At 59.3% G+C, this 54,425-nt stretch carries 60 protein-coding genes (2 of these 60 cut by a window edge); 20 read left to right on the top strand and 40 right to left on the bottom strand.

Annotated features, from left to right (window positions below; genetic code table 11):
* Nucleotides 1-747, top strand: partial view of a 30S ribosomal protein S6--L-glutamate ligase gene (gene rimK, locus NP603_RS01055; protein ID WP_140914328.1) — the 3' portion only. Its footprint begins 144 nt before the window's first position; 747 of the gene's 891 nt are visible here — the last part of the coding sequence; the start codon falls outside the window, past its left edge; it ends in the stop codon at nucleotides 745-747.
* Nucleotides 748-810: 63 nt separating this feature from the next.
* Here rimK and NP603_RS01050 read toward each other — a convergent pair whose 3' ends face one another.
* From NP603_RS01050 to NP603_RS01040, 3 genes are read right to left on the bottom strand one after another with little or no spacing between them, the layout of a single operon-like run.
* On the bottom strand, nucleotides 811-1,221 hold the full coding sequence (locus NP603_RS01050) for an ExbD/TolR family protein (RefSeq protein ID WP_256609062.1): 411 nt from the start codon (nucleotides 1,219-1,221) through the stop codon (nucleotides 811-813).
* 4 nt (nucleotides 1,222-1,225) lie between these two features.
* Nucleotides 1,226-1,894: a MotA/TolQ/ExbB proton channel family protein gene (locus NP603_RS01045; RefSeq protein ID WP_256609061.1), complete on the bottom strand. Its 669-nt coding sequence runs from the start codon at nucleotides 1,892-1,894 to the stop codon at nucleotides 1,226-1,228.
* Between the two features lie 18 nt (nucleotides 1,895-1,912).
* Nucleotides 1,913-2,569 carry an energy transducer TonB gene (locus NP603_RS01040; RefSeq protein ID WP_256609060.1) on the bottom strand — a complete coding sequence of 219 codons (657 nt, stop codon included), beginning with the start codon at nucleotides 2,567-2,569 and terminating at the stop codon, nucleotides 1,913-1,915.
* 358 nt (nucleotides 2,570-2,927) lie between these two features.
* On the opposite strand from NP603_RS01040, the gene NP603_RS01035 reads away from it, so the two are divergent.
* Nucleotides 2,928-4,811 carry a potassium transporter Kup gene (locus NP603_RS01035; RefSeq protein WP_256609059.1) on the top strand — a complete coding sequence of 628 codons (1,884 nt, stop codon included), beginning with the start codon at nucleotides 2,928-2,930 and terminating at the stop codon, nucleotides 4,809-4,811.
* 13 nt (nucleotides 4,812-4,824) lie between these two features.
* Here the strand turns inward: NP603_RS01035 and NP603_RS01030 are convergent, their stop codons facing one another.
* Together NP603_RS01030 and NP603_RS01025 are read right to left on the bottom strand one after the other, a co-directional pair.
* The gene (locus NP603_RS01030; RefSeq protein ID WP_256609058.1) at nucleotides 4,825-5,286 is read right to left on the bottom strand and encodes a hypothetical protein; all 462 of its coding nucleotides are present in this window, start codon (nucleotides 5,284-5,286) and stop codon (nucleotides 4,825-4,827) included.
* Between the two features lie 72 nt (nucleotides 5,287-5,358).
* Nucleotides 5,359-6,234 carry a fumarylacetoacetate hydrolase family protein gene (locus tag NP603_RS01025; RefSeq protein WP_256609057.1) on the bottom strand — a complete coding sequence of 292 codons (876 nt, stop codon included), beginning with the start codon at nucleotides 6,232-6,234 and terminating at the stop codon, nucleotides 5,359-5,361.
* Nucleotides 6,235-6,385: 151 nt separating this feature from the next.
* Between NP603_RS01025 and trpE the strand changes: the two genes are divergently transcribed.
* Both trpE and NP603_RS01015 read left to right on the top strand, forming a co-directional pair.
* A complete protein-coding gene (gene trpE / locus NP603_RS01020; protein ID WP_256609056.1) occupies nucleotides 6,386-7,870 on the top strand; it encodes an anthranilate synthase component I in 1,485 nt (494 codons plus the stop codon).
* Complete coding sequence (locus NP603_RS01015) at nucleotides 7,867-8,457, top strand: anthranilate synthase component II (RefSeq protein ID WP_256609055.1); 591 nt, start codon at nucleotides 7,867-7,869, stop codon at nucleotides 8,455-8,457. Before trpE ends, NP603_RS01015 begins: the two co-directional genes overlap by 4 nt.
* 20 nt (nucleotides 8,458-8,477) lie before the next feature.
* Here NP603_RS01015 and NP603_RS01010 read toward each other — a convergent pair whose 3' ends face one another.
* The gene (locus NP603_RS01010) at nucleotides 8,478-8,951 is read right to left on the bottom strand and encodes an Lrp/AsnC family transcriptional regulator (RefSeq protein ID WP_256609054.1); all 474 of its coding nucleotides are present in this window, start codon (nucleotides 8,949-8,951) and stop codon (nucleotides 8,478-8,480) included.
* A 159-nt stretch (nucleotides 8,952-9,110) separates the two neighbouring features.
* On the opposite strand from NP603_RS01010, the gene leuA reads away from it, so the two are divergent.
* Nucleotides 9,111-10,775 carry a 2-isopropylmalate synthase gene (gene leuA, locus NP603_RS01005; RefSeq protein WP_256609053.1) on the top strand — a complete coding sequence of 555 codons (1,665 nt, stop codon included), beginning with the start codon at nucleotides 9,111-9,113 and terminating at the stop codon, nucleotides 10,773-10,775.
* On the opposite strand, the gene NP603_RS01000 is transcribed toward leuA, so the two are convergent.
* The 6 genes from NP603_RS01000 to NP603_RS00975 all read right to left on the bottom strand — a co-directional run bounded on the left by NP603_RS01000 (nucleotide 10,756) and on the right by NP603_RS00975 (nucleotide 16,333).
* Nucleotides 10,756-11,361, bottom strand: coding sequence for a uracil-DNA glycosylase family protein (locus NP603_RS01000; protein WP_504137581.1), 606 nt, complete (start codon nucleotides 11,359-11,361; stop codon nucleotides 10,756-10,758). The genes leuA and NP603_RS01000 overlap by 20 nt on opposite strands.
* Entirely contained in the window at nucleotides 11,358-12,125 is a 768-nt protein-coding gene (locus tag NP603_RS00995; protein ID WP_256609052.1) for an exodeoxyribonuclease III, read from the bottom strand. Before NP603_RS00995 ends, NP603_RS01000 begins: the two co-directional genes overlap by 4 nt.
* 86 nt (nucleotides 12,126-12,211) lie before the next feature.
* Nucleotides 12,212-12,961 carry a methylenetetrahydrofolate reductase gene (locus tag NP603_RS00990; protein WP_256609051.1) on the bottom strand — a complete coding sequence of 250 codons (750 nt, stop codon included), beginning with the start codon at nucleotides 12,959-12,961 and terminating at the stop codon, nucleotides 12,212-12,214.
* Between the two features lie 37 nt (nucleotides 12,962-12,998).
* A complete protein-coding gene (locus NP603_RS00985) occupies nucleotides 12,999-13,430 on the bottom strand; it encodes a winged helix-turn-helix domain-containing protein (RefSeq protein ID WP_256609050.1) in 432 nt (143 codons plus the stop codon).
* 301 nt (nucleotides 13,431-13,731) lie between these two features.
* Entirely contained in the window at nucleotides 13,732-14,907 is a 1,176-nt protein-coding gene (locus tag NP603_RS00980; RefSeq protein WP_256609049.1) for a glycosyltransferase, read from the bottom strand.
* 25 nt (nucleotides 14,908-14,932) lie between these two features.
* Nucleotides 14,933-16,333, bottom strand: a complete 1,401-nt coding sequence (locus NP603_RS00975) for a hypothetical protein (protein WP_256609048.1) — start codon at nucleotides 16,331-16,333, stop codon at nucleotides 14,933-14,935.
* 245 nt (nucleotides 16,334-16,578) lie between these two features.
* On the opposite strand from NP603_RS00975, the gene NP603_RS00970 reads away from it, so the two are divergent.
* The 7 genes from NP603_RS00970 (at nucleotide 16,579) to mtgA (ending at nucleotide 26,552) form a co-directional block, all read left to right on the top strand.
* Nucleotides 16,579-17,553: an amidoligase family protein gene (locus tag NP603_RS00970; protein WP_256609047.1), complete on the top strand. Its 975-nt coding sequence runs from the start codon at nucleotides 16,579-16,581 to the stop codon at nucleotides 17,551-17,553.
* Between the two features lie 119 nt (nucleotides 17,554-17,672).
* Nucleotides 17,673-20,057 (top strand): penicillin acylase family protein, encoded by a 2,385-nt coding sequence (locus NP603_RS00965; protein WP_256609046.1) that lies wholly within the window; start codon nucleotides 17,673-17,675, stop codon nucleotides 20,055-20,057.
* 159 nt (nucleotides 20,058-20,216) lie between these two features.
* The gene (gene tssJ / locus NP603_RS00960; RefSeq protein WP_256609045.1) at nucleotides 20,217-20,723 is read left to right on the top strand and encodes a type VI secretion system lipoprotein TssJ; all 507 of its coding nucleotides are present in this window, start codon (nucleotides 20,217-20,219) and stop codon (nucleotides 20,721-20,723) included.
* A gap of 260 nt (nucleotides 20,724-20,983) precedes the next feature.
* Nucleotides 20,984-21,487 (top strand): RNA polymerase sigma factor, encoded by a 504-nt coding sequence (locus NP603_RS00955; RefSeq protein ID WP_256609044.1) that lies wholly within the window; start codon nucleotides 20,984-20,986, stop codon nucleotides 21,485-21,487.
* Between the two features lie 134 nt (nucleotides 21,488-21,621).
* On the top strand, nucleotides 21,622-22,581 hold the full coding sequence (locus tag NP603_RS00950; RefSeq protein WP_256609043.1) for a FecR family protein: 960 nt from the start codon (nucleotides 21,622-21,624) through the stop codon (nucleotides 22,579-22,581).
* Between the two features lie 114 nt (nucleotides 22,582-22,695).
* Nucleotides 22,696-25,131 (top strand): TonB-dependent siderophore receptor, encoded by a 2,436-nt coding sequence (locus NP603_RS00945; protein WP_256609042.1) that lies wholly within the window; start codon nucleotides 22,696-22,698, stop codon nucleotides 25,129-25,131.
* Between the two features lie 677 nt (nucleotides 25,132-25,808).
* Entirely contained in the window at nucleotides 25,809-26,552 is a 744-nt protein-coding gene (gene mtgA, locus NP603_RS00940) for a monofunctional biosynthetic peptidoglycan transglycosylase (RefSeq protein ID WP_256609041.1), read from the top strand.
* A 16-nt stretch (nucleotides 26,553-26,568) separates the two neighbouring features.
* Here mtgA and yjgA read toward each other — a convergent pair whose 3' ends face one another.
* From yjgA to NP603_RS00915, 5 genes are read right to left on the bottom strand one after another with little or no spacing between them, the layout of a single operon-like run.
* Nucleotides 26,569-27,231, bottom strand: a complete 663-nt coding sequence (gene yjgA, locus NP603_RS00935; RefSeq protein ID WP_256609040.1) for a ribosome biogenesis factor YjgA — start codon at nucleotides 27,229-27,231, stop codon at nucleotides 26,569-26,571.
* A gap of 1 nt (nucleotide 27,232) precedes the next feature.
* Entirely contained in the window at nucleotides 27,233-27,415 is a 183-nt protein-coding gene (locus tag NP603_RS00930; RefSeq protein ID WP_256609039.1) for a hypothetical protein, read from the bottom strand.
* A gap of 27 nt (nucleotides 27,416-27,442) precedes the next feature.
* Entirely contained in the window at nucleotides 27,443-28,030 is a 588-nt protein-coding gene (locus tag NP603_RS00925; protein WP_054763367.1) for a phosphoheptose isomerase, read from the bottom strand.
* A 3-nt stretch (nucleotides 28,031-28,033) separates the two neighbouring features.
* The gene (locus tag NP603_RS00920) at nucleotides 28,034-28,405 is read right to left on the bottom strand and encodes a YraN family protein (RefSeq protein ID WP_371928717.1); all 372 of its coding nucleotides are present in this window, start codon (nucleotides 28,403-28,405) and stop codon (nucleotides 28,034-28,036) included.
* Nucleotides 28,402-30,246 carry a penicillin-binding protein activator gene (locus NP603_RS00915; RefSeq protein WP_256609038.1) on the bottom strand — a complete coding sequence of 615 codons (1,845 nt, stop codon included), beginning with the start codon at nucleotides 30,244-30,246 and terminating at the stop codon, nucleotides 28,402-28,404. Before NP603_RS00915 ends, NP603_RS00920 begins: the two co-directional genes overlap by 4 nt.
* Nucleotides 30,247-30,266: 20 nt before the next feature.
* Between NP603_RS00915 and rsmI the strand changes: the two genes are divergently transcribed.
* Nucleotides 30,267-31,118, top strand: coding sequence for a 16S rRNA (cytidine(1402)-2'-O)-methyltransferase (gene rsmI / locus NP603_RS00910; protein WP_256609037.1), 852 nt, complete (start codon nucleotides 30,267-30,269; stop codon nucleotides 31,116-31,118).
* 8 nt (nucleotides 31,119-31,126) lie between these two features.
* Here the strand turns inward: rsmI and NP603_RS00905 are convergent, their stop codons facing one another.
* The 4 genes from NP603_RS00905 to NP603_RS00890 are packed head-to-tail and all read right to left on the bottom strand — an operon-like array spanning nucleotide 31,127 to nucleotide 34,154.
* Complete coding sequence (locus NP603_RS00905; protein WP_256609036.1) at nucleotides 31,127-31,432, bottom strand: hypothetical protein; 306 nt, start codon at nucleotides 31,430-31,432, stop codon at nucleotides 31,127-31,129.
* Nucleotides 31,433-31,475: 43 nt separating this feature from the next.
* A complete protein-coding gene (locus NP603_RS00900) occupies nucleotides 31,476-32,030 on the bottom strand; it encodes a DUF2058 domain-containing protein (protein WP_256609035.1) in 555 nt (184 codons plus the stop codon).
* A 53-nt stretch (nucleotides 32,031-32,083) separates the two neighbouring features.
* Entirely contained in the window at nucleotides 32,084-33,262 is a 1,179-nt protein-coding gene (locus tag NP603_RS00895; protein WP_256609034.1) for a hypothetical protein, read from the bottom strand.
* Between the two features lie 46 nt (nucleotides 33,263-33,308).
* Nucleotides 33,309-34,154, bottom strand: a complete 846-nt coding sequence (locus NP603_RS00890) for an outer membrane protein assembly factor BamD (protein WP_256609033.1) — start codon at nucleotides 34,152-34,154, stop codon at nucleotides 33,309-33,311.
* An 83-nt stretch (nucleotides 34,155-34,237) separates the two neighbouring features.
* Here NP603_RS00890 and rluD point away from each other — a divergent pair, with 83 nt between their 5' ends.
* Genes rluD through NP603_RS00875 form a run of 3 tightly spaced genes read left to right on the top strand, consistent with a single transcriptional unit; the run spans nucleotide 34,238 to nucleotide 36,724 of the window.
* On the top strand, nucleotides 34,238-35,188 hold the full coding sequence (gene rluD / locus NP603_RS00885; RefSeq protein WP_256609032.1) for a 23S rRNA pseudouridine(1911/1915/1917) synthase RluD: 951 nt from the start codon (nucleotides 34,238-34,240) through the stop codon (nucleotides 35,186-35,188).
* Nucleotides 35,169-35,897: a peptidoglycan editing factor PgeF gene (gene pgeF, locus NP603_RS00880; RefSeq protein ID WP_256609031.1), complete on the top strand. Its 729-nt coding sequence runs from the start codon at nucleotides 35,169-35,171 to the stop codon at nucleotides 35,895-35,897. Before rluD ends, pgeF begins: the two co-directional genes overlap by 20 nt.
* Nucleotides 35,894-36,724 (top strand): ZIP family metal transporter, encoded by an 831-nt coding sequence (locus NP603_RS00875; RefSeq protein WP_256609030.1) that lies wholly within the window; start codon nucleotides 35,894-35,896, stop codon nucleotides 36,722-36,724. The genes pgeF and NP603_RS00875 overlap by 4 nt, the downstream gene beginning before the upstream one ends.
* A gap of 22 nt (nucleotides 36,725-36,746) precedes the next feature.
* Here NP603_RS00875 and NP603_RS00870 read toward each other — a convergent pair whose 3' ends face one another.
* Nucleotides 36,747-37,334 (bottom strand): Uma2 family endonuclease, encoded by a 588-nt coding sequence (locus NP603_RS00870; protein WP_256609029.1) that lies wholly within the window; start codon nucleotides 37,332-37,334, stop codon nucleotides 36,747-36,749.
* Between the two features lie 132 nt (nucleotides 37,335-37,466).
* Between NP603_RS00870 and NP603_RS00865 the strand changes: the two genes are divergently transcribed.
* From NP603_RS00865 to NP603_RS00850, 4 genes are all read left to right on the top strand, one after another.
* Nucleotides 37,467-38,480: a helix-turn-helix transcriptional regulator gene (locus NP603_RS00865; protein WP_256609028.1), complete on the top strand. Its 1,014-nt coding sequence runs from the start codon at nucleotides 37,467-37,469 to the stop codon at nucleotides 38,478-38,480.
* 250 nt (nucleotides 38,481-38,730) lie between these two features.
* Nucleotides 38,731-40,017 carry an NAD(P)H-binding protein gene (locus tag NP603_RS00860; protein WP_256609027.1) on the top strand — a complete coding sequence of 429 codons (1,287 nt, stop codon included), beginning with the start codon at nucleotides 38,731-38,733 and terminating at the stop codon, nucleotides 40,015-40,017.
* Nucleotides 40,014-40,487 carry a DUF2269 family protein gene (locus NP603_RS00855; RefSeq protein ID WP_256609026.1) on the top strand — a complete coding sequence of 158 codons (474 nt, stop codon included), beginning with the start codon at nucleotides 40,014-40,016 and terminating at the stop codon, nucleotides 40,485-40,487. Before NP603_RS00860 ends, NP603_RS00855 begins: the two co-directional genes overlap by 4 nt.
* A 3-nt stretch (nucleotides 40,488-40,490) precedes the next feature.
* The gene (locus NP603_RS00850; protein ID WP_256609025.1) at nucleotides 40,491-41,072 is read left to right on the top strand and encodes a DUF4166 domain-containing protein; all 582 of its coding nucleotides are present in this window, start codon (nucleotides 40,491-40,493) and stop codon (nucleotides 41,070-41,072) included.
* A gap of 34 nt (nucleotides 41,073-41,106) precedes the next feature.
* Here the strand turns inward: NP603_RS00850 and NP603_RS00845 are convergent, their stop codons facing one another.
* The 18 genes from NP603_RS00845 to thiS form a co-directional block, all read right to left on the bottom strand.
* Nucleotides 41,107-42,321, bottom strand: coding sequence for an EAL domain-containing protein (locus NP603_RS00845; RefSeq protein ID WP_256609024.1), 1,215 nt, complete (start codon nucleotides 42,319-42,321; stop codon nucleotides 41,107-41,109).
* Between the two features lie 252 nt (nucleotides 42,322-42,573).
* Complete coding sequence (locus tag NP603_RS00840) at nucleotides 42,574-42,870, bottom strand: hypothetical protein (RefSeq protein ID WP_256609023.1); 297 nt, start codon at nucleotides 42,868-42,870, stop codon at nucleotides 42,574-42,576.
* Between the two features lie 198 nt (nucleotides 42,871-43,068).
* Complete coding sequence (locus NP603_RS00835) at nucleotides 43,069-44,397, bottom strand: sensor histidine kinase (RefSeq protein WP_256609022.1); 1,329 nt, start codon at nucleotides 44,395-44,397, stop codon at nucleotides 43,069-43,071.
* A complete protein-coding gene (locus tag NP603_RS00830; RefSeq protein ID WP_256609021.1) occupies nucleotides 44,394-45,059 on the bottom strand; it encodes a response regulator transcription factor in 666 nt (221 codons plus the stop codon). The genes NP603_RS00835 and NP603_RS00830 overlap by 4 nt, the downstream gene beginning before the upstream one ends.
* Nucleotides 45,060-45,072: 13 nt before the next feature.
* A complete protein-coding gene (locus NP603_RS00825; RefSeq protein ID WP_256609020.1) occupies nucleotides 45,073-45,510 on the bottom strand; it encodes a hypothetical protein in 438 nt (145 codons plus the stop codon).
* Nucleotides 45,511-45,716: 206 nt separating this feature from the next.
* Nucleotides 45,717-46,364: an energy transducer TonB gene (locus NP603_RS00820; RefSeq protein ID WP_256609019.1), complete on the bottom strand. Its 648-nt coding sequence runs from the start codon at nucleotides 46,362-46,364 to the stop codon at nucleotides 45,717-45,719.
* A 242-nt stretch (nucleotides 46,365-46,606) separates the two neighbouring features.
* Nucleotides 46,607-47,719, bottom strand: coding sequence for a HupE/UreJ family protein (locus NP603_RS00815; protein ID WP_256609018.1), 1,113 nt, complete (start codon nucleotides 47,717-47,719; stop codon nucleotides 46,607-46,609).
* Nucleotides 47,720-47,724: 5 nt separating this feature from the next.
* On the bottom strand, nucleotides 47,725-48,378 hold the full coding sequence (locus NP603_RS00810; protein WP_256609017.1) for a hypothetical protein: 654 nt from the start codon (nucleotides 48,376-48,378) through the stop codon (nucleotides 47,725-47,727).
* A gap of 12 nt (nucleotides 48,379-48,390) precedes the next feature.
* A complete protein-coding gene (locus NP603_RS00805) occupies nucleotides 48,391-48,768 on the bottom strand; it encodes a copper resistance CopC family protein (protein WP_256609016.1) in 378 nt (125 codons plus the stop codon).
* 23 nt (nucleotides 48,769-48,791) lie between these two features.
* Nucleotides 48,792-50,012, bottom strand: coding sequence for a sialidase family protein (locus NP603_RS00800; RefSeq protein WP_256609015.1), 1,221 nt, complete (start codon nucleotides 50,010-50,012; stop codon nucleotides 48,792-48,794).
* A 108-nt stretch (nucleotides 50,013-50,120) separates the two neighbouring features.
* Complete coding sequence (locus NP603_RS00795; RefSeq protein ID WP_256609014.1) at nucleotides 50,121-51,524, bottom strand: ATP-binding protein; 1,404 nt, start codon at nucleotides 51,522-51,524, stop codon at nucleotides 50,121-50,123.
* The gene (locus NP603_RS00790; protein ID WP_256609013.1) at nucleotides 51,524-52,183 is read right to left on the bottom strand and encodes a response regulator; all 660 of its coding nucleotides are present in this window, start codon (nucleotides 52,181-52,183) and stop codon (nucleotides 51,524-51,526) included. The genes NP603_RS00795 and NP603_RS00790 overlap by 1 nt, the downstream gene beginning before the upstream one ends.
* Nucleotides 52,184-52,290: 107 nt before the next feature.
* Nucleotides 52,291-52,611 (bottom strand): hypothetical protein, encoded by a 321-nt coding sequence (locus NP603_RS00785; RefSeq protein ID WP_256609012.1) that lies wholly within the window; start codon nucleotides 52,609-52,611, stop codon nucleotides 52,291-52,293.
* A gap of 5 nt (nucleotides 52,612-52,616) precedes the next feature.
* Nucleotides 52,617-52,817 (bottom strand): (2Fe-2S)-binding protein, encoded by a 201-nt coding sequence (locus NP603_RS00780; protein ID WP_256609011.1) that lies wholly within the window; start codon nucleotides 52,815-52,817, stop codon nucleotides 52,617-52,619.
* A gap of 14 nt (nucleotides 52,818-52,831) precedes the next feature.
* Nucleotides 52,832-53,044, bottom strand: a complete 213-nt coding sequence (locus tag NP603_RS00775; RefSeq protein ID WP_256609010.1) for a type II toxin-antitoxin system HicB family antitoxin — start codon at nucleotides 53,042-53,044, stop codon at nucleotides 52,832-52,834.
* 4 nt (nucleotides 53,045-53,048) lie between these two features.
* Entirely contained in the window at nucleotides 53,049-53,237 is a 189-nt protein-coding gene (locus tag NP603_RS00770) for a type II toxin-antitoxin system HicA family toxin (protein ID WP_140910752.1), read from the bottom strand.
* 133 nt (nucleotides 53,238-53,370) lie between these two features.
* The gene (locus NP603_RS00765; protein WP_256609009.1) at nucleotides 53,371-53,595 is read right to left on the bottom strand and encodes a hypothetical protein; all 225 of its coding nucleotides are present in this window, start codon (nucleotides 53,593-53,595) and stop codon (nucleotides 53,371-53,373) included.
* A 9-nt stretch (nucleotides 53,596-53,604) separates the two neighbouring features.
* A protein-coding gene (gene thiS, locus NP603_RS00760) for a sulfur carrier protein ThiS (protein WP_256609008.1) crosses the window boundary here: on the bottom strand, nucleotides 53,605-54,425 show its 3' portion. 157 nt of this gene lie beyond the right edge of the window; 821 of the gene's 978 nt are visible here — the last part of the coding sequence; its start codon lies beyond the right edge, outside the window; it ends in the stop codon at nucleotides 53,605-53,607.

Genomic DNA, 54,425 nt, shown 5'->3' with positions numbered 1-54,425 from the left:
CATTACATGGGCGAGGATTTGCTGGGTTATGACGCGGTGATCCCGCGTATCGGCGCGTCGATTACCTTTTACGGCACGGCGGTGTTAAGGCAGTTCGAGGTAATGGGCGTCTATACCTTGAACAAGTCGGCGGCGATCAGCCGCTCCCGCGACAAAATGGCCTCCAGCCAATTGCTGGCTCGCAAAGGCATCGATTTGCCGATCACTGCGTTTGCGCATAATCCCGACAACATCGAAGATCTCATCGCCGAAGTCGGCGGCGCGCCGTTGGTGATCAAACTGGTGGAGGGCTCGCAAGGCATAGGTGTGGTACTCGCGGAAACTCACAACGCGGCACATAGCGTGATTCAGGCTTTCATGGGCTTGAACGCCAACATCATGGTGCAGGAGTTCGTTCAGGAGGCGGCCGGCAGCGACATTCGCTGTTTCGTGATCGGCGACAAAGTGGTCGCGGCCATGAAACGCCAAGGCCGCGAAGGCGAATTCCGCTCGAATTTGCATCGCGGCGGCACCGCAACACTGATCAGGCTGGCGCCGGCAGAACGCGCCGCAGCGGTTCAAGCGGCGAAAATCATGGGCTTGGACGTGTGCGGTGTCGATTTACTGCGCTCCAAACGCGGCCCTCTGGTGATGGAAGTCAATTCGTCGCCGGGGCTGGAAGGTATCGAAAAGACCAGTGGCAAGGATATTGCCGGCTTGATGATCGAATACATCGAGAAAAACGCCGGAAAGGCCAAGTCGGCCTGAAACCACCGATTAATTGGACCTTGCAAAAAAGAGCCCGGTTTTGCCGGGCTCGGAATCAGCCTGCTATTGTTCCAGCGTGACGAAAGCCAGCTTCGAGATGCCGGCGTGTTGCACGGTGGCCATCACTTCCGCCACTTTGCCGTAGTTGACGCCCTGGTCGGCGTAGATATGGATGATCAGTTCGGGGTTGGCGGCCAGTTCGCTTTTCAGCGTGGTGTCCAGCGCCGCCAGATCGGCCACCGGATTCTTGTTCAGCGTCACCGCGCCTTGGGCATCGATACCCAATTGCATCGGCTGTTTTTCGGTGTCCGGCGTGGTGGAGGCCGTTTTCGGCAGCGCCACATTCACGGACTGGGTTAGCAGAGGCGCGGTTACCAACAGGATGATGACCAGCACCAACATCACATCGACTAACGGCGTAACGTTTATTTCGCTGACCGCCTCGTCGTCGTCCGAATTCGTTTTAAATCCCATTTATCTACTCCTTGTTTTTACCGTTGTCGCCAAAGGCGATATGCAGAAAGCCGTCCACGAAATTTTCCAGCGACGCCCGATGGTGCTTGGCGCGCCTCAGGAAAAAATTGTAGGCCAAGACCGCCGGAACCGCTACCGCGATACCGATGGCGGTAGCGATCAAGGCGTCGCCGATCGGGCCGGCCACGACGTCCAGACTGGCGGAACCGCTGGCGCTGATGTCGTGCATCGCGTGCATGATGCCCAATACCGTACCGAATAAGCCGACGAACGGCGCCGTACTGCCGATGCTGGCGAGCATGGTCAGGCCGCTTTCCATCCGGCGCTGCTCGTCCTGGGTTTGTTTGCGCAGGGTCTGCTCCAGCAAATCCTGCGGCGAACCGCGAAACTTCAGGCTGGCGCAGGTTTCCGGGTGGCTCATTTCCGCCAACCAGGCGAAACCGCATTGGGCGATGCGAGCTTTCGGGCCGCGCGCGGTCTCGGCGGGCAGTTGCTCTGCGGCTTTCAAATCGACCGAGTCCCAAAAAGCGGCGTTGTACTTTTTGTTGTAGTAGTTATTTTTGGCGAATTGCCAAATTTTAAACAGAATCAGAGTCCAGGTTATCAGCGAAAACAACACCAGCGTATAAAGGGTGGCGTCGATAACAGCTTCTGGGGCTATATGGTAAGGCATTACTCTCTCCGAGTTTTATTATTCACGTAGTGTAAAAATGATTGGCACGATCACCGAACTGGCCACCGGCGTTTCACCGCGCTTGGCCGGAATAAATTTCCATTTTTTGACGGCCTCCACCGCCGATTCGTCCAGTATTTCATGGCCGCTACTCTGATCCACCGCGACCGCATCGCTCAGGCCCTCCGCGGAAACTTGGACCTTTAGCAGCACCTTACCCTGCCAGCCGCGGCTCTTCGCGATCATCGGATACTCCGGTTTCGGATTGTGCGCATAGTTGGCGCGGAAGTTGGCTTCGGTAAACTGTTCGGCGTGAGTCGGCACGCTGCTTGCGCTCGTGGCCGGGGCACTGGGCGCGCTCGGCGCAGTAACCGGAGCCGGCTGTGGTTCGGCCGGAGCTTCCACCGGCGCAAATTCCGGCGCCTTTTGCACAATCGGTGGCGGAGCTTTTTTCGGAACCGGTTTCGGTTGCGGTTTTTTCGGCGGTGGCTTCTTCTCTGGCGGTGGTGGGGCGGGCGGCGGCGGCGCGACACTGGGTTTCGGGGCCGACATCGCTATCATCGACACTTCCATGACCAGCGGTTGGGCTTCGGTTAGTTTTTCTTCGGGTTGCAACAGTTGCTGCAAGCCCCAGATATGCAACAACCCAACCAAAACCGCTAGCAGCCGTAGCATGCTGGCAGGCCGTTCTTCGCCGAACAGGCTCCGCCAAAACCAATGTTGACCGCGCTCCCTTGTTTGCCCCGCACCGCCGAAGGTTACCAAGTGATTTTCCGGCAAAGCATCTTCGTGGTTTTTAAATAAAAACATATAAGCTGTTCAATACAAAAATATGCGCGATTGGTTTTTAATCATACATTGTATGTTATTACTTCCCCTCCCGTCAGCCGCAACTCGGGCGGCAGACGAGGCCGAATATAGATTAAGACGTTTTAGCGCGTTAAATCCCCACTTCCATCCTTTGCCGTTGGCGGCAAAATCGCGATCTGTGGCATAATTTTCGCGCCCGTCCCCTATCTTTCCGATTTTTTCTATGTCCGCAAAACAATCCCAGACCAAGGAGCAAATCGCTGCGTTGGCGTTTAGCGCTATCGGCGTCGTGTTCGGCGACATCGGCACCAGCCCGTTGTATGCCGTAAAAGAGGTTTTTCACGGCGGGTTACCGACCGATACGGTTCACGTACTGGGCGTGTTGTCGCTGATTTTCTGGGCCATCACGCTGGTCGTGACGACCAAATACGCCATCTTCATCATGCGCGCCGACAACAAGGGCGAGGGCGGGATTATGGCGCTGATGGCGCTGGCCTTGCACGGCGCAAAAGACAACGCGGAGCGGAAACTGTTCATCATCACGATCGGTTTGCTCGGAGCGGCATTGTTTTACGGCGACAGCATGATAACGCCGGCCATTTCGGTGCTGAGTGCCGTCGAGGGTTTGCAGATCGTCGCGCCCAGGCTGGAGCATTTCGTTACGCCGATAACGATCCTGGTGCTGGCAGTGTTATTCATCATCCAGGCCAAAGGCACGGGTCGGGTCGGACGCATGTTTGCGCCGGTGATGTGCGTTTGGTTTACCGTCTTGGCTCTGCTCGGAGTCTTCAACATCTTCCAGCATCCGGATGTGCTGATGGCGATCAACCCTTATTACGCCGTGAATCTGCTGCTCGAAATCGGCTGGAAGGGCTTCGTGATCATGGGCGCGGTGGTGTTGGCGATTACCGGAGCCGAGGCGCTGTATGCCGACATGGGCCATTTCGGTTTGAAACCGATCCGCTACGCCTGGTTCGGCTTCGTATTCCCGGCGCTGTTGTTGAACTATCTGGGCCAGGGCGCCTTGTTGATCGGCAATCCGAAAGCGGTGGAAAATCCGTTCTTCCTGATGGCGCCGCAGTGGGCATCTTACCCGCTGCTGGTTTTGGCCACCCTGTCGACCGTAATCGCTTCGCAAGCCGTGATTTCCGGGGCTTTTTCTGTGACCCGCCAAGCCATCCTGCTGGGCTATTGCCCACGCATGAACATCCGCCATACTTCCGGCGACGAAATGGGCCAGGTGTTCGTGCCGACCATCAACTGGCTGTTGATGGTGTCGGTGTTCATTTTGGTACTGAGCTTTAAATCCTCGTCCGCACTCGCTTCCGCTTACGGCATCGCCGTAACCGGCACCATGATCGTCGACACGATATTGGCGTTCATCGTAATCCAGGGCTTGTGGCAATGGAACAAGCCCACCAGCATTCTGTTTCTATCGACGTTCCTGATCATCGACTTGCTGTTCCTCTCATCCAACAGCCTGAAAATTCCGCACGGCGGCTGGTTGCCGCTAGTGGTGGGCACCGTATTGTTTTTGGTGATGACCACCTGGATCAAAGGTAAACAACTGTTGGCTCGCTACTTGGACGAACGCCGGGTGCTGTTCGAAGACTTGGAGGAACGCTTGCGCGACAAACCGCTGGCTACCGTGCCCGGTACCGCGATTTATATGGCGCGTAGCGTTCATGGTGTGCCGCAGGTTTTGCTGCACAATCTGGAACATAACCACGTGATTCACGAGAAGGTGATTGTATTGACCATTGTCACCCGCGAGGAGCCCTACGTGGAGGAAGCGCAACGGGTCAAAATCCGTTCGTTTGGCGACAGCGGCAACTTTTACCGGGTCAAATTGTATTTCGGCTTTCAGGAGGAACAGGACGTCCGCCGTGCGCTGCAGCTTTGTTGCCATGAAGGCCTGGATATCAACCAGAAAACCGTATCGTTTTTTATCGGTAGCGAGCGGCTGTCATTCCGGCGCAAAAGTCCGATGCCGAAATGGCGACGCTCGCTGTTCAGTTTCCTGACTCACAATTCCAGCAGCGCGATCGAATACTTCAAAATCCCGGTCGACCGGGTCATCGAACTGGGTATTCGGATCGAGTTGTAGCCTTAGCTGCGGATTATTGATCGCGACGTCCGCGCCATCCGCCCGACCGACGACCGTCGCCATCACCGCCGCGCTCGCGCCAATCCCTGCGGCCGCCGGCTTCGGCCGGTTCCGGCCGCGCCATCAAAGAATATCCTCGCCACGCAGACCGATCTGACTGGTGATCGTCCCGATCATGATCCGGTGCGCGGCCACGCCAATCGCCGCGACGGTCGTCGTGGCGGTCGAAGTTCGGCCTACGCCAGTCGTGGTGGTCATGGTGATCGTGAATCCGGCCTTGCGGCAAGTAGTAGCGGCCGTAAGTGATGCTGGTGCCGGGGCTGTAATAGCTACTGCTGCCGTAACTGCGCGAATAGGCCGGCGACGAATAATAGCCGTTGCCGTAACCCGAATAGCCACGTTGGTAGTAGCCCGTCGCACAACCCGACAGGATGATGGCGACGGTCGAAAAAACGGCGACTTTCAAGGTTTTCATGGCTGCCTCTTGGCTTTGTGGCCCTCTTGGATTAAGTTGGCTACAGCATATCGAGGCAGACTTAATCGGCGCTTAAACTCCGGGCTGCACCAAAAAATCGGCCGGTTCGGCAATCACCGGATTGCTCAGCGTGCCAATCCCCTCGATTTCGATGCGCACGGTTTGACCCGGCTGCAAATAACCGCGCGGTTTCATCTTCACGCCGACGCCGGCCGGGGTGCCGGTGCTGATCACATCGCCCGGCTCCAAGGTCATGACCTGGCTTAGATAGGCGATCAATTCGTAACAATTGAAAATCATCTCGCCGGTATTGGCGTTTTGGCGCAATTCGCCATCCACCCAGGTTTTCAGTGTCAGATTATGCGGGTCGGCGATTTCGTCGGCGGTAATCAGCCAGGGACCCAGCGGGCCGTGGGTGTCGAAGGATTTACCCAGGGTCCAGGTCGGCGTCCGCGCCTGCCAGTCGCGCGCCGTCACATCGTTGCAGATCGTATATCCGGCAATCACGGAGCGGGCATTCTCGACGCTGACGTTTTTACAACGCTGGCCGATGACGATGGCCAACTCGCCTTCGTAATCGACTTTATCCGAGATTGGCGGGATATGGATCGCCGCGCCGGGCCCGATGACGCAGGTGCTTTGTTTGGTGAAAAACGTCGGGTATTCCGGTTTTTCCAAGCCGGTTTCGCCGATGTGGTCAGCATAATTCAAACCTACGCCCAGCAATTTGCCCGGGCGCGGGATCGGCGCCAACAGCGTCACATCCGTCAGCGCGATGCGCGGCGCATCGGCATCGATCAAGGCTTGCAACGCCTGCCGTGCCGAGTCGCCCGCCGCCAAAAACGCCGGCATGTCGTTCGGCGCCTCCGCGCCGGCGGCCACCACCGCATCGCCCACCACCGCGCCGATTTTGCGCACGCCGTTGTCCAGAAAAGTCGCCAATTTCATATAGTCCGCTCAGTTCCAAAAAGCGGGCATTCTAGCCGATCGGCCGCAAATTGGCGGCAAGCGGGCGTTGGCGTTCGCCGCTCGGCGCGTTGTGGGGTACAATCGCCGCTTGATTGTTCGCGGCCCGGCCGCCCCATTTTGAGTTCCACCGATGACACCCGCCCAATTTGCCGACTACGCCCAACAAGGCTATAACCGCATCCCGGTCTGGCGCGAAGTTTTAGCCGACCTGGACACGCCGCTCAGCGCTTATCTCAAGCTGGCCGACGGCGCGTATTCTTATCTGTTCGAATCGGTACACGGCGGCGAACAATGGGGGCGCTATTCGATCATCGGTCTGCCCTGTCATACCCGGATCAAAATCAGCGGTCATAACATAACCGTCGAAAACGACGGTGCCGAGACCCAGGTGTTCCAGCACCAGCAACCGTTGCAGTGGATAGAAGAATTCCGCCAGCAATACAAGGTGCCGGATGTGCCCGGCTTGCCGCGCTTCAACGGCGGCCTGGTCGGTTATTTCGGCTACGAAACCATCGGTTACATCGAGCCGCGCCTGCAACCCAGCGGCAAACCCGATCCGATTGGCGCGCCGGATATCCTGTTGATGGTGTCGCAGGATTTGCTGGTGTTCGACAACCTGTCCGGCAAGATGCTGCTGCTGACCCATGCCGATCCGGCCCAGGACAATGCCCATCACAACGCCAAGGCCCGGTTGGATCGGCTGGTGGAAAAATTGCGCAAGCCGCACGCCCACCCGCAACCGCATGGCGCCGGTAAACAGGTACAGGAAGCCGATTTCGTGTCCGGTTTTACCCAGCAGGGCTTCGAAGACGCGGTACTGAAAGTCAAACAATACATCACCGACGGCGACTGCATGCAGGTGGTGTTGTCGCAGCGCATGTCGATTCCGTTTAATGCCGCGCCGCTGGATTTGTATCGGGCACTGCGTTGCCTGAACCCGTCGCCGTACATGTTTTTCATGAACCTGGGCGATTTGCACGTGGTCGGCTCGTCGCCGGAGATTCTGGTACGGCTGGAAGACAACGAAGTCACGGTCAGGCCGATCGCTGGCACCCGCCGCCGCGGCGAAACCCACGAGCAGGATCTGGAGCTGGAAAAAGAACTGCTGGCCGATCCGAAAGAAATTGCCGAACACTTGATGCTGATCGACCTGGGCCGCAACGATACCGGCCGCGTCGCCAAAATCGGCAGCGTCAAACTCACCGACAAGATGATCGTCGAGCGCTACTCGCACGTGATGCACATCGTTTCCAACGTCACCGGCGAATTGCAGGACGGCAAGAACGCGTTCGACGTGTTGGCGGCGACCTTTCCGGCCGGCACCGTCAGCGGCGCGCCGAAAATCAGGGCGATGGAAATCATCGACGAACTGGAGCCGGTCAAGCGCGGCATCTATTCCGGCGCGGTCGGTTACATTTCCTGGTCCGGCAATCTCGATACCGCGATCGCGATCCGTACCGCCGTGATCAAGGACCAAACTTTACACATTCAAGCCGGCGCCGGCATCGTCTACGATTCGATCCCGCGCAACGAATGGGATGAAACAATGAACAAGGGACGCGCGGTATTCCGTGCCGTCAGCATGGCCGAAGCCGGCCTCGGAGGCAAAGCATGAGCGGCGTCAGATTGGTGATGGTCGACAACTACGATTCGTTCACCTACAACCTGGTGCAATATTTCGGCGAACTCGGCGCCGACGTGGTGGTGGTGCGCAACGACGAAGTCACGGTGGAGGACATTGAGGGTTTGCGTCCGGACAAGATCGTCATTTCCCCCGGCCCTTGCACGCCCAAGGAAGCCGGCATTTCCGTGGACACCATCCACCGCTACGCCGGCAAATACCCGATTCTGGGCGTCTGCCTCGGCCACCAAAGCATAGGCTACGCTTTCGGCGGCAACATCATCCACGCCAAGCAGATCATGCACGGCAAGGTGTCGCCGGTTTACCACAACGATGTCGGCGTATTCAAAGGCCTGAGCAATCCGTTCACCGCGACCCGCTACCATTCGCTGGTCATCGAACAGGCGACCATTCCCGATTGCCTGGAAATCACCGCCTGGACTCAGGACGCAGCCGGCAACATCGACGAAATCATGGGGGTGCGCCATAAAACCCTGGACATCGAGGGCGTGCAGTTCCACCCCGAATCGATCCTGACCGAGCACGGCCACGACATGCTCAGGAATTTTCTGCAGCGCTGAAGAACCTCGCCGCGGCCGTTTTATCCGGCCGCGGCCACCGCAAACGCAGTCTTATCGACGACTCTTCTCAGTACAAAGCTGGAATGCACGCCGCTGACGCCGGGAATGCCGGTGATGCGTTTTAGCAGCAACTCCTGGTAAGCGTCCAGATCCTTGACCGCGACCTTGAGCTGGTAATCGGCGGCCTGGCCGGTAATCAACAGACACTCCATCACCTCCGGGATCTCGGCGACGGCTGCCTCGAAAGCGGCAAAGCGCTCCGGCGTGTGCCGATCCATCGAAATCTGCACCAACGCGGTCAGACTCAAACCCAAAGCCTTGGCATCCAATAGCGCCCGGTAGCCGACGATCAGGCCGGCTTCCTCCAGCACCCGTACCCGGCGCAGACAAGGCGACGGCGACAGGCCGATGCGGTCGGCCAGTTCCTGATTGCTGATCCGGCCGTCGGCTTGCAGCACGGTCAAAATTTGCCGATCGTAGCGGTCAAGTTCCATAAATTGCCTATATCGCATTGATCAAGGCAATAAATTTAATTAAAAAGACATTTTTTGGCAATATTAATTTAATTCTACCGCCAATCTTCGCTATAAACGCAATCGCCTGTCTGCCGGTTCGGCGTATCGTATCGCCAACTCGAATACAGGAGACCGACCATGCTAGCCAACCCTTCCGTGAAATACCGGCCGTTTCCGCCGCTGGCGTTGCCGGATCGGCAGTGGCCGAACCGGGCCATAGCTCACGCCCCGATCTGGATGAGCACCGATTTGCGCGACGGCAACCAGGCCTTGTTCGAGCCGATGAACGCGGCACGTAAACTCAGCTTGTTCGAAACCTTGTGCGGCATCGGCTTCAAGCAAATCGAAGTGGCGTTTCCGTCCGCCTCGCAAACCGATTTCGACTTCGTCCGCCAATTGATCAGCGAACAGCGGGTTCCCGACGACGTGACGATAGAAGTGCTGAGCCATGCCCGCGCCCCGTTGTTACGCCGCACTGTAGAAAGCTTGCGCGGCGCCCGCAGCGCGATCGTGCATATCGTCAACGCCACCTCGCAACCGTTCCGCGAGCTGGTGCTGGGCATGAGCAAGGCCCAAGTGCTGGCGATGGCGGTCGACGCGGTGCGCTTGGTCAAGGAATTGACCGCCGTGCAACCCGCTACCGACTGGCAGTTGCAATACAGCCTGGAAACCTTCACCGCCACCGAACTGGATTACGCGCTGGAAGTGGCCGACGCCGTTGTCGAAGCCTGGGGCGCGACGCCGGAAAACAAGCTCATTTTGAACCTGCCGTCGTCGGTGGAACACGCGACGCCGAACGTCTACGCCGACCAGATCGAATGGATGCATCGCCGCATCGCCCGCCGCGACAGCGTGGTGTTGAGCGTGCATCCGCACAACGACCGCGGCACTGCGGTGGCTGCCGCCGAACTGGCGTTGATGGCCGGCGCCGAGCGGGTCGAAGGCTGTTTGTTCGGCAACGGCGAACGCACCGGCAACGTCGATCTGGTCACGTTGGCCTTGAATTTGTACACCCAGGGCATCGCGCCGGGTCTGGATTTTTCCGACATCGACGCGGTCGCGCGCAGTTTCGAAGCCTGCACCGGCTTGAGCGTACCGCCGCGCCAGCCTTATGCCGGCGATTTGGTGTTCACCGCATTCTCCGGCTCGCACCAGGATGCGATCAAGAAAGGCTTTGCCGCGCAAACTGCGGGCGGCTTGTGGAACGTGCCTTATCTGCCGTTCGATCCGGCCGATGTCGGCCGCGGTTACGATGCGGTGATCCGGGTCAACAGTCAATCCGGCAAGGGCGGCATCGCCCATTTGTTGGAAAGCCATTACGGCATCGTCCTGCCGCGCCGCTTGCAGGTCGAATTCGCTCAAGTGGTGCAGCAACAGGCCGACGCCGGCGGCGGCGAGATCGGCCATGCGCAAATCTGGCGCTTGTTCAACGCGACTTATTTGACGGATGCTGGGCCGCTCCGTTACCTTGGCCACCGTTTAGCCGAAATCGATGGTAACCAACGGATCGAATTGGAACTGCAATGGCACGGCGCAACGCGCTGTGTGGCCGGCGACGGCAATGGTCCGCTGGATGCGGCGGTCGCCGCGTTGGCGGTGCTGGATTATGCTGTGACCATCCGCAATTACGAAGAACGCTCGCTCGGTCCCAGCCGCCACGGCGGCGATGCCCGCGCCTGCGCCTTCGTCGAATTGGCCGGGCCGGATGGCCAGCCGCCGCGTTACGGCGTCGGCATCGACGATAATTTGCTGACGGCGTCGATCAAGGCGCTGATCAGCGGCGTCAATCGCTCGGCCGAATAGTTTGCCAGGCCGGATGGCGTTCGATTGCGGCCAGGGCCTCGGCCAGTAGGCTAATGCCCGGCTCGGTGCGGTGCCAAGTCGAGGCGCCGGACGGGTGCGGCAGCGGGATCAGGTCGGCAGCGTGGCCGTAGACATCGATCCGAAATTGCTTGCCGATCACCTCGCTGAGTTTGTCGGCCTTCAGCCATTGCTGGATCGCCAGCTTGCCGACCGGGATGATCAGTTGCGGTTGCAATATCTCGATTTCGGCGCGCAGCCACGCCGAGCAGTTTTCGATTTCGGCAGGGTTCGGCACCCGGTCGCCGCCGCCGGCCTGCTTGCCGGGGAAACAGCGGCACACCGCCGCCATGTACACCCGTTGCCGAAATGGTTCTTCGTTTAGACCCAATCGGGCGAACCAGCCGAACAGTGTCTTGCCGGCCGTCCAGGCGAACGGCTTGCCGAATTGGCCTTCCTTGCCGCCCGGCGCCTGGCCGATTAGCAGCACCTGCGACCTGACCGGCTGGCCGCACACCACCGGACCGACCATGTCCGGACAACGCCGGCAGGCCAGCAAGGCGGCCCGATGCTGGTGCAGCGTGCTCAAGCGATTTGAATGTCGATGCCGACCGGACAGTGGTCCGAGCCGGTAATCTCCGGCAGGATGAAGGCGCTTTGGATGCTGGGGACCAAACTTTCGCTGGCCAGCAGATAATCGATCCGCCAGCCGATGTTTTTCTCGCGGGCGTTGGCGCGGAAACTCCACCAACTGTAAGCCACTTGGTCAGGGTGGAAATGGCGGAAGCTATCAACCAAACCGCGCGCCAAGATGCCGCTAAAGCCGTCGATCTCCACCTGAGTGTAGCCGGCCGATTTATTGTAATTGGCCTTGGGCCGGGCGATGTCGATGGCTTGATGGGCGACGTTGAAATCGCCGCCGACGATCACCGGTTTGCGGCTTTGCAGATCGGCCAGATAATCGCCGAAGGCCTGGTCCCAGGTCTGCCGGTAATCCAGCCGGGACAGGCCGTCGCCGGAATTCGGCACATACACGTTCACCAAGTAAAACCCTTCGTATTCGGCGGCGATCACCCGGCCTTCCAGATCGTGGTCGGTTTGGCCGATGTCGCGCAGAATTTGCAACGGCTCCTGCCGGCACAGCAGCGCGACGCCGGAATAACCCTTGCGCTCGGCCGAGTTGGCGTGGACATGGTAACCGTCGATGCCGTTCAGCGCCTGCGCCACCTGGTCTTCCTGAGCCTTGGTTTCTTGCAACAATACGCAGTCGGCGTCGATTCGAGCCAGGGTTTCGGCAAAACCTTTGCCTTGTACGGCGCGGATGCCGTTGACGTTCCAGGAGACGATTTTCATTGCGGTAGTCGGGATGCGGTTGAAGACCGGGCTATTCTAAGCGTTGCCGGTCGCAACGGCATAGTGCGGCCGGCCGGAGGTTGGCGTCACTTAGTCGTGCCGATATTGATTCTTTGGAAATATTTACCCAAATCGATCCGGATCGGCATGAAATAGACGTGCAAACCGGTCTCGGCGGCCGTCGCGATCAGATTGTTGGCGAACTCGACGTTCCAGTCGTAATCCGGACGGAAATTTTTCGGAAATTTGACCCGATTTTTCACTTCCCAATAATTCTGCGAGGCCTGAGTCGTGATCGGACTGATGCCGATATAGGTTTCCAGCCCATGCATATGCTCGGCATAAATCTCGACCATGCGCGGATCGTAAAACGGTTGCGAGAAAAAACCGGTGGCGCCGGCATCGGCCTTGCGCCAGATATAGTCGCACTCGTCCTGCAAACCCTGGCGATGCGGATCGAAACCGGCGTAAATATTTAGCTCTGGAAAGCGGCGGCGCACGGCCCGGATCAAATCGACCACGTCGGTATTGTAGAAAGCCCGTTTCAAGCCCTCCGGCGGATCGCCGGTTACCAGCAACACGCTGTCCAGGCCGTAGTCTTCGATGATGCGGAACAATTCGCCGCCGTCGATTTTGAAGTCAATGGCCCGAAAATGCGGGATGAAGCGGAAACGGCTGCGATCGACCCGGCTTGCCAATTGCCAACTGCGGGTATCGAAGCGCTGGATGTCCGGCACGTTGATGATGTTGATGCCGCTATTCAGGGTTTGCACAAAGGCGTATTGTTCGTCAAAAGCTTCCAGGCTTCGGGGGACGATTTCGAAAGAAATGTTCATGCAACTCGTAGGAATGATTGGTCTGTTTATCCGAAGCTCAACCGGCGCTTCGCTGTTCCGAGATTTCCGTCTGGTGCGAAACGGCGTCCTGTTTTGCGGCCATCAGGCCCGAGAACAGCGGCAGATAGGCGTTCGCGGAATGGTTAACCGCATCGACCATCTTCAAATACTGCTCCAGAACCCGTTCACCCATCGGCGTCAATACCGTGCCGCCGCCGTGGCGGCCGCCTTTGGCGGCATGCACCAACGGTTCGGCAAAACTGCGGTTCATCACGTCCACCAACAGCCAGGCCCGGCGGTAGCTCATATTCATGGTCTTGCCGGCCGCCATGATCGAACCGGTTTTTTGAATGGCCGCCAGCAATTCCGCCTTGCCCGGCCCCATCGCGATTTCCTGGTTGTGCAACAGGCGCAGCGTGATCTTTAACTGCGGCAGTAGGCTATCGGCGTCGGTCTTGGTAGGATTCATAGCTTGGCAACGGACGAAAACGACTAAGGGTTGGCATGATACATCGCCAACCGCTTTAATTCTAAATTCTATCTGCCGCAAGGCAGTATTCGGCCATCCCGACCCATAAGTACCTATTGATTCGACGCGTCGTTGTCCGAGGGGCGACGGTGTTCTGGCGGCGGAACGCGGGACAGTCCGGTTTGCTTCAGTCAAAACCGCATTACCGGCCGCGCAAAGCCCCGATTCCGGCCGATGCAGCGTCGCCGGGGCCAAATTCGGTAAACAGGGCTCCAGTTAAGCTCTCGCTGGATCCGGCGGCTCAAGGTTCCAGGGCGGGATTGATTGCACCGACGGCCTGTTCGACGATCAAGTCCAACGCCGGTTTGAGGTTGCGTTGCGCCAGGCGCAAGGCCAAGGATTGGGCCACGGCGGCCAAGCTGGCATTGGCGACGGAGCGGCGTAGGGTTTGTACGATATCGGCAGCGCTCGCTTGCATATCGATCCGAACCGCAATGCCCAATTCCGCGAGTTGGTCGGTGACCAGGGCTTGTTCGACATAGAGCGGCAGCAATAGCTGCGGCCGTCCCGCCGCTAGCGCCGCATCGGCTACGTCGATGTCACCGCCATGCAGCACCAGGCTGCAGCGGTTTAGCTCGTCGACCAAATCGCAGGGGCCGCCGCTAACCGTAACCGCCGTCCCCGCTGCCGCTGCCGCCAGGATCGGTGCCGCATTGGGAACGTGAATCCGGCACGGCACCCCCGCCGCCGCCAAACATTGCAGGATACGCTCCAAATCGGGATGGTCCGGCGCCAGCCGGGCAAAGATCGCCGCCTGTGCGGGCAGCGCCGCCGGCCGGCCGCCTGGCAACGGTCCGGCCACGGCATTTCGCCGGTAGCGGGAATAGATATCCAGTTCTCGATGGCAACAGACGATATCGGCCCGGACCGCAAACGCCGCGGCGATCGAAGCCGGCCGGCCGCCGCTGCGCGAATCGAGCGCTTCGGCTAGCGCGGCCAATAATTCGGCGGGGTCGACCATCGGTTCCAAATCGTCTCGAAACGGCGGCAAGTCGGCGCAATCGAGCGGCGGCAGCGTATAGCCGCTACCCAGGCATACGACCGGTAAACGCCCGCGCGCCGCCAATTGCGCCAGCGGGGCGAAATCGGCGACGACCAAGTCCGGAGCGCAGGCGGCCAAACGCCGGTCCGCCGCGTTCAGCATTCGGGTTAAATTGAGCGGCGACGCGAATCCGACGCTGGCCAGCAAATCGATATAGCATGCAGCCCGTTCGGCACTGAACGGGGCGACGCTGTTGAGCCGCGGCCAGGCTATGGTCGGGAAGAACCGCCGGTAATGGGCCGCCAACGGTTGCGGCAGTGCCAACCGGCAATGGAATCCGGCATCGGCCAAATGGCGCGCGATCAGACAGAGGCGTTCGGCGTACTCAACGCCGCCGCCCATTTCGTTGACCAACAGCGCGCGCGGGCGAGTCACGTCGGCGCCGCAACCGGTTTAACTATTATTTAACGATTGTGGCGGTCGATACCACATAAGGCTGGCCGCGGCGCATGTTTTTGATTTGCTGCACCAAGGCATTGGCATCGTCGGGAATCAGCGAATCCGGGTCGGACCGGCGATCGCGGCCGATCAATGTGGTCGGCTTGCCGAAATAGAGGCGGATGCCGGCCTGGCCCATGCCGTAGTCTTGGCTGCCATAACCGCCTTCGGCAAATAGCGACAGGCCGGACAGCACTTCCAGGTTCGGCCGATATTCCACGCCGCCGCGGATCAGATTCTGCCCGCCGAAATGGTCGGCCGTGGCGTGCACGGCCAAATCGTCGGTGGCGTAATACTTCAATTTGAGTTGGCCGTAGCCGTCGCTGTGAACCGTGCCGTCCTGATAGCCGCCGCGCCCGCTCAAGGTGAAGCGAGACAAATACCACTCGCCTTCCAATCCGGCCCGATGCATGAACGCATCCGCCACGACCGCGGTATTGTTATTGTGTAAAAAGCCGAAATCGAAATCGTTCCAGCGTTGGTAGCCGTAGGTCAAGCCCAGCAAGCCCACGCTGGGGTCGCGCCAGAACAAATGGGCGCCGGTGCCCCAATAGGCGTTGCTGTCGATAGAGCCGGCACCGGCGTCGAGTTGCAGGCCAAAGGAGTGGCCTAGCGGCGCGGTAACGCTACCGAAACCGATACCGCTGCCTTTGCCGTCGAAACTGCTGCCGTTGGCGCCCAATTTGCCGTTCAATTCGGAAACCGCCGGTTCGGCCGCGGCCGGATGGGCCATATTCAGAAAACCCAAGCCCAAAATCGCGGCTATCAGCGGTTTCAGGCGGTAGCGGAATCCGGCATAGCGACCGCTAGGCGTAGATAGCGCTTGCCGGCAGGATATGCGGTCCACGGCCAGCGCACCGACACCAGGGGCGGCCGGCCGAACCTGCGGCAGCTGGACGAACTCCACTTCAAGGCGGCCGGCTTCTGCAGCCAGCAGCGCCTGGAACCGGTTGCACCAATCTGCGCCTTCCGTATCGGTCAGGTAGAAAGTGCGCTGCTTGGGCTGGAAACTGATCCGGCCTGCCCACCCTTCCAGCCGCAACATATTCGCGGCCGCCACCGCCGCTTCGGCCCGGCGCAGAGCCAGGGTCGGATCGAAAATCCATTCGCCGCCCTGGCCGAGCAAGTGCTCCAGGCTCTGCCCGCGCTCGGCGGAGGACACATCGACGACGTCCAGCCCGGCAAATGCGTCTGCGAACGCCAACTCGGCCACCGCCCGCAGCCGTGCCGCCGCATCGGCGCCGGCAACGCCGAACGCCAGGCGCGAGCCGGCGGCCGTTGCCTCGAGGCGGGCAAATAAAATGGGTGTGCTATAACGGTTGCAAAATTCTAGGATGGCTCGTCGCAACGTCTTGCTGATCATGGCTGTTCCTGGTTTGAGCGGGTTAGGGGAAGGCGGCCGGGAGGTTGTTGGACTGCCGGAGTTTTGAAACTATCTTATAGATTTTGAGAAATAGTAAAAGCTAGTGTAATTACTCAGCGCGCAGCACTACAGCTCGTCTCCCGCTGGAGAGCGCGTAAACCACCTGTGTTTTGGCGGATGCTGAATAGTTACAATCCTGTCAACCATAGCCGGAAAAGCCGCGTTAACTGTCGGATCGCCGAATTATGAAGTCTGCCGATACAGAACCCGGCCGCGGTAACGTCAACCGCGGCTGCGAACCAGCCACATTCGCATGCGGCCGTTGCGGCCAATTTTTTGCCTGGGAAGACCGGCTGATGTTGGCGGATTTGGCCGTTTGCGACGCATGCTCGGACTCTTTTGGGTTGTGCGTCGATTGCAATGCCTGGACCCTGTTATCGGAGCTGGACGAAAACAGTTGCACGCCATGCCGGCGCGCGGCCTTGCCGATACACGCCTACGGCTACAAGCCGGAGCCGGTATTTTTCGGCACCGGCTCCAAGCTGTTCTTGGGATTGGAACTGGAACTGAACCTCGAGGACCGCAGTTGCGATCTGCCGGCCCTGGCTGGCGCTTGTTTGCAGATACTGCCTTATTGCTACGCCAAGAAAGACCGCAGCATCCGCTACGGATTCGAATTGGTCAGCCACCCGGCGACGCTAAACTACCACCGGGCGGCGTGGGTGCAGGCGCTGCCGGCCTGGAACCGGATCAGGCAAACCCACCGCTTTTGCTGTGCCGGCCAGACCGGTATGCACGTACATCTATCGAAGGCGTTTTTTAGCGCCGCCGAACTGGCCAGCCTGGTTTACTTCTGCAGCCAGCCGACCAATCGCCGGTTTTTGGCCACCATCGCCCAGCGTCCGCTCGGCCATTGGGCGCGTAGCGAAGCGGTCGGCATCAAACAGGCGTTGAGCGGGGAGTACGACCGCTACCGGGTGTTGAATTGCAATCCGGCGGCGACGGTCGAACTGCGCCTGTTCAACGGTTCCGACCGCTGGGAGGACATCTTGAAAAATCTGGAGTTCGCCGCCGGCATCGCTCATTGGATAAAACGGGCGGATCGCCGTACCGGCGCCGATTACCGTTATTTTCTGGAATGGCTGCTCGGCGATCCGCAGCCAAGCGCCGACTATGCCTGCCTGTCGGCATTCGTCAGCCAGCATCTCGATGCGCTATAACCAGGCCGGAATCGGGATTAGGCATTTCGGGGCGGCATCGGTCGCCGCTGCAGCGGCCGTTGCCGTTTAACAGAAACTCGGGTAAAACCCGTCGCAATTTTCGAACAGGGTGGGTAAGCATGGCTAAAGCTCGAAGATTCAGCCGTTATCTGGCGCTGGCCGGGACGGCGTCGCTTTTGGGTGCGGCCGGCCTCGGCTACGCTTGGCTGCGCAGTTCGTTGCCGGCTCTGGACGGCGAGCGTAACTTGCCGCAGTTGTCGGCGCCGGCAACGGTCGCCACGGACAGCCACGGCATTCCGTCGATCCGCGCGAACAATCGGACCGACGCGGCAAGGGTGTTGGGTTACGTCACGGCCCGCGACCGGATGTTTCAAATGGATTTGATGCGGCGCAAGAACGCCGGCCGTCTGGCCGAAATCTTCGGCGACAAGGCTTTCGCCAGCGACAAGCAGGCGCGGATTTACGGTTTTAACGTCCGTGCCGGCAGGGTGCTGGCCTCTTTGCCGGCCGCGCACCGCCAGTATCTGCAAGCCTACGCCGACGGCGTCAACAGCTATTTGCTGCAAGCCAGGGCGTTGCCGTTCGAGTTCGGCGCCCTCGGTTACCGTCCGGAACCCTGGCAGGCCGAGGATAGTTTATTGGTGGTGTTCGGCATGTTCGAAACTCTGACCGCCCGTGCCGAGCAAAGCGAGCGGATGCTCAGCGTGATGCAGCAAACCTTGCCGGCCGATGTCGCCGCGTTTTTCACGCCGGATAGCGATCGCTATACCGACCAATTATTGCCGGCATCGGCATCCTTACGGCCGCCGCTACCGCTGCCGGCCGCGGCCTTGCAAACGCTATTGGCAACCAACGGAGGCGCTGTGCCGCCGCTGGCCGATGCCGGCGCCGGCGAATCTATGGCCGGTTCCAATGCCTGGGCGGTCGCCGGCCGCAAAACGGCCGACGGCCGGGCGATACTGGCCAACGACATGCATCTGAGCATCAATGTACCGAACATCTGGTACCGAATCGAACTGGCCTATCCGGGGGTCGAGGCTGTCGGCGTCAATTTGCCGGGTACGCCGTTTCTGATCGCCGGCAGCAACCGGCATCTGGCCTGGGGCATGACCAATGTCGGCGGCGATTTTCTGGATCTGGTCCAACTCGAAACCGATGCCGACCATGCCGGGCAATACCGGGTCGGCGCCGACTGGCAGGACTTCGAATTGCGGAGGGAGACGATTCGGATCAAGGGCGGCGGCGAACGCGAGGTCTTAGTCCGGGAAACCCGCTGGGGCCCGGTCGCCGACAAGCCTTTGCTGGGCCGGCCGGTGGCGATCCGCTGGGCGGCGCTGGATACGGCCGCGGTCAATACCGAATTGCTGGAACTGGAGCAAAGCCAAAACCTGGAGCAAGCGCTGGCGATCGCCAACCGTGCCGGCGGGCCGCAGTTGAACATTCTGTTCGCCGATAGCGGCGGCCATATCGCCTGGACCCTGACCGGCAAAATTCCGTTGCGTTTCGGCGGCGACGGTGCGGTCAGCAAATCCTGGGCCGACGGTAAAACCGGCTGGAGCGGCTATTTGCCGGCGGAACGGATGCCGCGCAGCGTCGACCCCGAGCAGGGCTTTCTGGCCTCGGCCAACGAACGCCGGTTCGGTGCCGATTATCCGGTCGTGATCGGCCACCAGTTCGCCAACGGTTATCGGGCGTTCCGGATTTCGCAGCAATTGCGGCAAATCCCCCGCCACGACGAATGGTCGCTGTTCAATCTGCAATTGGATACCGAATCGGAGTTTTTCGGCTACTACCGGCAACTGGCCTTGCGCGCGCTCGGCGCTATCGATCCGGCCGCGCAACCGGATGCGGCGGCGCTGCGCGCTTACCTGCTGGCCTGGAACGGCCGGGCCGACAGCGACAGCTTGGGCCTGCCGCTGTTGGTCGAATTTCGTAAACAATTGATCGAAGCGGTATTTGCGCCGTTCCTGGCGGCTTGCAAACAGGCCGATCCCGATTTCAGCTACGCCTGGAATTATGCCGATACGCCGCTGCAAGCCTTATTGAATGCCGCCGATCCGGCGCTGTTGCCGGATGCCGGCCGTTACCGGAACTGGGACGGCTTCGTCGCCGCGCAATTGGCAAAGGCCGCCGCGAACTTGCTGGAGCGCAATCCCGGTAAACGCTTGGCCGATTTGACTTGGGGCTCGCAGAACAAGGCCGCTTACTCCCATCCGTTCACCAAGGCCATGCCGTTTTTGGCGGCCTTTCTGAACATGCCGGAGCAGACCCTAGCCGGTTGCACCGGATATTGCGTGCGGGTGGCCGGCGCTAATTTCGCCGCCAGCGAGCGCCTGGTGGTTTCGCCGGGACATTGGCAGGACGGCATTTTGCATATGCCCGGCGGCCAGTCCGGCCATCCGTTGTCCGAGTTCTATATGGATCAACAGCCCTACTGGCTACAGGGCCTGCCGCTGGCCTTACAGGCCGGCCGTGCCGAACACCAGTGGACGCTGACGCCCTAGTCTGTTGCGGATAAGTTGCCTATCCGCGCTTGCGGCGGGCGGCGGGGAACGCCTGGTAATGGGTTGAGCGTTTGCCGGACTTTTCCGGTCTGGCGCACGCACGGCGTCCGCTCTATGGCAGAATGCCTGTATTGCGATTTTCAATGGAGATTTATTGCCATGTCCTTATCCAGAGTCCTTCCGATTTTGTGCAGCGTAATGCTGGCCTCCTGCGCCGAGACGCCGGAGGCACCGGCGCCGATTCCGCCGACGCAGTTGACCTTGCAAATCAATGCCGGCAAGCAGTTGAATCCCGATGCGGCCGGCAAAGCCTCGCCGGTATTGCTGCGGATTTACGAATTGCGCGAACAGAGCGGCTTCGCCGCGGCGGATTTCTTTATGTTGTTCGACAAGGAGCAGGTTGCTCTAGGCGGCGATTTGTTGCGCAAGCAGGAATTGCTGATCAAGCCCGGCGAACAGAAAACGCTGCCGATAGACCCGGCAGCGGACACGCGCAAGATCGGGTTTTTCGCGGCCTTCCGCAAACTGGACGACGCGCAATGGCGAGCGCTGGCGCCGTTGGTCCCGCACCAGAATAACACCGTCACGTTGGATATGGACCGTAATGTGCTCAGCGCCAAGGCGACTGCGGTTGATCCCGCTCCGCCGGCACCGGCGGAGCCCTGAGTTCGCGGCACACACCGGGTTTCGCCAAACTTGGCCATGGCTGGTGCGACGGTGATCAGGTCCGGCCGCAGGCGCCGGCGCGCAACTTTATTAAACTATGTTAAATATTGCATGCTGCTGCGGCATATCGCGCAAATTTCTCGAGCGGAATCGGCAGTATTTGTTTGCCACTATCGCTAAGACCTTGTTGGAACAGGCGCTGGCAGCGTTCTGGCACGGGTTTTGGTTGCCTCCGGCCATCGCTTCGCCTGGCCGGGACCATGAGCACTATTCTTGATATTTCCGATCTGATAAAAACCTACGACGACGAATTGCGCCGCGTCATGTTCAGACGTTGCGGCTGCACAGACACGGCGGGCGACATCGTTCAGGAAACCTACCAGCGCATGCTGGCCGGCGACCTGTGGCGCCAGGCGGAAAATCCGCGCGCTTTGCTGCACCGTATCGCCGCTAATCTGGCGACCGATTACGAACGCCGCCGCCAGGTGCGCGAGCAGTATGCGCATTACGAGGACGCCGCGGCTGAAGAAGCCGGTGCCGACAGCGCGGCCGATCCGGAACAGATCAACGCCGCCCGCGAGCGCCTGAACCGGCTGGTTTCCGCGGTGGAGCAGCTACCGCTAAAGTGCCGTACCGTGTTCGTCATGCGCAAATACGAGGGCCTGAGCCATGCCGAGATCGCCGAGCGTTTGGGGATCTCGCGCAATATGGTCGAAAAGCATCTGCGCAACGCACTGGCGGCATTGCAGGACTGCGACGACTGACGCCGTTCCTGTTTTTGCGCCAGCGCGCGTCCTATAATGGCAACGCTTCCTCATATTACGCTGCCGATGACTGCTTCCTTTTCCCCAACGCTGCCGCGCTGCAGCCTCCTGCACCTCTGCGGCGAGGCTGCGCGATGAAAATCCCGGAATCGGTCAAGGCCGAGGCCCGCGCCTGGTGGGTCAGAATGGACGGCGGAAGCAACGCTCCCGAGGTGTTGGTCGAGTTCGAGCGCTGGCTGGCGGCAGATCCGGCGCATCCGCAAGCCTATCGGCAGGTAGAGCAGTTGTGGAGCGATCTGGCCGAAGTGAAACATCGCTTGGCTTCGGTGTCGGCCGATTTGCGGTCCGAGCCGCGAAAACCGGTTTCGGCGAAAATCTGGCGGCGAGTCCGGTTACCGCTGGCATTGGCGGCGAGTTTGGCGCTGTGGTGGCTGAGCCCATTATCGTTGGGTTTGCGCGCCGACTTTCATACCGGTTTCGGCGAAGTACGCGATATTGCTCTCAGCGACGGTTCTGCGGTGCATTTGAACGGCAACAGCGCGCTGCTGGTTCAATTCGGCGCCGGCCAGCGCCGTTTGACGTTGTTGCGCGGCGAAGCGCTGTTCGAAGTCAGTCCCGACCCGGCAAGGCCCTTTCAAGTACAGGCCGGCGACGGTGTGATCACCGCTCTCGGTACTGCATTCAACGTCCGCTTGGACGGCGGCCGGGTGGTGGTCGGCGTCACCGAGCACCGGGTGGCGCTGGAGCTGGTGCGCGGCGGCCACCCGCAACGCGGCATGCTGGCGGAGGGCCAACAGGCGGCCTTTAGCCGAGAGCAAGGCATCGGCCCGATCCAGGATGTCGACAAACAGGCCGCCGCGGCTTGGCGGCGCGGCAAACTGGTATTCGAAAACCGGCCGCTCGGCGAAGTGGTCGCCGAATTGAACCGCTACCATCGCGGCCTTTTGCTGATCGAAGACCCGGCCCTTGCCGAGCGCCGAGTCAGCGGCGTGTTCGGCACCGGCCAACCGCTGGCGGTGCTGGCCGCGATCGAGTCTTCTCTAAACATCCATTCCACCCGCCTTGGCGATTATCTGATTCTGCTGCACCGCTGACGCCCGCCGCTCTCGCCGGGCTTTCCGGTTTTTTCATGCCCTCACCTCCTGTTTTCGGCCGCTGCTGCGTCAAAAGTAGTGTTAGCCATCAGATAACAACGTAGAGGGATATGCATGACACCAAAATATACCAACATTGGCCCCTGCCGCCGCGGCTTGAGAAGACGGGTTGCGGCTTTGGCCCTGGGCGCGGGGATCGCGGTTACGGCAGCCCATGCCGACGACGCCGTGCGGCCGTTCGACATTCCGGCCGGTACGCTGGCCACGGCCTTGAACCGGCTGGCCGAGAACGCCGGCCTGCAATTGGTGTATGACGCATCGATCGCGGAAGGGCTCAGCAGCCGACCGTTGCGCGGCAGTTACACGCCGGAAGCGGCGCTGCAACTATTGCTGCGCGATAGCGGTTTGAGTTACCGCATTGCCGAGAACGGCAACGTGGTGATCGAAAAACAGACTTTGAATTACCGGCAGGACCCGGCCGCATTGCCGGCAGTCAACGTGATCGGTAACAAGGCCTACGATCCGAACAATCCGTTCAACCAGCTGTATGCGGTGCCGAACGCGTCCACCGCAACCAAGACCAATATTGCAATCATGGACACGCCGGTCTCGGTCCAAGTCGTGCCTCGTTCCATATTGAACGACCAGCAGGCGGTCCGCTTCGAGGATGCCGTGATCAATAACGTCAGCGGCGTGCAGCGCGCCTACGGCACCGCCGATATGTACGAAAGCTTTATCGTCCGCGGTTTCGACTCGGGCGAACAAAACTACCGGAACGGCTTTCGGCGCTCGATGGGTAAATTCGACGTATCGAACATGGAGCAAATCGAAGTGCTGAAAGGTCCGGCGGCGGTGCTGTACGGCCGCTTGCAGCCCGGCGGCATGGTTAATTACGTGACCAAAAAGCCGTTAGCCACGCCGTATTACCCGCTGCAGCAGCAATTCGGCTCGTTCAGCGAGTACCGCACCACCGTCGATGCCACCGGGCCGCTGGATAGTGCAAAAACCCTGCTCTACCGCTTTAACGGCGCCTACGACAGCGGCGAGTCGTTTCGCGACATCGTCGACCACGAACGCATATTCATCGCACCGTCGCTGACCTGGCGGCCGAACGACCGTTTCGAGGCCAATCTGGATATCGAAAAGCGTCACGACAATTATATGGACGATTACGGCGTGCCGGTGCTGGACAACAGACCGGTGGTCGGTCGGCGCAATTTGTTCACCGGCGATCCGGCGTTTCGGCCGCGCCAGGACAATACGCTGGTTTACGCCGACTGGAGCTTCAAATTTAACGACGATTGGGCGATCAAGCATAAATTCCAGTGGGACGAAACCGACATCGTCTTCGGCGGGCCGGGGCCCAACGGCAAGCTGAATGCGGACGGCCGTACTTTGGGCCGCTGGGTCATTACCGGGACCTCAGAGCGGCGCTCGTATTCGACCAGTCTGGATTTGACCGGCAAATTCGAGACCTACGGCCTGAAACACAATGTGTTGGTCGGCGGCGACTGGTTTTTCTTCAACCAGGATGCGCCGGATAATATGTTTGCTTCCAGCGATTGGGGCGATCCGATCAATTCGACCTTCGATATCGACAATCCGCGCTACGATACGATCGATGTCGCGGCGGTCAACGCAATCCGGCCCAACTGGTTCTGGCGCGAGCGCGACGATTGGTACGGCGTCTATTTTCAGGACCAGATCACGATCTGGGATAAATTGCACATCATGGGCGGCGGCCGCTACGACATGGCCGGCTACGGCGGCTTCGGCGGTACTTCCTGGGAAGCCACCAAGGATGGCTTCAGCATGCGCCACGAGGACAAATTTACGCCGCGGGTCGGCATTCTGTACCAGCCTTGGGATTGGTTGTCGGTTTACGGCAATTACGTCGAATCCTTCGGCAGCAACAACGGTCGCAATGGCTTGACCGGCGGTACCTTTCAGCCGCAATCGGCCGAACAGTACGAAATCGGCTTCAAGACCGAATTGTTCGAGAAGCGCTTGTCGTCCACCGTGGCCTACTACCACTTGAAAAAAACCAATATGCTGACGGCCGACCTCAGCACGCCCGACCCTTTGGACCAGGTAGCGATCGGCGAAGCGCGCAGCCAGGGCATTGAGGTCGATATCAAGGGCCAGCTCAGCGATAACTTCAGCCTGGTTACGACCTATGCCTATACTGACGGCCGGGTTAGCAAAGATAACAACGGCACGGAAGGCAAACGCCTGCTGAACGTGCCCGAGCATCAAGCCAGCCTGTGGGGAAGCTACCAATTTACCGAGCATTTCAAGGCCGGTTTAGGCGGCGTAGTGGTCGGCAAACGCGAGGGCGACACCGCCAATAGCTTTCAGTTGCCCGGTTACACCCGGCTGGATGCGATGGCGGCTTATGTGCAGCCGATCGGCAAAACCCGCCTGACCGCGCAAGTCAATGTCTATAACTTGCTGGACAAGGAATATTTCACCGGATCGACCTCATGGATACCGACTGCCAACGTCGGTGCGCCGATTTCGGCGATGGGTTCGTTGAAACTGGAATACTAAAATCCTAGCGACCTTGCGAAGGGGCGGTTCCCGGTCAGACGGGAGCGGCCCTGCCGCTTTTCAGTTTTTTGTTTACGCACAGGCAGACGCTGCTGCCGACCTGGTTCTACCCGGACACAGCGTAACGATGGGTTGCGATTGCGGATTTGCTGGATTTTGGTGCGGATCGCACCAGATTGAATGCCGATTGCACTCCATGCCCGGCTGCGAATTTGCGGCGCGGAGGCCATCCTTGCCTGGATAGAAGTGTTTCGTCCACGCTTCTATCCAGGTATTCCCTGGCGTCGTTGTTTTCCATGTTCACGGGGGAGAGAACTTAACTTCCTTGATGCCGCCATTTGTTAAACATTATTCGTGCCAACTCTGCTTGTTGCGCGTTGCCGGGGATTGCGACTGCTTGGAGGCGACTGGACGGATCAATACTGTGTTATTTGCCGCATTTGAGGCCAATTTTTAGGCGATATGCCGTAAATATTCGTTTCCGACCGCTGTCAGCTCAGATTTGCTGGTATCGGCATGGATCGGGGCGCAGACCAATATTGCACCGGTTTGGTGCCGACGCGCCGAATGGCTGCACACCACGCGCTTGCAAGCGCTGCGTTTGCCATTGTCGACACGTCGCCATGGCCGCCGAATCGTGGATAATACCGGGCTTGTTTATCACGTTGGCATCGCTTGTGAAGCATTTTCGCCACCCGGCACGTTACCGCTTGCCGCCTACCCGCCGCAGCAAGTCGGCTCCCCATTGGTCCGGGCGGGTTAAACGCTTGGCTGCTTACGCAGCGGTTTTTTTTCTGGTCAGTTCCTTATTGCTGGTGGCGGCGCTGCGAGTTTTGCCGGCGCCGACTTCGGCCTTCATGCTGCACCAGCATATCGACGATCTGGCCGCGGGCAGAGCTTACCGGCCGATCAATCAGCATTGGGTCGGTCGCGAGCGGATTTCGGCGCATGCCTTTCACGCCGTGGTTGCCTCGGAGGATCAATTGTTTTTCCAGCACAACGGCTTCGACGTCGATGCGATCGGCAAAGCCTTTAACCAGTATTTGCGCGGCGGCAAGTTGCGCGGCGCCAGTACGATTAGCCAGCAAGTAGCGAAAAACCTGTTTCTGAGCCCGGCGAAACATTTCGTGCGCAAGGGCTTGGAGATCTGGTTTACCGTACTGATAGAGGCGCTGTGGGACAAGCAGCGGATTTTGGAGGTGTATCTGAACATCGCCGAATTCGGCGATCACCTGTTCGGTATCGAGGCCGCCAGCCGGCATTACTTCGGTATTCCGGCCCGGCAGTTGTCGGCGGCGCAAGCGGCATTGCTGGCCGCCACGCTGCCGAATCCGATCTTGCTCAAGGCCGACCAACCCAGTGCTTATGTGCTGAAACGGCAGAGCTGGATTCTCGGCCAGATGCGGGCCTTGCCCGATTGAGTAAGCCGGCGGCGGATCAGTCCAGATCCTCTTCCGGCTCTGCCGCGTCGGCTGCGGTCGAATGGCCGGTGTCGCTGATCAATTGTTTCAGGTATTTGTAAAGCAGACGCGCCGACTTCGGCGGTTTGGCTTCCTTGGCTTCTTTCAGCGCGTTGCGTTGCAGTTGGCGCAGATGCTGGGTATCGGCCTCCGGAAATTCCGACACCAGTTGCGTCAGCGCGGCATTGCCGGCTTCGCTCAACAGTTGGTCGCGCCAGCGCTCGGCCTGGTGGTGTTCGCGTACGCCGTGGGCGCTGCGGTTCTTCAAGCGCGCCAGCTTTTCCCGGATCGCGTCGACATCCAGCTCGCGCATCTGGCCGGTGATGTACTTCAACAGGCGCTTTTTCGCCGCATTGCGGCCCATTTTGCCGGCGTCGCATAGCGCTTTCTCGACGTTTTCCGGCAATTCGAACTCGGCGATGTGGGCCGGTGCCAACGCACTGATTTCTTCCGCCATTGCGAAAATCGCCGCAATCTCTTTTTTGATCCGGGTCTTGTTGGGGCGGACCGCGTAATATTCGACTTCGTCCTCCTCTTCCTCTTCGTCGTCGTACGCGTAATGGGTGCGGTCGTCGTAGCCGTCGTCCTCGAAATCGTCGTCGTCTTCGAATTCTGCGTCGTCGTAATCTTCGTGTTTCATGTCAAACCATCGATATTAAAAACAATACGAACATCGCCACCGCAAGCAGCGGCACGATCACGCCCGGCCAATCGGATGGGCTATTTTTGCTGCGCTCTATCGCGGCCTTGACGCCGGGGCGCATCCAGAACAGGATCAGCAGGGCCAACAGGCCCAGCAGCAGATTTTCCCAAGTTGATTCCATAGTCGCTCGCGAGTCGGGTGCGGCGGCTTAGCCGCCGAATAATTGGTGGTCGATCAAATCGCACAGGCAATGCGAGATCAATAAATGCACTTCCTGAATCCTGGCCGTCGAATCGGAAGGCACCCGGATTTCGATATCGGTCTCGTTCAACACGCCGGCCAAGGCGCCGCCATCCTTCCCGCTCAAGGCGATGACGGTCATGTCGCGATCGTGGGCGACTTTGACGGCCTTGACGATATTGCCGGAATTGCCGCTGCTGGTGTAGACCAACAGGATGTCGCCGGCCTGGCCTAGTGCCCGCAATTGTTTGGCGAACACTTCGTCGTAGTGGTAATCGTTGGCGATCGAGGTGATGGTCGAGGTGTCGGTGGTCAAGGCAATCGCCGGTAGCGCCGGCCTCTCGCGTTCGAAGCGGTTTAGCATTTCCGAGGAAAAGTGCTGGGCGTCGCCGGCCGAGCCGCCGTTACCGCAGGTCAGCACTTTCCGGTCGTTGACCAAGGCTTCGACGATTTTCTGCGAGGCGAATTCGATCAGTTCGCACAAGCTGGCCATCGCATTTTGCTTGGTTTGAATACTGTCGGAAAAATGGGCGATGATGCGGTCTTGTAAGCTCATAGTTCAGGTTTGAAACGCGTTTTTGATCCAATTGAGGCGGTTATCGCCGGAGATTGCCACTACATCGAAACGGATCGCGCAATGGCTCAGGTTGTTGATTATGACATAGTGTTGCGTGGCCGCGACGATGCGCGCCTGCTTTTGCGCGGTAATACTGGCCAACGCGCCGCCGAATTGCTCCGATTTGCGGTAGCGGACTTCGACGATGACCAGCACCGCACCGTCGCGCATCACCAGATCCAGCTCGCCCTGCTTGCAGCGGAAATTGCTGCAGATCAGTTGCAGGCCTTGCTGTTGCAGATAGACGGCCGCCCTTTGTTCGGCGCCGGCGCCTTTTTGCAGATGGGCCGGTTTGGGCTTGCCGAATAGCATCATTCGAGGTAAGCGGCCGCAGCGGGTACTCCGGCCTTGAATTCGGCGCAGGCCAATTTGCGGGTGATGCGGTTTTCGCCGTTCAACGCTAAACGGCCGGTGGCGCCGGCATAAGATGCGGTGCCCAGCTGGCCTAATTGACCCAATACATTGAAGGCATCGACCCCCAACGCCACCAATTTGATCTGGCTGTCGCTCAGGCCTTGCCAGGCGCTTTGCAACGCTTGTTGGCTGAGCGGTCCGCTATAAACCTCGCCGAACAGCCAAGGTACATCGCAAAACGTGATTTTACCCAGATCGGTGTCTTTGGCCGGATTGGGGCGGCCGCTATAAATGTTCGGCATCGCGTAGACGGCAAGCTCGCTGCTCTGGCTGTAGCGCAATTGCGGTGCAATTTCCCGGGCCTGCTCCGGCCCGGCGCTGATGAACACGGCCAGGGCCTGTTTTTCGCCGGCGGCATTTACGCTTGGCGCCAGCAGGGCTTTGACCACGGCACTGAAGTCGCGCGATTTCGGATCGTAACTCTGTAATCCGAGCACGGAGCCGCCGGCCGCTTGCCAGGCCGACATCAGATAGTGGCGGATGCGTTGGCCTTGCGGCGTTTCCGGCGTCAACAGCACGGCGTTCTGCAAACCGTCGCGGCGAGCTTTCAATACCAACTGTTCGGCGTCGTCGATCGGGCTCAGGCCGAATTGGTAGAGGTTGGCTTTGCTCAGGTTCTCGACATGGTTCAACGCCAGCACCGGCACGCTTAACTCGCCGCTGTCGGCCAGGGTCTGAATCTGCTCTTTCACTAACGGACCGATTACCTGTTTGGCGCCGTCGGCGACGGCTTGTTTGTAGAGCGCGACGATGTCGCCGCTGTCGCTGTCGTAATATTTCAAGGCTGGTTGCGGCGCGGCACTGGCCGCCAGGCGGTAGGCGGTGGCCAGGCCGTTTCTGATCGCCTTGCCGGCAGCCGCATACTGGCCGGAATTGGGCAGCAGCACCGCGATTAGCGGGCCGCTGGCCGCAGTCGCAGCCGGTTGCGGCGTTTGCTGGTCCGGCTCGGGCGCCGCTTCTGCGGCGACGGCAGGCGCACCGCTCAAGTAAGCTTGCAAATAGTCGGCATTGGCCGGATGGCCGGGAAAGGTTTGCTTCCATTGCTGGATTTGGCCGGCGCTATCGAAGCCCGGCATGTTGCGCTGTTTCAATATTTTGGCCAACGCCATCCAGCCGCTCAATTCGTCGGCGACCGATGCGGTGCTAGTCAGGGTTTCGTTCGGCAATACGCTGAGGGCGTCGAGAATGGCGATGATGTTTTGCTTTTGCCGGTCGCGGTCGGTCAACAGTCGGCCCAGCTTCAACCGCATCCGCACGCCGGCCAGCACATCGCCGAGCAAGGACTGGGCAAAAGCCATCGATTGGTAGTAGGCGATCTGGTCCGCTTCCGCCAGCACCGCCGGCCTTACGCCTTCCAATTTGCGCACTGCGCTTTCGGCATCGCCCATGCTCAGCGCAATCTGGCCGTCGATGAGTTTGTATTTGCTGGTTTGTTCCGGGTTCAATTCGGCCGGATTCACCGCATCCAGCGCCTGGCGGGCGCCGGCGCTGTCGCCGGCTTGCAGGCGGGTATCGGCGTCCAGCAATCGCACTCCGCTGCGGCTGTCTTGCAAGCGGTAGCTACGCGCAGCCGCCGAGGCCTCTGGCGGTTTGGGCCGTTTGGCGCTGGCCGGCGGCTTGACTTCGAATTGCGGTTTGCGGGCCGGCGGTTCGCCGGCACAAGCGCTGAGCAGCAGTAGGCCGAAAAAACAGCAGCTCGACAAACGACGCGGCATAATGGCGGCCAGTTTAGATGCGGACATGAGAGGGCCTGGAAAAACAGATGTACGGAAAATTATACGTGGTTGCCACGCCGATAGGTAATCTGGCCGATTTCAGCTTCCGGGCTTTGGAAGTACTGAAACAAGTGGATCTGATCGCCGCCGAGGACACCCGGCACGTCAAGATGTTGCTGGCGCATTACGGCGTCAACAGACCGCTGGTTTCTTTGCACCAACACAACGAGGACAAAGCCTCGCAAGGGCTGGTGGAGCGGATGCAGCAGGGCCAATCGATCGCGTTGGTCTCGGACGCCGGCACGCCTATCATCAGCGATCCGGGCCTGCCGCTGGTCAAACTGGCCCGCCAGCATGGCATCGAAGTGACTCCGATACCGGGCGCCTGCGCATTGATTGCCGCATTGTCGGTGGCCGGGCTGCCGACCAGCCGCTTCAGTTTCGAGGGTTTTCTGCCGCGCACCGGCTCGGCTCGGCGCGAATTTTTTCGAGACAAACTTTCCGACGAATCGACCTGGGCCTTTTACGAGTCCAGCCACCGGATTCAGGCAGCGCTGGAGGACATGCTGGCAGTGTTTCCGGCAGACCACCGCATTGTCGTGGCGCGCGAAATTACCAAACTGCACGAAACCATTGCCGACGGCAGTCTGGCCGAAGTGTTGGCGCGAGTGCAAGCCGACGAAAACATGCGCAAAGGCGAATTCGTCGTCGTGGTTGCCGGCAGCCCGCCGGCGGAAAAATCCGATTTGATCAGCGACGAAGAACGCCGAATATTGGCTTTGTTGCTGCAGGAATGTTCCATCAAAACCGCTGTGGCGCTGGCAGTGGAGATCACCGGCCAGCGCAAGAAGCCGCTATATCAGGCGGCATTGGCGATGCAGGGCGAAAGCGGCGACTGATAGTCGGCTCAGTTATAGCGGCCGCTGGGGTCCGGCGTGAATACCCCGACCGGGCGGGCGAAGGTAAAACGGGCCGGGGTCAGCACCAAGGCTTCGGCGCCGATCGCAAAAGCATTGTGCGGCGGCGCGATTGCAGCAAAAGCGGTCAGCGGCGACAACGCGGCAAATAAAGCGGAACCGACCAGCGTGGCGATCAACCCGCCCGGGCGGGCGATGACCACATCGACCAGAAATGTGCCGGTCGGCGCCCGCTCCTCGGCAGCCAGCGGCGCTGCGGCTAGCAGCATCAAACTCAAGGCAAAGGCTTTGTGCATGGCGTGACTCCTGTTTTTATAAAGTTTATTCTCGGCCGGCAGGCTACCACATCAAGTCGTCCGGAATTTGATACGCCGCGTAAGGGTCGTCTTCGGCGGCAATGTCGTGGTTGGCGTCGTTCAACACCACCACGCTGGCCGCATCGCGTTGCTGGATTTTTCGCGCCACTTCGGCCGGGACGATTTCGTAGCGGTTTTCCGTTTTGGCGATGCCGGCGCGGCCGCTGCTCAAGGCGTCGCGGACTTTTTCGGAAACATACAGGGTTTTGACTTTGTTGGCGTCGGTAAAGTTATAGGCCACACCGTTGGCATCCTGGGCAATGCGGTTCAAATCGACGATTTGTTTGATCTGCGCCGCCAACGCTCTCTGTTCTTCGGCCAGCTTGCGTTGCCTGTTCAATTCCCGGTCGCGTTCGGCCTGTTGCTGGCGCAATTGTTCCGCGCTCAGTTTCACTTCGTCGACAATCTCGACGCCGTTATTGCGCTCCAGTTTGCTTTGCTTGCGCTTTTCGGCTTTGACCTGCTTCAGCTTGGCGTCGTTGGACAGGCCGGATTTCAACAGTTGTTCTTGCAGCGACAAGGTTTGCGGTTTCTTCATGGCTAACGGGCGGAAATGGACGGGAAAAACGCCGGCAGCATAGCACAAAGCGCTTATTGGCCCAGCATCTTGCCGGTGGCGTATTGCCACCAATTCAGCGGCTTGGTCAGCGGCCGCTCGCAGCGGTCGTAGCCCTGGTATTCGATGCCGCGGAAAATATCGTCGCGCAGCCAGCGGTAAGCGGCCGGCGCGCTTTGCTGCAGGCGTTCCGGAATCAACACGTATTGCGCGACCAGTTCCGCCAGTTTTTCCTGGGTGGTGCCGTCGTAGCGGCCCTGGTTGACTTCGCCCAGATATTCGAACGCTTCGAACCATTTCGAAGGCCACAGCGCCAACTGGGCCTCGGCGATGATTTTCATGATCTCGGCGTCGTTGGAAATCTTGTGGTACTTGTAAAAGAAGTAGAGATCGTCCTCGCCGTTCCAGAAATGGAAATTGTCGATGGTATGGGCGATCTCGTGGACCACGATCGGCAGCCGGAAATCGACCAGGTACTCCACGCCGATATCGCGGTAAGTGCCGCCTTCCTTGCCCTTGTCGAAGGCCTTGACGGTAAACACGATCAGATTCTGGCCACTGAACACCTGGGCCACGGTCTGCGAGCGAAAGCCGATGCCCGGCACCAAGGTCAACGGATGGGTGTGGTCCTGCCAGATGCTGTTTTTGTAATCTTCCTGGAACGCGTCGCGGATCAGTTGCTGCATCGCCGTGGGCTTGTCGGCGATCTCCTGCTCCAGTTTGTCCACCGGTTTGGCTTTGCTGATGCTTTGCCTGAGAAAGGCCGGAATCTTGCGGATCGCTTTCTCGAAGATCCGTAAATGATCGACGGAAAAGCGTTTCACTTGGTAGCGATAGTCGTCGCTGTGCTTGACCACGGTTTTGGTATCGTAAAACAAGGCCAGCGCCCGCCAGGCGGCTTCGCGGTCGCCCCAGTATTTTTCCAGCACGCACAGCTCGCCGGCGGCATTACCGGCGCAGTCTTCGCGGTAATCGGCCAGGTCGTCCAGGTGGTCCTGGTTTTTATGGTCGGTCAATACTGCGACGGCCTGGCTGCGCAGCCCGGGATGTTCGGCTTCGTAGAAACGGATGATGTCGGCCAGCGCCGCGGTCGGGGTGTATTGCTGTTGGCTGGTCGTGCACAACAGTTCGTTGGTTTGCGACAGCGTGAAGAAGCGGTTTTGAAACAACGGCGCCGGCGCTGCGCCGGCGCTGGCAGCGTAACCGAGAACCAAGCCCAGCCCGCCGCATCGGATTAAAACGGATAAAACGCTCAACCGCTTATTTGTCCAGACCCATCGCATCCCAAAGTTTTTGAATTGCGCCTTCGTCCTTGTAGTTGCCTTGCGGCGCACCGTTCGGGTAGTTCAGTTTAAACACGCGTTCGGCGTCGGCGGCCAGTTCCTCCATGCCCAATTGGCGATAGCCGTCCTGCATGATTTGCAGCGCGAACGGTACTGCCGGCGTGCGCTGATATTCCTTGACGATGTAATTGGCGCGGTTGACGGCGGCGATGTAGGCTTTGCGCCGCATGTAGTAATCGGCGACGTGGACTTCGTACATCGCCATGTTGTTGCGTAACGCGACCATGCGCAGCTTGGCGTCGGCGGCGTATTCGCTATTCGGATAGCGGCGGATCAGTTCCTGGAAGTTGTCGTAAGCGTCTTTGGCCGGGCCGGGATCGCGTTGCGAGGAGTCGGTCGGCAAAAAGCGGTCGATAAAGCCGATGCCGCGGTTATAGTTGATCAAGCCTTTCAAATAATAGGCGTAATCGACTTTCGGATTGCGCGGATGAATCTTGATGAAGCGGTCGGCGGCGGCAATCGCGGCTTCCGGATCGTCGTTCTTGTAGTAAGCGTAAGCGACGTTGAGTTGGGCTTGGGCGGCGTAGTCGCCGAACGGGTAGCGCGATTCCAGCGCTTCGTAAAGCGTCACCGCCTTCGAGTAGTTTTTGTTGTCCAGCGCTTCCTTGGCTTTTTCATGGAACATTTTATCGTCCCAGCCGGCGTATTCCTCTTCCTTCTCGCTGGACGAACCCTTGCCGGAAAATGCTTCCAAGGTTTCGCACGCCGGCAGCAGCACGATCAGGCTGGCGGCGAAAACGGTTTTTACTAAAACTAATCGCATACGTTTATCAACACGTTGTAATATTGCTGGTTTTTTGCGGCATTTGGCAGCATTTGGGCCGCGAGTATAACTTAAAAACGACTATGACGATATTGACGGCAAGGGTTCCCGAGGAACTGGCGGGTATGCGGCTGGACCAGTGTTTGGCCGAGGTGTTCCCCGATTATTCGCGCAGTAAATTGCAGACCTGGATCAGGGCCGGCCGGGTGCTGGTGGACGGCGAGGTCATGAAGGGCCGCGAGAAACTGGACGGCGGCGAAGAGATCGAACTCGACGCGGAAGCCGAGCGGGTCATCGAATATGCCGCCCAGGAAATTCCGTTAGACATCAAATACGAAGACGCCTCGCTGCTGATCGTCAACAAGCCGGCCGGCCTGGTGGTGCATCCGGCGGTCGGCAATTGGGACGGCACGCTGGTCAACGCCTTGCTGAACCATGCGCCGCAACTGGAAACCCTGCCCCGCGCCGGCATCGTGCATCGGATCGACAAGGACACCAGCGGCCTGCTGATGGTGGCCAAGACCTTGCAAGCGCACAACAGCCTGGTCGAACAGCTGCAGGAGCGCACCATTCATCGCGAATACCTGGCCTTGGTCAAAGGCTGGATGACCGCCGGCGGCACGGTCAATGCACCGATCGGCCGCCATCCGGTGGACCGCAAACGCAATGCGGTGCGGCGCGACGGTAAGGAAGCGATCACCCATTATCGGCTGGAGCAGCGCTTCAAACGCCACACCTTGATCCGCTGCAAACTGGAAACCGGCCGTACCCACCAAATCCGGGTGCATATGGCGCATATCAATTATCCGTTGGTTGGCGATCCGGTCTATGGCGGCCGCTTTCAAATGCCGGCCGATTGTGGCCCGGCCCTGGCCGAGGCCTTGCGCAATTTCAAGCGCCAGGCCCTGCATGCCGCTAAGCTGGGGCTGGAGCACCCGGAAACCGGCGACTATTGCGAATGGGAGCAAGAGCTGCCGGAGGACATGGCCAATCTGATCAAGTTACTGGGCGAAAATGAACTGGATCAAGCCTGATTGGCCGCTGCCGGCCAATGTGCGGGCGGCAGTCACTTTGCGTAGCGGCGGCGTCAGCGTTGGCAGCTACGCCAGCCTGAATCCGGCCGGCCACGTCAACGACGATCCGCAGCACGTGCAGCGTAACCGGCAGATCATCCGCGAGTTGCTGAATTTGCCGGCCGAACCGGTCTGGTTGCAACAGGTGCACGGCATCGATGCGGTCAAGGCCGACCAAGTGCAGGGCCTAGCGACCGCCGACGCCAGCTATACCGACCGAAGCGGAGTGGTCTGCGCGGTGTTGACCGCCGATTGCCTGCCGGTACTGTTTTGCGGCGACGGCGGCGAGAAAATCGCCGCGGCGCATGCCGGTTGGCGCGGCTTGCAGGCCGGCGTGATCGGCCGGACCCTGCACGGCATGGCTTGCCGCGAGGTCTCGGTCTGGCTGGGTCCGGCGATCGGCCCGCAGCATTTCGAAGTCGGCGCCGACGTGCGCGATGCCTTTTTGGCCGATGATGCCTGCCACGCGTCAGCGTTCACCGCCCATGGCCCCGGCAAATGGCTGGCCGATATTTATCAACTGGCGCGCCGGCAACTGGCCGGGCTGGGCGTGGAGCGGGTGTTCGGCGGCGATTATTGCACCGTGGCCGATCCGGCCCGATTTTACTCCTACCGCCGCGACGGTGCCGCCACCGGCCGCATGGCCAGTTTGATCTGGAGAGTTTCTTGAGCGTATTGCTGTTTATCGTTTTGTTCACCGCATTGGGCGGGGTTTTGAGCGTACTGGCGGCAGCCGTGTTTTTGCTGTTGCCGGAAGCTCAGCAAAAAAACGTGTTGCCGCACGGCATCAGCTTCGCCATCGGCGCGTTGTTGACCGGGGCATTTTGCGGCTTGATCCCGCATGCTTTCGAGGAAGTACAGCCGCAACAACTATCGACGCTGTCGGCGACCATCCTGGCCGGCATTCTCGGTTTCTTCGTCTTGGAAAAACTACTGGTCTGGCGCCACTGCCATTCCAACGCCTGCGAGGCGCACGGCGAAGATTCACACGACCACCACCATGGCCACAGCCACGGCGCTCAAGCCGGCCACCGGCCGGCCGGTATGTTCATCATCCTCGGCGACGGCATTCATAATTTCGTCGACGGCGTGTTGATCGGCGCAGCGTTTCTGACCGACGTTCAGCTCGGCATCGTCACCAGCTTGGCCGTGGCCGCCCACGAAATTCCGCAGGAAGTCGGCGATTTCGCCATTCTGCTGCACAGCGGCTACCGCCGTGGCGAGGCATTGTTTTATAACATCCTGGCCAGTCTGACCACGGTCATCGGCGGCGTGCTGGCCTATTTCAGCCTCGGCGATTTGCACGACGTCCTGCCTTATTTTCTGACGCTGGCCGCGTCGAGCTTTATCTATATCGCCGTGGCCGATCTGATTCCGTCTTTACATCAAAAGACCGACATCAAAACCTCGCTGCAGCAGATCGGTTTTATCCTGGCCGGTGTGGTGTTGATTCTGGTGATGCAGGGGATTGCCCACCGGTTCGAGAGCGTCGCTTAGCGCCTCTAGGATCGGTCCAGGTTTAAATCGAGGCGGCCGACGGCACCGGTTCGCTAAATTCGACGCCCTCGTAAATCTCGGCAACCGGCAATTCGAACTCGACCGATTCGAATCGGGCCTGCTCGCCAGCCTGATAAAGCTGCAAATCCCATTGTTCGCTACGGCGGTAACATTCGACGCGTTGCGTATCTTGGGCGACCAAGGCGTATTCTTCCAAGCTTTCCAGCTTGCGGTAATGGTGGAATTTTTCGGCGCGGTCGTAGCGTTCGGTCGCGTCGGACAAGACTTCGACGATCAGTTTCGGCCGGCTGTTGTAATGTTCGGCCGTATCTGCCGCCGCACAGGTCACGTGCAGGTCCGGGTAGAAGAAACAGTCGTCGCTGGCGGTTTGGACCCGGACTTTCATGTCGGAATTGAAAACCCGGCATGGCGAACCGCGCAAATGGGCAAACAGCGCACCGGCCAAATTCATGCTGATCAGGTTGTGCGCTCGTTTGGCGCCTGACATCGCATAAACTTCGCCGTTGATATATTCGTGCTTGATGTCGCTCAACAACTCGCCTTGCAGGTAGTCCGCAACGCTCAGGTGTAATTTTTCCGCTAAAGCCATAGCCGTTTCCGCTGGATTGGATCGAGCGATTGTAGCGGCTAACACCGGCCGGCGGTAGTCCGGACCGATCTGCAAAATGGCGGATCGGCCGATAGCCGCTAAACTCTGGATTTTGCGATTTCGGCGGTTTTGATGCAGATTGCAGCCCTGTTAAGTATCGGATTCTCGTTCGGCGCAGCCCTGTTGCTGGTTGCCGGCAATTTGTTGCAAAGCCGTGAGTCTCTATTTTGGCCTGCGCGATGTGCCGGATTCGTGTTGATTGCCGGTTTGGTCACGATCCAAACTGCGCACCTGGCCTGGCTGACTCAGGCTTTCGATGTTCTGCATGCGGCAGCTTATTGGGTGGCGCTTTATCTGGTCGCTCCCAGTTTTTATTTCTTCAGCCGGCATCTGCTGCAGGCCGACGTGCAATACCGTTGGCGAGACCTGTTGCACGCCTCGCCGTTGCCGCTCTGCCCCTTATTGCCGCAACCGCTCGCAGTGCCCGGCGCATTTTTGCTCGGCAGCGCGTATTTGATCTGGCTGGCACATGCCGTGTACCGCTTGCGTGCGGAACGCCGGCGGTTCCGGCTGGAACTGGTCGCGCTCGCAACCTTGTTCGCGATCGCGCTTGCCGTATTGGTGTTGGGATTCATCTGGCCGCTGTTAGCGACGGCCGATTTCATCCAGGCCTACAGCATATTGGTCGGCCTGGCGTTTTTTGCCGTGACGCTGACCTTGTTGCGTTTCCCGGCGATTACCGCCGACGTGGCGGAGGCCGTGCAGGCCGCGTACGCCGAATCGACCTTGAAAAACGTGGATAAACCGAAGAAGCTCGCCGAGCTGGAGCGCTTGATGCGGCAGGACAAACTTTACCGGCTGGATACCTTGAATCTGGCCTTGCTGGCCGAGCAATTGACGTTGAGCCAGCACCAATTGTCGGAACTGATCAATACCGAATTTCGCCAGGGCTTTTCCCGCTATATCCGCGAACAACGCATCGAAGACGCCAAACAGCTGCTCGTCACCGAACCGGAGGCGTCGGTATTGTCGATAGGGCTGACGGTGGGGTTTAGCTCCCAGTCCAATTTTTATGCCGCATTTCGGGAAATTGTCGGCATGGCGCCGGGGCAGTACCGGAAAATCCACTCGCCACCGCCTTCCTGAATCCAGCAAGAACTCCGTTTTTATCATTTTGTAAAATGATAACCTGTTGTAATTGATAGGTTTAATTTTAACGCGGAATTTTTTATTCCAGTCCTATCACTCCGGAAGTTACGGCCTTTGGCTCGGCTTAAGCTGAGCCCGCCTTTAACTTTTGGAGCAAAGCCATGAATTTTCCACTGACGAATTTGTGTTTACCTCGCGTGCGGCGGACCTGTCCGCCAATTTCGGAACCGATGCGCGGGAGGCGGTTATGAACATCCTGTTAACCGGCGCGACCGGCTTTATCGGCCGTGCGATTGCGCTGGCGTTATTGGAGCAGGGGCACCGCGTCACGGCGTGCAGCCGGCGGCCGCAGTGTTTGCGGCTTGAAAGTCCGCTGCTGACGCCGCTGGCGCTGGATTTTGCCGAGGCTGACCAAATCGAAAACTGGTTACCGCATTTGCAAGGTATCGATGCGATCGTCAATTGTGTCGGCATCATCGCCCCCGGTCCGCGGCAAAGTTTTCAGCAATTGCATAGCCAAAGTCCCATTGCACTGTTTCGGGCCGGCGCCATGGCCGGCGTTCGCAAGATCGTGCAACTCTCGGCGTTAGGTGCCGACGATCAGGCCGCCTCGGCGTACCACGTGAGCAAGAAAGCCGCTGACGATGCATTGCGCGAACTGTCCTTGGATTGGTTCGTGTTGCAACCGTCGCTGGTTTACGGACCTGGCGGCCGCAGCCATGCCTTATTCCAGGCCTTGGCGGCCCTACCGGTGCATCTATTACCGGAAGGCGGTAAGCAGATGTTGCAACCGATACACGTCGACGATGTCGCCGCCGCGGTATGCCGCTGCCTGCAACCGGGCTGCGCCGGGCGGCGAACGATCGCGTTGGTCGGCCCGGAGCCCATCAGTTATGCCGATTGGCTGCAAGGCCTCAGACTGCGTCTGGGGAAATCCCGAGCCAGCGCATGGCGCCTGCCACAACGCTACGCGGCGATTGTCGCCGGCTGTGGCCGCGCATTGGCCGAACCGATACTGAGCCGGGACAATCTGGCGATGTTGCGACGCGGTAGCGCTGCCGATCCGGCGCCGCTGATCGAGCTATTGGGCCGGCCGCCGCGGAGTGCAAAGCGGATGTTCGCCGACGATGCGTCTCAGGCGGAGCGCTGGCACGCCCATCTGTATTTCCTGCGGCCATTGCTGGGCTGGAGCATCGCCTTGGTCTGGCTGTGGAGCGGCATCACCTCGCTGTTTTTCTATCCGCACCAGGCCAGCTACGCCTTGCTGGCGGCGACCGGCATCAACGGCATCGCCGCGCCGCTGACGCTTTACGGGTTGGCGGCGCTGGACATCGCAATGGGTCTGGCGACCCTGGCGCGGATACGCTTACCCGCACTGCTGCTGTGCCAGTTTTATATCGTGCTGGGATATAGCCTGGTGGTGGCCTGCCGGCTACCGGAGTTCGTGTTTCACCCGTTCGGGCCGTTATTGAAAAATCTGCCTTTTTTGTTGTGTTTGCTGGTTTACCGGATAGTGGAAGGAGAGCGGCCATGACTTATTTGACCTTGAAATTGATTCATATCTTGAGCGCAATCGTGTTGTTCGGTCTGGGTTCCGGCACGGTGTTCTACAAAGTAATGGCCGACAAAACCGGAGATCATGCGGCGATTGCCGCTACCAGCAAGCACGTGGTGCTGGCCGATTGGTGGTTTACCACCCCGACTGTAATCATTCAGCCGCTGACCGGCGTGTTGCTGGCCGAGCAGTTATCGGCCTCGTTCGGCGACGGCTGGTTGTGGTGGACAGTGTTGCTGTATTTGCTCACCGGCTTGTGCTGGCTGCCGGTCGTGGTGTTGCAAATCCGGATGCGCGATATCGCCGCCGATTCGCTGGCCCAAGGCCGACCGTTGCCGTCGATTTACCACTATTACGGCAAAATCTGGTTATGGCTGGGGGTGCCGGCGTTTTTCGGCATGATCGGCATCACCACACTGATGGTATTTCACAATTCGCTGTGGAGCTGAACCATGTCTAAACCACTGATGCAACAAGTATTGGCTAACGATTGGCAACAATTGCCGAAAGCGATTCAACGCCATTATCGGATCGGCGACGGCGAGCAAAGCCGTTTGGTCGGCACGATGCAGATCGACTATCCGGCTTATTTATATCCGTTGATCTGGCTGATCCATTTGTTCGGCGGCTTATTGTTGTGGCGGGCGCCGGCGGCGCATGCCGAAGTTGACAAAACCGCCGATGCCGCCGGGTTGGCGTGGCGGCGCAGACTGGATTATCCGGACGGCCGCAGCGATTGCTTCAATTCGCGGATGGTTTATGTCGCCGAAAACGAATTGGCCGAACACATCGGCTTCGGTTTCGGCCTGCGCTTGCGGGTTACGGTCGAGAACGGCGATTTGTTTTACCGCAGCCTGGGCCACTTCTGGCAATGCGGTAACTGGGTCGTGCCGATCCCGGATTGGTTGTTGTTAGGTTCGGCGACGATCAGGGAGCACGCGCTGGCTACTGACCGGTTTTATCTGGATTTCGAAATCCGCCATCCATGGTGGGGCGTCAGTTACCGCTATCGGGGCGAGTTTGCCTACCGATGAGCGGCGGCCGGTTTGCCAAGGAGTTGAAGGGCGCCTACGCCGTCGGAAACAGGTGGTGCCCTTCCCAACTGCGGTGAGCCAGGTGCATGTCCATCAAGCCTTTATGCTCCAGGCGCTGCAGGCAATCCAGAATGACTGCCGACAAGTCGGAAAACTCGGTCAGAATCGGCGTCAGGTCGGCGATATTGCCGCCGGCGTTGACCGTGTTTATTAGTTCGCTGCCCAGGCTGTGGAATTTTTGGTGCGGCAGTTCTATCGCATCGAAATCGGCACATCCGACGAATTGGCGGCCGGCGCCGTAATACCATTTGCCCAGTCGGCAACTCCTGTAGTCCAACGGCAGCTGGTAATGGTTGCGCTCGCCGGTCTGGCCTGGGTTGGTGGCGATGCGAACCACGTCGCTGACCAGTTTCTTCCGCCACTGGATGTGGTCGACGATGGCCATGTGAATCAGCCCGATCGGCAGGCCGGACCAGCGGATGTCCTGCTGCACGAAGTAAAGGAAATCGCTCAACGGCAGCGGCCGGCTCAACCAGTAGCCTTGCACTTTGGTGCAGCCGGATTCCAGCAACATTTGGTATTGCAGATCGGATTCGACACCTTCGGCGACGATGCCGATATCGAGTTCGTGCGCCATGCGGATCGACGATTCGGCGATGGTCTGGTTCTTGGGATTGTCCAGCATCCGGCTGACGATACTGCGGTCCAGTTTGATCGTGGTGAACGGCCACTGGCTCAAGGTTTCCAGCGTCGAATAACCGGTGCCGTAATCGTCCATCGCCAGGCCGACGCCGGCATCGCACAGGGTTTGTATGTTTTTTCTGACCGATGGGTCTGCGTTCAATACCGTGGTTTCGGTGATTTCGATTTGCAGGTTCTTGGTCGGAATACACAATTGCTCCAAGGTTTCCAGCACCATGGTGCAAAACCGGCTGTCGGCGAAATCCTGGGCGGAAGCGTTGACCGAAGTCACCAAGCGGCTGTCGATGTCGCTGAATATCAGTAAATCCCGCGCCAGTTTGCCGAACATCCGGTAAGTGATCTGTTTGATCAGGCCGGTCTGCTCGGCGAGCGGGATGAAAGCGTTGGGCAGAATGGTTTGGCCGTCCTGCCGCTGCCAGCGGATCAGCGCTTCGGCGCCGATCACTTTGCCGGTTATCAGCGAGACTTTAGGTTGGTAGTAGTAAACGAATTCGCCGGCATCCAGCCCGGCCAATATGTCTTGTTCGGTGATTGCGGAATCGGTCATGTAGCGCTATCTAAAATCCCAGGTGGTTTGTAAGTGATAATAAGCCTGAAATAGTGTCGCTAGCAAAAGTAACGCCTTGATTTAGCTGGATTGCCCGCAATTTTAACCATCAGCGTGCGTATCGGTACGCATTTGCCGCTGTTGCCCGTAGCATCGGCATTGGCGGTCGGCTGCCACCGCAGCTATAGCGGGATTCGGTCAAACAGGACCGCAAGCTGTATTGAGGTCTGCCGGCCTATACCCGGAATACTTTCAAGACGTCGGGATTGAGTTTTCAGGGGGGAGCTGCAATTCCAATAGGTCATCCAATTGTTGATCGACATGCTTCAGCCAGGCATCAATGGCCGCCAGTGTATTGGCAAGTGTAAATAATCCCTGTTCCGAATCGATTGCTAACTCGTCCTTCGAAACATCAATGCCAATCAACAATTCGCTTGTGATAAACCCCTGACTATTGAGAATGAGAGCGTTGGGGTTGAGAGCGTCGGGGCGGCGCGTCTGCCGAGTTAGCTTGTGCGCAATCGGCGGTTTAACCGTTAGATTTTTCATTGTCTCCGGAAGACGCGATGGGATGAATTCTCAGCGAGGTCTGTCTTGGCCGATACCTGTCGACGTCCCTCCATCCTGCCACCCAAAGTCTCCCCGCTTCTCTCGAGTCTTACCATACAAGCCTGTCGAAGCCCGATGTGGGAAGCACTTCGAATGGCTCAGTACCTTGTGGGCGGAGAACGGTATTTAAGGGCCGGGTCAATGGCAATGCAACGGCAAACTCACCGTCGCCAAGAAACCGCCCAACGCTTTACTGCGACCGAATTCCATCCTGCCATGGTAAGTGGTAACGATGTCCGCCACGATGCCGAGTCCCAAGCCGTGGCCCTGCACCGATTCGTCCAGACGCCGGCCGCGTCGGGTCAAATGCTCCAGGCCTTGGACTGCACAACCGGGGCCGTCGTCGGCGACGCGGATCAGCAACTGCTCGGCCAGCTCCAGCTCCACGTCGATCCTCTGTCTTGCCCATTTGCAGGCGTTATCCAACAGGTTGCCAAGGATTTCCATCAAGTCTTCCCGGTCGAAATGCAGCGCTTGATTGGGCGCGGTCACTTGAATGTCCAGCGGCTTGTCGGCGTAAATCGCCCGCAGGGTTTTTTTCAGGGCGATTATTTCCCGATGCGGGTTGCAGGCCGGCGCGGCCTGTTGGTCGCCTGCAATCCGAGCCCGTTTCAGTTCGCGCTCGATATAGCGCTGGATGGTTTCGGCCTGAGCGCTGACTTGCAGCCTCAAGTCCGGGCGGCTATCGAACAGCGGATCTTCAGTTATCCGCAGCAGCAACGCCATCGGCGATTTCAGCGCGTGCGCCAGATTGCCCATCGCCGTGCGCGACTGTTGCAGACGCCGTACCACGACCGCCAGCAGGTGGTTGATTTCCATGACCAGCGGTTTGACTTCGTCCGGCACCTCCGCGTCGATTTTTTGCCGGCCGCCGTTGGCGACCTGCTCCAGTTCGCCGCCCACCGCGTACAAGGGTCGCAGCGCGCGGCGGATGTCCCAGCGCAACAAGCCGATCGCGCTGAGCAAAATCAGCAAGGTCAGGCCAAAGTAAGCCACCCGGATAGCCGTGATGTCGTGATCCACCGCCGACAGGTCTTCGGCAATGCTGATGCTGATTCTGTGCCCGAATTTCACCGCGCCCAGGCTCAGCACCAGCAACGGGGTGTGGTTGGGGCCGGCCGCATGGTACAGCATCGATTGCTCGGGCCCGACGGCTGTGACGGCCAGCGGAAAATCCAGCAAGGACGGCGAAGGATAAGCCTGGGCGTCGACCTTAACCAGGTAGTAATGGCCGGACAGGCGACGGTTGTACACCGAACTGATATGGAAGCTGTCGAAGGTGACTTGGTCGTCGTCGCGATAGGCCAGGGTCTCCAGCAACGAGTAACCGTCGTCGGCCAGGCGGTTGGCCATCTGTTTTTCGGCGGCGCTGCGGATGATCCAGTCGGCGGCCAGCCAATGCAGGATGAAAATCGCGCACAGCACCGCCATCAGACCGCGGCCCAGGCGCTGGCGCAACGACATCATGGTTTAACGCCGAACAGATAGCCCTGGCCGCGCCGGGTATGGATCAAATCGTTGCCGACGATCTTGCGCAAACGCTTGACGTAGACTTCCAGCACGTTGCTGTCGGGCTCGGCCGACTCGCTGTAGACGTGTTCGCCCAGTTGCGCCTTGCTCAATACCTTACCGGCATTGAGCATGAAGTAGCGCAACAGTCTGAATTCGATTGCGGTCAGCGGCTGGGCCTCGCCGCCGGCGACTGTCGCCGTTTGTTCGTCTTCGTCGAGTTCCACTCCGAATACGTTTAATTTAGTCTGGTTCAAATGGTGTACCCGCTTCAAAACCGCCTGCAAGCGAGCCAGCAATTCTTGAGTATGGAACGGCTTGCAAACGTAATCGTCGGCGCCGGTTTTAAAGCCGTCGACTTTTTCGTGCCAAGCATCGCGGGCCGTCAACACAATCACCGGCATGGCGTTACCGGCGTCGCGCCAGCATTTCAGCACGTCCAGGCCGGCGAGTTTGGGCAAACCAAGGTCCAGGATCGCAGCATCGTATTGTTCGACGGCGCCGAGGAACTCGCCTTGCTCGCCGTCGGCGGCGGTATCGACGATGTAGCCGGCGCCGCGCAAATCGGCGGCCAGTGGCACGGAGAAGGCGGGGTCGTCCTCGATCAATAACACGCGCATATCAGCGGACCGATTACATCGCGTGCATTTTGTAGTCGACTCGCGGATAGCCCTTCTTGTCGCGCGGATCGGCCTGTTCGGTATCGCCAAGCTCGGCGCGCTGTTTGCCGGATTCGGTAAGCAGTTGCTCCCAATTTTGATAACTCGCATATTTCGGGTCGCCGGCGGATTTGCGCGCGCCGAACGCGGCCTGCCCCAGTTCGATCAACTGCGACGGGGTCTTGCCGTCTATCGTTTTCAGAAAGTCGGCTTCGTTCTTGATCTGCTCCCGCACCAACCAGTAGGCCACTTCGAACGGTAACTGGCTGTCCGACGGCAAGTGCTGTTTGATGCGGTTCATCGATTTATGGGCGGATTGCAAATTCCTGGCGTTGATTTGGTCCGGCGCACCGCAGCCGGCCGTTAGCAACGCCAATAACACCAGTCCGAATCCCAATTTCACTATATTCACAACGCCCCCAACCGGCCATCGCCAGCCAATCCGAAATCAAATAACGGGCGCGAATCGGCGATCCGCGCTGTCTCCCGCCCATCCGGCAGAGTGGCGATCTTAACATAAATATGAATTATATTTTTTTTGTCACACGCGCTTGCGCCGCGGCCGCGAAAACGGTCCGACTGGCAACAAGGGGGATTTGGCGTGGAATGAAACGGTGCCTAGGAAATCGGCTGCTCGTCTTGTAACGAAAATATGATCGGCACCAATACCGAGCTGGCGACGGCGACATCGTCGCGCTTGGCCGGCACGAAGCGCCATTGTTTGACGGCCTCCAGCGCCGACTCGTCGAGCATGTCGTGGCCGCAGCTTTGCTCGAGCGCCACGGTTTCGGCGCGGCCTTCGGCGTCCACTTGCACCCGCAGCAAGACCTTACCCTGCCAGCCCCGGCTACGGGCAATGCTCGGATAGTCCGGCTTCGGGTTGTGCTGGTACTCCGCACTCAGGTAGGCCTCGGTAAACGCCGGTTTTTCGCCGCCAGCCACCACATCCTGGGCAATCTCGGGCCGGTTGGTCCGAATTTCTGGTTTCGGGGCTTGATCGAGAACCTGGTCCAATACCGAGAAATCGGATGCCGGCGCCTGGGGGATAACGCGCTTCAGTTTGGGCTTGGGTTGCGGTTTTTTCTGCGCCGGTTTTGCCGCTTCCGGCGGCGTGGGCCGGGCCGGCACGGTCTGCGTGGTCCGGATTGTGATGGTGGAAACTTGGATGGGCAAAGGTTGTGCGGCGGCCTGCGTGATATCGGGGCAAAACAAACAGCGGACCCCGAACAAATGCAGCGCGGCAACGGCCGCCGAAATCGTAGTCAAAACCGAAAGGTTGGACCAGCGTTCCTTTCGATGTGCAATGCCTGACGCACCCACCGGACCGATGGCGAACCGCTCCGGCCGATGTCGAGCACTTACAAATCCATGTTGGCCAGCTTTGGGAAATAGCACGCAACTGCGAGGCGAAATTTAAGAGAATTGCAAAAATTGTCCGATAAATGCAATCAATTAACCAGACGCGCGGCCTGCGGCCAATTGCCGCATCGCTGCCGAACCGTGGCCCTTTAGAGCAGAGTACGCTCGACGAACCAGTATGCTCCGACCAGACAAACCAGCGCCGAACAGCCTTTCAAAAACTTGTCGGCATAGGGCTTGTGGTTCAGCCACCAAATCAGCGGCAAGACGACGGATGCGACTGCGATTTGGCCGGTCTCGATACCGAGATTGAACGACAGCAACGGCATCAGGATACCGCTATCGCCGGAACTGATATCCAGCTCGCGCAACACGCTGGCAAAGCCGAAGCCGTGGATCAAGCCGAAACCGAAGGTCAGCCATTGCCGGCCTTTGGGGTGGTCGCCGCGGATCAGGTTTTCGATAGCGACGTAGACAATCGTCGCGGCAATGAACGGTTCGACGAAACTGCTCGGCAAATCCACCAGATTCAAGCCGGCGCAGGCCAGCGTGATGGAATGGGCAATCGTGAAAAAGGTGACGATTTTGATCGCCGGCCAGAAGCTGTGGGTGACCGCCAGCAGCGCGAACAGAAACAGCAAGTGGTCGTAACCGGTCAGGATATGCTCGACGCCCAGCTTCAGAAAATCCAGAAAGGTCGAACCGGCATGGCCGGCCTCGGCGCCAGTGGCTGCCGTGAGATCGAGCTGCAATTGGTCGTCGTCGCGACGCAGCATTTTCTCGGCGATCTGTTTACCGCCGGCATCGCGCACGGTCAAGTGCTGCTGGTGGCCGTCCTGCAACCAGGCCAGAAACTTGGACTGCATCAGCAATTGTCGTTTCGGCGCCGGCTGGAAACTGAATTCGACATGGGCATTGTTCTGGTCGTCGTAATTCACGCTACCCGGCACGACCGGCAGAACGTCGGCACCGTCGATGTTGACCCGGGTCTGCTCGGCCAGGAGTTGGGCAACGGCCGGTTTGGCCGCTTCGCGTTCGGCGGCGCTGACCTCGGCATCCAGGTCGGTATCCATCGGCGAAAAGGCTTCGATGTCCTGCAAAGCAAAGGTCATTTTGGCGACGACGCGGTCGGCCTGCATCGTCAGCTCTATCGAACTCAAACCCGGCGCGTGCGCCGCGGCCCAGTTCGAAACCGAAAGCAAAACCACCGCCAAAACATACCTGCAGCCGGCCGACGCCGGCATGTCCCAGATTCTGGCCATCGGCTTTATTCCTGCTCTGCGGCGGCTTTGCGTTTGCGGCGGATCAAATAGACCAGAAAGCCTGCCACCACCGCAATCGCTGCAGCGACGCCGCCGATTACCAGCCACGGGAATTGCGACCCGCCCGGTGCGACGCCGACTTGCAAGGCGACGCGGAATTTATCGTCTTCCTCAATCGCATCACCGATCAGCAGATACAAGACGTAATCGCCGATTTTATCGACATCGGCTTGGGCTTCGACGGCGCCTTTCGGATAGAGTTTGGCCGGAATTTCGGTTACGGTGCGAATTTCGCGGATGTCATCCGGCGCTTTTTGGCCGGTTTTTTCGACTTCCACCAAGCGGATCCCGATTGGCGTACTGCGGATGTCGCGATCGATCAAATCGGCGGTGAAAAACATCTTGCCGGCGCGCGGGATTTGCTGGCAAAACGGCACGAAGGCGGTTTTGGCGTCGACGGTTTTGTCGTTCTTGTCTGGCTGCAGATAGGCGCTGAAATGCACCGCGTAAAAGTCGTTGGCGATAATGCAATCGAGGTCGGGCCGATTGCCCAGGGCGTTGGATTGTTTGGCGCCGAAATCGAGTTTGTCGCAACCGCTCAGTAACAGGGCGCCCAGCAGGGCTAGCGCCCAAAACGCGGAAAATCTTTGAATTGTCATGACTGAAGCCCATTAAGGTTTGATGGTGAATTCGAACTTGCCGGTAACGATATGGGTATCTTCGGAAACCACCCGGTAACGCACGGTATAGACGCCCGGCGCCAGCGTCGGCACGGTAGCGTGGATATTGGCGCCATTAGTCAGGCTTTGCTCGACGTCGTGGTTGTCGACCCGTTTGCCGGTGCTGTCGATCACGGCCAGCGCCTTGTACTCGCTGCGCACCGCGTCGTTAAACCACAAATCGATTTGCTTCGGCGATTCGGTCAGCGTCTCGTCCTTGGCCGGTTGCGACTTCACCAGAATCGCATGGGCAAAAACCGGTAACGGACTCAATAGCGCGAGCGCCAGCAAGCCGGGTCTTATTATTGTTGTTATGTCTAACTTGGGCATGACCACCTCTTAAATTCGTAAACTCATTGTAAAACGGCTGCCGACCATACCTTGCCGGCCGGCGATTGCTCGAGCCACATCGCCAAAAACCCCTTCGGCGTCGCCACGATGCGCGGAAAGGATGCCGCGGCGGGCGATATTTGCCGAGCCGGTAACCAGCTGCGGCCGCTATCGGCCGATTCGCTGAAATAGACCCGCGAACCCTCCGGCCCCAATGCATCCCACACTGCCACCAATCGGCCGGAGCCGGCGGCGATATCGGCATGGAACGCCGGGCCTTCGCCCAGACGTTGCGGCGGCGTCCAACTGGCGCCGTTATCGTTGGATTGCATATGATACAACCCAACCCGGTTTTCCGCGCCGGTCCAGACCACGCTGTGCAACGATCGGTCGCCGGCCAGCGCCAAACCGCCGCCGTTGTGCGGGCAACCGTCGAACTGCCAGCCGAAGGCGCCGACGCTGCCGGCCCGGCGCCACGTTGCACCAAAGTCCGCCGACTGTGCCAGTGCCATGTCGCGCGGCACCATATCCCGATACAAGACATTGATCCCGCCGTCCGCACCGGTCGCCAGGCGGTTCCAGCAACAGGAACAACTGGTGTCGTCTATGGTTTGCGCCAGCTCCCAATGTTGGCCGGCGTCGCTGCTGCGGGCATAACGCAAGCCTTGGTAACCGTTCTCGTCTCTGTCGTCCAGCCAGACGGCATGAAAGCGGCTGTCGGTGTCCGCCAGCAAATCGGGGTGGGACTGGTCGGCATCGCTGCCGGTCGGCTTGGCGCCGGCCACCCAGGTTTGCCCGCCGTCGGTGGAATAGGCGGCGGCCAACGGCCCCATGCCGGGCAATTCGCCGGTGGCTTGCCAAACCGCCAGCAGATTTTCGCCGCTGGCCGCGATCTGGATATCGTTGCCGGCTTTCGATTCGATCGGCCGGTCGGCGCTTGGCGCGATAGCTTGCGGCGCCGACCAGTGCCAGCCGCCGTCGTCGGAATGCAGGTAGGCGGCGTAAGGCGTTTTAGTATCGGTGGCAGTGGCCAGGAAAACGGCATGCAGCCGGTTCCGGTCTGGATATACATCGAAACTGGCGACATTTTGCAAATGCAACGCCGACAGATCGACCGGCGCCGTTAGCGTCGCAGCCAGCGGCTTGGCGGCCGGTTGGCCAAGGCCGGGGATATCGCCGCAACCGGACAATACCGAAACGGTAAATAACGCAATCCAACAATGAGCGGTCCTGGAATTCGGCATGGCCTGGTAATGGGTTGATCGAAAAGCGCCGATTACACCATATCGCGACCGAAAGCAGAATCGGCAAAGCGCTGCTTTTCCAACCATAGCCAAGCGGTCCAGATCACGCTAACCGGGACTGGCCTTAGCAAGCAAGCGCAGCCGGGCTTGTAAACCGCCCATCGCCGATTTGGCAAAGCCGATCTCGGCGCCGTGCAACGCGACGATGCGCTGCGCGATCGACAAGCCCAAGCCGCTGCCCTCGGCGGTATGCGCCGTTTCCACACAACGGTAAAAGCGCTGGCTCAGGCGTTCGTATTCGCCGTCGGCCACCCCCGGCCCATCGTCGTCTACCGTAATCAAAACCCATCCCTCCTCGCGGCCGCAACCGGCCCGCACCGCACCGCCTGCGGGAGTGTATTTGATGGCGTTATCCAATAGATTGCGCAGCAGAATTTGCAGCAATTGCGGATTGGCCTCCACCGCCAGGCCGGCCTGGCCGTGCAGTTCAAGCTCGATATGCTTGGCGTGAGCCAGATGGTCCAGATCGGCCAGGGTATCGGCCAAAACCTGATAGATATCGACTGGCTGCATCGCGATGCCGGCCTGGTGTTGCACGCGGGATAAGGTCAACAGTTGCTGTACCAGATGCGTCATTCTGACCACCGCCTGCTGCGCCTTGGCGATGGCCTGGCTGCGCATGGCGGGATCGGCGGCTTTTTGCGCCACCTGCAATTGGGTTTGCAAGCCGGCCAGCGGCGTACGCAGTTCGTGCGAGGCGTCGGAAGTAAAATTGCGTTCGTTGGCGAAGGCTTGTTCCAGCATCGCGAACAGGCTGTTGATTTGCTGCACCACCGGCCGCATCTCGTCCGGCAAGCCCTGTTCCGACAAAGGCTGTAGGTAACCGGCCTCGCGGCTGGCCAGCTCTTGCTGCAAGCGGTTGACCGGCGACAGCGTGCGGCTGACGATCCACCAGATCACCAAGCCCAAGATCGGCAGAGCAATCAAGACCCCGACGATTTGCTGGCCGGCGATGCTCTCCACCAATTGCCGGCGGATATCCTCGCGCTGGCCGACGTGGATTACGTACTCGCCGTTTTCGCTGCTCAAGCTGAAGACGTGCCAGAGCTGTTCGTTGATCAGCGTTTCGCTGTAGCCGTTACGGGTCAGCGACAAGGCAAATTCCGGCGCGCTCTCCGAGCGCAGGATCACGCCGTCCTTAACCGAACGTAACTGGAAGGCGATCTTGCGTTCGTACTTATGGCCGAGAATCGGCGTGTCGAACAGTTCCGGGGTTTTCTCGCGCTCCCACAGTTTGGTCAACGCCCGCTGGCGCAGCATATTTTCGACGAAGGCATGCACCACCCGCGCCGATTGCGCCAGTTCGGCATTGAACAGTTCAGCGATTTCGTCGCGGGTTTGCCGGTAATTGATATACGCGGTGGCGCCCCAGACCAGCAGCAGAGAGGACAGCAGCGACAGCAAGAGCTGCTTTTTCAACGAACGCGGCGCCAACCGCAGGCGTTTGGCCATCAGTTGTCGTCGATGATGTAACCGACGCCGCGGATGGTACGGATCAAATTGGTATCGAGTTTTTTCCGCAAATGGTGGATATGTACCTCGACCGCGTTGCTTTCCACCTCCGAACCCCAGGCGTAAATCGCTTCTTCCAGTCGGGCGCGGGAAATCACCTGGCCGACGTGGCTGATCAGATAACTGAGCACTTCGAACTCTTTTTGCGCCAGATCGACCGGCTGGCCGTGGTAGAACACCTGGTGCGCGGCCGGATCGACGGTGACGCCCTTGTGCTCCAGCAACGGCAGGCTATGGCCTTCGTGGCGGCGGGCCAGCGCGCGCAAGCGGGCGCAAATCTCGGCCAAGTCGAAGGGTTTGGCGACGAAATCGTCGGCACCGCTATCCAACAGCGCCACCCGTTCGGCAATGCCGTCGCGGGCGGTCAACACCAATACCGGCGTGCTGTCCTTGCGCCGGCGCAGGTTTTTCAGAACCGTCATGCCGTCCATTCGCGGCAGATTTAGATCCAACACGATCAGGTCGTAATGGTTCAGCTTCAATGCCTCGTCGGCCTGGGCGCCGTCGGTCAGCCAGTCGACCGCGTAGCCTTCCAAGGTCAGGCCGGCCTTAAGGCCGTCGCCTAAAATGGCATCGTCTTCTACCAATAACAATCGCATGAGTCGTCCACCTGTACCGGATTCAATTGCGCGGCATTGTAGCAAGGAATTTACCGGCTATCGTGCCGGGCCCCGTCAGAGCGGCGCGGGGAGGAAAGAATGGTGGTTTAGAGTTGTAACTGAGCCAAGCGGGCTTGGGCGGCAGCGGCAAATTCGCTGCCGGCTTGTTTATCGACGATCTGGCGCAGCACGGCGGCACTGTTATGGTCAAGCAACTCGATCGCCTTGAGCCTAGCCGAGGCATGATGCGCATTCAACGCAGCCAATTCGGTCAGATAAGGACTGGTGCCGTTCAATAATTTCAGAATCACCCGTTCCGGGTCTTCGGTAAGCAGGTCGCGCACCAATTCGCCGTATTGCTCCTGCAAGCGAATCAGTTCCCGACGATCAAGTTTCTTCGGTTCGGTGGGATCGTCGCAGCAGGCCATCCGAATCAGCCCCCTTGGCTATACGCGGCGATCAATTGCTGAAACTCGAACTCGCAGCCGCCGCACCCCGACGCGGCGCCGGTGATGCGGGAGATGCGTTCCGGATCGGTAATGCCGTCGTCGAGCAGTTGCTTGATTTGTTGAGCGGTGGTGCCGCTGCAGTAGCAGATTACGTCGTCTATTACGTCGGCTTGTTTATCGGACATGGAGCGGGACTTGATCAGGCTGCAACTTCGAGATACTCGACAATACTGGTCGGCAACGGAATCGATAAACCGTCTTCCCTGAGGCCCTGGATATGGAATGCGATCGCTAAGCGAATTTCGCGTTCAACTTCTTCCACACTCTGCCCGGTAGCGACACAGCCCGGTAAATCGGGGACATAGGCCGAGTAGTTCTGCTCGACTTTTTCAACGACAACGGCATAACGCATCGTTTTACTCCTTTAATCCTGCTTGCTTCAGAATACTGTTTAACGTTCCAGGCGCCAAGTCATCGCTTGGTTTTCCCGCGACGGTAACGCGGCCGATTTTACTGGGATGCTTAAACTGGCGATGGCTGCCACGGGTAGCTATCAGAACCCAACCGTCGACTTGCAATCGGTTCAAAATTTCGCTGACTTTCATCGGACACCTTAGCAACGATTGTCGGCTTACATCCTACCGTGCTTCCTCGGCTCAACGGTAGGTCGGGTTGACACAGCCCAAACCGACAAGTTCGGCCCGAATTTTTGAGGCATATCCTATCTCTTTCAAGGGATCACGCCCGAACCAAGGCGGCCTTGGCCGTCACGAATTTCTTAATCAGTAAAGCGGCCAAGCTCAACAGGAAAACTGCCAGCAGAAACCACCCCAAAGCATTCACCAGCTTCGACGCACTCTGTTCGGAACAGCCCGCTTTCCTTAAAATGAATTTCAGGCATAACCCGACGAACTCGACCAGCGAGATCAATAGATCCAGAATGATCGATGCGGCTTCGAACACCAGTCGGCGCTACAAAAACAACCCATCAATCGGCGACGACGCCGAGGCAAAGCGTTTGCGCGGCATGCGGCCGGCTAGGAAGGCTTCGCGGCCGGCTTCGATGCCTTTTTTCATCGCCGAGGCCATCAGCACCGGATTCTTCGCAGCGGCAATCGCGGTATTCATCAACACGCCGTCGCAGCCCAGTTCCATCGCAATCGCCGCATCTGAGGCGGTGCCGACGCCGGCGTCGACCAGAATCGGCACCTTGGCGTTTTCGACGATGGTCAAAATGTTGTATGGGTTGCGGATGCCCAAGCCGGAGCCGATCGGCGCGGCCAGAGGCATCACCGCCACGCAGCCGATTTCTTCCAGACGTTTGGCGGCGATCGGGTCGTCGTTGGTATACACCATCACGTCGAAACCGTCCTTGACCAGCAATTCGGCGGCGACGTAGGTTTCGGCGACGTCGGGAAACAAAGTCAATTGGTCGGCCAACACTTCCAGTTTGACCAGCTTATGACCGCCCAGCAGTTCCCGCGCCAAACGGCAGGTGCGGACCGCGTCGTCGGCAGTGTAGCAGCCGGCGGTATTGGGCAGGATGGTGTATTTGTCCGGCGAAATCACGTCCAGCAAGTTGGGCTCGCCGGGATTCTGGCCGATGTTGGTGCGGCGAATCGCTACGGTAACGATCTCGGCGCCGCTGGCTTCGGTCGCCAGCCGGGTCTCTTCCAGGTCTTTGTATTTGCCGGTGCCGACCAGCAAGCGCGAGCGGTATTGTTTGCCGGCCAGCGTGAAAAAATCGTCCTGGCCGCCGCCGATGGCTTGGACGATCTCCAGCCTGTCGTCGT

This window comes from Methylomonas aurea (assembly GCF_024505045.1).
GTDB lineage: Bacteria > Pseudomonadota > Gammaproteobacteria > Methylococcales > Methylomonadaceae > Methylomonas > Methylomonas aurea.
The sequence above is the reverse complement of the archived record's forward strand: the minus strand, read 5'-3'. Positions and strand labels throughout refer to the sequence as shown.

Bases quoted from the DNA above. Each gene is read 5' to 3' on its own strand.
- NP603_RS00850 (WP_256609025.1), top strand. From the start codon at position 40,491: ATGTCTAAACCACTGATGCAACAAGTATTGGCTAACGATTGGCAACAA.
- NP603_RS01045 (WP_256609061.1), bottom strand. From the start codon at position 1,894: ATGCCTTACCATATAGCCCCAGAAGCTGTTATCGACGCCACCCTTTAT.
- NP603_RS00830 (WP_256609021.1), bottom strand. From the start codon at position 45,059: ATGCGCGTGTTATTGATCGAGGACGACCCCGCCTTCTCCGTGCCACTG.
- rluD (WP_256609032.1), top strand. From the start codon at position 34,238: ATGACGATATTGACGGCAAGGGTTCCCGAGGAACTGGCGGGTATGCGG.
- NP603_RS00770 (WP_140910752.1), bottom strand. From the start codon at position 53,237: ATGAAAGTCAGCGAAATTTTGAACCGATTGCAAGTCGACGGTTGGGTT.
- NP603_RS01035 (WP_256609059.1), top strand. From the start codon at position 2,928: ATGTCCGCAAAACAATCCCAGACCAAGGAGCAAATCGCTGCGTTGGCG.
- NP603_RS00950 (WP_256609043.1), top strand. From the start codon at position 21,622: ATGAAAATCCCGGAATCGGTCAAGGCCGAGGCCCGCGCCTGGTGGGTC.
- yjgA (WP_256609040.1), bottom strand. From the start codon at position 27,231: ATGAAACACGAAGATTACGACGACGCAGAATTCGAAGACGACGACGAT.
- NP603_RS01010 (WP_256609054.1), bottom strand. From the start codon at position 8,951: ATGGAACTTGACCGCTACGATCGGCAAATTTTGACCGTGCTGCAAGCC.
- NP603_RS00810 (WP_256609017.1), bottom strand. From the start codon at position 48,378: ATGACAATTCAAAGATTTTCCGCGTTTTGGGCGCTAGCCCTGCTGGGC.
- NP603_RS00990 (WP_256609051.1), bottom strand. From the start codon at position 12,961: ATGAACATTTCTTTCGAAATCGTCCCCCGAAGCCTGGAAGCTTTTGAC.
- NP603_RS00800 (WP_256609015.1), bottom strand. From the start codon at position 50,012: ATGCCGAATTCCAGGACCGCTCATTGTTGGATTGCGTTATTTACCGTT.
- trpE (WP_256609056.1), top strand. From the start codon at position 6,386: ATGACACCCGCCCAATTTGCCGACTACGCCCAACAAGGCTATAACCGC.
- NP603_RS00870 (WP_256609029.1), bottom strand. From the start codon at position 37,334: ATGGCTTTAGCGGAAAAATTACACCTGAGCGTTGCGGACTACCTGCAA.
- NP603_RS00925 (WP_054763367.1), bottom strand. From the start codon at position 28,030: ATGAGCTTACAAGACCGCATCATCGCCCATTTTTCCGACAGTATTCAA.
- NP603_RS00775 (WP_256609010.1), bottom strand. From the start codon at position 53,044: ATGCGTTATGCCGTTGTCGTTGAAAAAGTCGAGCAGAACTACTCGGCC.
- NP603_RS00975 (WP_256609048.1), bottom strand. From the start codon at position 16,333: ATGATCAGCAAGACGTTGCGACGAGCCATCCTAGAATTTTGCAACCGT.
- NP603_RS00795 (WP_256609014.1), bottom strand. From the start codon at position 51,524: ATGGCCAAACGCCTGCGGTTGGCGCCGCGTTCGTTGAAAAAGCAGCTC.
- rsmI (WP_256609037.1), top strand. From the start codon at position 30,267: ATGTACGGAAAATTATACGTGGTTGCCACGCCGATAGGTAATCTGGCC.
- leuA (WP_256609053.1), top strand. From the start codon at position 9,111: ATGCTAGCCAACCCTTCCGTGAAATACCGGCCGTTTCCGCCGCTGGCG.
- NP603_RS00890 (WP_256609033.1), bottom strand. From the start codon at position 34,154: ATGCGATTAGTTTTAGTAAAAACCGTTTTCGCCGCCAGCCTGATCGTG.
- NP603_RS01050 (WP_256609062.1), bottom strand. From the start codon at position 1,221: ATGGGATTTAAAACGAATTCGGACGACGACGAGGCGGTCAGCGAAATA.
- tssJ (WP_256609045.1), top strand. From the start codon at position 20,217: ATGTCCTTATCCAGAGTCCTTCCGATTTTGTGCAGCGTAATGCTGGCC.
- NP603_RS00915 (WP_256609038.1), bottom strand. From the start codon at position 30,246: ATGTCCGCATCTAAACTGGCCGCCATTATGCCGCGTCGTTTGTCGAGC.
- NP603_RS00840 (WP_256609023.1), bottom strand. From the start codon at position 42,870: ATGAAAAATCTAACGGTTAAACCGCCGATTGCGCACAAGCTAACTCGG.
- NP603_RS01015 (WP_256609055.1), top strand. From the start codon at position 7,867: ATGAGCGGCGTCAGATTGGTGATGGTCGACAACTACGATTCGTTCACC.
- NP603_RS00805 (WP_256609016.1), bottom strand. From the start codon at position 48,768: ATGCCCAAGTTAGACATAACAACAATAATAAGACCCGGCTTGCTGGCG.
- NP603_RS00865 (WP_256609028.1), top strand. From the start codon at position 37,467: ATGCAGATTGCAGCCCTGTTAAGTATCGGATTCTCGTTCGGCGCAGCC.
- pgeF (WP_256609031.1), top strand. From the start codon at position 35,169: ATGAACTGGATCAAGCCTGATTGGCCGCTGCCGGCCAATGTGCGGGCG.
- NP603_RS00780 (WP_256609011.1), bottom strand. From the start codon at position 52,817: ATGTCCGATAAACAAGCCGACGTAATAGACGACGTAATCTGCTACTGC.
- NP603_RS00790 (WP_256609013.1), bottom strand. From the start codon at position 52,183: ATGCGATTGTTATTGGTAGAAGACGATGCCATTTTAGGCGACGGCCTT.
- NP603_RS01040 (WP_256609060.1), bottom strand. From the start codon at position 2,569: ATGCTACGGCTGCTAGCGGTTTTGGTTGGGTTGTTGCATATCTGGGGC.
- NP603_RS00945 (WP_256609042.1), top strand. From the start codon at position 22,696: ATGACACCAAAATATACCAACATTGGCCCCTGCCGCCGCGGCTTGAGA.
- NP603_RS00860 (WP_256609027.1), top strand. From the start codon at position 38,731: ATGAACATCCTGTTAACCGGCGCGACCGGCTTTATCGGCCGTGCGATT.
- NP603_RS01030 (WP_256609058.1), bottom strand. From the start codon at position 5,286: ATGAAAACCTTGAAAGTCGCCGTTTTTTCGACCGTCGCCATCATCCTG.
- NP603_RS01025 (WP_256609057.1), bottom strand. From the start codon at position 6,234: ATGAAATTGGCGACTTTTCTGGACAACGGCGTGCGCAAAATCGGCGCG.
- NP603_RS00920 (WP_371928717.1), bottom strand. From the start codon at position 28,405: ATGATGCTATTCGGCAAGCCCAAACCGGCCCATCTGCAAAAAGGCGCC.
- NP603_RS00985 (WP_256609050.1), bottom strand. From the start codon at position 13,430: ATGAATCCTACCAAGACCGACGCCGATAGCCTACTGCCGCAGTTAAAG.
- NP603_RS00785 (WP_256609012.1), bottom strand. From the start codon at position 52,611: ATGGCCTGCTGCGACGATCCCACCGAACCGAAGAAACTTGATCGTCGG.
- NP603_RS00965 (WP_256609046.1), top strand. From the start codon at position 17,673: ATGGCTAAAGCTCGAAGATTCAGCCGTTATCTGGCGCTGGCCGGGACG.
- NP603_RS00930 (WP_256609039.1), bottom strand. From the start codon at position 27,415: ATGGAATCAACTTGGGAAAATCTGCTGCTGGGCCTGTTGGCCCTGCTG.
- NP603_RS00995 (WP_256609052.1), bottom strand. From the start codon at position 12,125: ATGAAAATCGTCTCCTGGAACGTCAACGGCATCCGCGCCGTACAAGGC.
- NP603_RS00900 (WP_256609035.1), bottom strand. From the start codon at position 32,030: ATGAAGAAACCGCAAACCTTGTCGCTGCAAGAACAACTGTTGAAATCC.
- NP603_RS00855 (WP_256609026.1), top strand. From the start codon at position 40,014: ATGACTTATTTGACCTTGAAATTGATTCATATCTTGAGCGCAATCGTG.
- NP603_RS00835 (WP_256609022.1), bottom strand. From the start codon at position 44,397: ATGATGTCGTTGCGCCAGCGCCTGGGCCGCGGTCTGATGGCGGTGCTG.
- NP603_RS00845 (WP_256609024.1), bottom strand. From the start codon at position 42,321: ATGACCGATTCCGCAATCACCGAACAAGACATATTGGCCGGGCTGGAT.
- NP603_RS00970 (WP_256609047.1), top strand. From the start codon at position 16,579: ATGAAGTCTGCCGATACAGAACCCGGCCGCGGTAACGTCAACCGCGGC.
- NP603_RS00955 (WP_256609044.1), top strand. From the start codon at position 20,984: ATGAGCACTATTCTTGATATTTCCGATCTGATAAAAACCTACGACGAC.
- NP603_RS00905 (WP_256609036.1), bottom strand. From the start codon at position 31,432: ATGCACAAAGCCTTTGCCTTGAGTTTGATGCTGCTAGCCGCAGCGCCG.
- NP603_RS00815 (WP_256609018.1), bottom strand. From the start codon at position 47,719: ATGGCCAGAATCTGGGACATGCCGGCGTCGGCCGGCTGCAGGTATGTT.